Source organism: Lacticaseibacillus parakribbianus, assembly GCF_025490915.1.
Lineage (GTDB): Bacteria > Bacillota > Bacilli > Lactobacillales > Lactobacillaceae > Lacticaseibacillus > Lacticaseibacillus parakribbianus.
On record NZ_JANQBA010000008.1, the window covers coordinates 1 to 55945 of the forward strand.

The following is a 55945-nucleotide window of genomic DNA, read 5'->3' on the forward strand; positions in this document are numbered from 1 at the left end:
CTTTGGTCGGGACGATGAACAGGAAACCTTGTGGTGTCCTGTTTTTGTGCTGGAAACTAAATGGTATAGAAAAAGGAGTTGGCAGGCAAGTAGCCTATCAACTCCAAATATCGTAGCGCCAAAACATTGAACCCGCAGCCTCTGGTTGTGGGTTTTTGTGTGTCTGGGCGGCCCCCCGGCTTGCGCAATCTCGGGTCAAAACCTGAAAACAGCGGCCAAGCGGGACCGCGATGCGGCTGGTATGCTGGTCCAGGTGGTCACAGGTCGCCCGGACCCGGCCGAAAAATGGGGCTCGCGCCGCGGCGGCGCGAGCCGGCGTGAGCGCATCACGGTCGGTGGCGGCGAGCCAGCGTGGCTGCCTCGCGGTCGATGCCATCGGGCCGCCGGCGGCCCGGATTGGCCGCACCCGCCGTGCCTGCGCGGTGCGACCCGGCCGCAACCGGCCGCGCCGGCCAGGCACCGCAAAGCCTGGGCCGGTCGGCCAGTCGTCGGCAGCCGTGGCGGCGCCGGCTGGCTGGTCGCATCGGGCAGACCAACTTTTGGCGGCGGTTTTGGTGAAACCGTTGACATTGCCGCGTGAGTTCGTGAGAATGGCGGTATTGACCCAAAGGAGAAAGACATGTTTTCAATTCTGATGGTAATTATCTACCTGGCCTTCATCAGCCTGGGCCTGCCGGATTCCTTGATCGGGGCGGGGTGGCCGGCGATGCACACGGCGCTTGGGGTGCCGACCAGCTTCGCCGGCATCTTGACCATGCTGATTTCGGGTAACACGATCATCTCGAGTCTGCTGTCCGACCGGCTGACGCGGCGGTTTGGCGCCGGGCTGGTGACGGCGACGTCGGTGTTGACCACCGCCGTTGCGCTGTTCGGCTTCTCGCTTGCCCCCAGCTTCGCCTGGCTGTGCGTCTGGACCGTGCCTTACGGGCTGGGGGCCGGCGCGGTCGATGCGGCGCTGAACAATTACGTGGCGCTGCACTACAAGGGCCGCCAGATGAACTGGCTGCACTGCTTTTGGGGCGTCGGCGCCTCGATCAGCCCCTACGTGATGAGCTTTGCCTTGACCCACCAGCTGGGCTGGACCAGCGGCTATCGCATCATCGGCGTCGTGCAGCTGGCCTTGACCGCGGTGTTGTTCGCCAGCCTGCCGCTGTGGCAGCGGTCGAACGCGGCCGGCGGTCAGCAGGCGACCAAGCTGAGCCTGCGCGAGCTCTTGGCGCTGCGCGGCTTGCGCCAGCAGCTCACGACCTTCTTGGCCTACTGCGCCCTGGAGGCGACGGCCGGCATCTGGGCGGCGACCTTTCTGGCCCAGGCCCGAGGCGTCGGCATCGGGGCCGCGGCCAAGTATGCGTCGCTGTACTACCTCGGCGTGATGGGCGGCCGTTTTTTGGCCGGCATCATCGCCGATCGGCTGGGGGACCGGCGGATGATTCGGCTGGGGGCGACGCTGATCTTGGCCAGCCTGGTGCTGATCATTGTCCCCGGGGTGCCGACCACCGTGGCGCTGGTGGGCCTGCTGCTGTTGGGGCTGGGCTGTGCCCCGGTTTACCCGACCATCATCCACGAGACGCCGACTAACTTCGGCGCGGCGAACTCGCAGGCCGTCATCGGCATTCAGATGGCCTTCGCCTACGTCGGCTCTACCTTCGCGCCGCCGCTGTTCGGGCTTTTGGCGGGGGTGGTCGGGGTCTGGCTGTACCCGTACTACATCCTAGCCTTCGCCTTGGTGATGGTCGCCGCCGTCGCGTGGACGAACCGGTTGTTGCCGGCCGCCTGACGCCCCCGTATAATGAAGGCTTAGGGAGGTGAGCGCATGCTAGAAGCAGCGGCAATTCGCGCAATGTTTGAAAAAGATCAAAAGGTCAACTACGACTGGGTCCTGCAACAAGAGGTCAAAACCTGGCAGCAAAAAGCCCGGCGGCCGCGCATTCTGATGCACTCGTGCTGTGCCCCGTGCTCGACTTACACGCTCGAGTACCTCACGCAGTATGCAGACGTGACGATTTATTACGACAATCCCAACATCCACCCGCGAGCCGAGTACGAACGGCGCCGGCTGGTTCAACAGCAGTTCATTCAGGACTTCAACGGCCGCACCGGCAACCGCGTCCAGTTCCTCGGCGCCGAGTACCGGCCCAGCGACTGGTTGAAGCAAACCGCGGCGCTGAAAAACGAGCCGGAGGGCGGGGCGCGGTGTCGCGTCTGCTACAACTACCGCCTGGACCGGGTGGCGGCCAAGGCCCATGCGCTGGGGTTTGACTACTTCGGCAGCGCCTTGACCATCAGCCCGAGTAAGAATGCCCAAGTGATCAACGCCCTGGGGCTTGAGGTGCAGCACCTTTATTCGGTGGCGTACCTGCCCTCGGACTTCAAGAAGCGCGGCGGCTACGCCCGTAGCGTCGCGATGTCCAAGGAATACGACGTCTACCGCCAGTGCTACTGCGGCTGCGTCTTCGCGGCGACCAAGCAAGGCGTCGACCTGGCGGCCATTAACCGCGAGGCCACGGCCTACGTCGCCGCCCATCGCGACCGCGATTACAGCGGCATCCAGTTTCACATCGCCCCGGCCAAGCAGGCCGGGGCCGCCGCGCTGCCGCCGGCGACTCAAGACACCGCGACGCCAGCGATCGCCGGTGAGACCCGCGCGGCCGCGATTGCGCCAAGCGGCGGTGCCGCAGCGGCGGTGCCACTTGGCGAGGCTGTGCTGGCGCCGGTCGCTTCGACCACCGGCGCTGCAGCGGGAGGTCGCCATGTTTGATGCGGCCTTTGACGCCCAGTACGCCTTTGACGGGTGGCTGGGGACCCGCTACACGCAGGCGGCCACGGCCTTTCGCCTCTGGGCCCCGACCGCGGAATCCGTCACGCTGTGCGTGTATCGCAGCGCCGATCCTCAAGCGGCCATCGGCCACACGCAGGCGCTGACCCGCGGCGACCGCGGCGTCTGGACCACGACGCTGGCCGGCGACCAGCGCAACTTGGTGTTCACCTACCAGCTGACGTTCGCAGGTCGCCCCCAAACCGAAACCATCGACCCTTACGCCACCGCCGCTACGGTCAACGGGCTGCGCGGCGTGGTGCTGGCCCCGGATCAGCTTGAGCCGGCGGGGTGGGGGCCGCGGCTTGCGCCGTTCGGGCCGCTGACCGACGCGGTGATCACGGAGCTGCACCTGCGCGACGTCTCGAGCAGCCCGGATTCCGGCATCCGCCACCGGGGCCAGTACTTGGGGTTGACCGAGCGGGGGACCCACACGCCGGGCGGCCAGGCCACCGGGCTTGATTACCTGCGGCAAAGTGGCACCACCCACGTGCAGATCATGCCGTTTTTTGATTTTGGTACCGTCGACGAGGCGCATCCGGAGCGGCCGCAGTACAACTGGGGGTACGACCCGGTCAACTACAACGTGCCGGAGGGGTCTTACGCGACCGATGCGGCCGCTCCCGCCTGCCGCATTCAAGAGGCCAAGGCGATGATTCAGGCGCTGCACGACGCCGGCATCCGCGTGATCATGGACGTCGTCTACAACCACGTCTTCGACCCCGCCACCCACCCCTTTGCCCTCACGGTGCTGGGTTACTTCTTTCGCAGCTGGCCGGATGGCACCTTGGCCAACGGGACCGGCGTCGGCAACGACGTGGCGTCGGAACGCGCGATGGTTCGCAAGTATATCGTCGATAGCGTCCGGTACTGGGCCGAGGCCTACCACATCGACGGTTTTCGCTTCGACCTGATGGGCATTCTCGACGTCGGCACCATGCAGGCCGTGCGGGAGGCGCTGGACGCCATCGACGACGGCATCGCGATGCTCGGCGAGGGCTGGGACATGGCCACGCCGCTTGATGCCGGCCAAAAAGCGACCCGCCAAAACGCCGCGGCGCTGCCCGGCGTGGCGTTTTTCGATGACGACTTCCGCGACCTGGTGAAGGGCCACGTGTTCAACGCGGCGGCGCCGGGCTTCGTCAGCGGGGCGGCCGGTCACGAGGCGGCGCTGGCGGACGCCTTGCTGGCGCGTCACGCCGAGCCGGCGCAGCTGGTTCAGTACGTCGAGGTTCACGACAACCTGACGCTGTTCGACAAGCTGCAGGCGGTTTCGCCCCAGGCCGACAGCGCGGTGATCGCCCGGCAGGCTCGCCTGGCCAACGCGCTGGTCGCCTTGAGTGCCGGGGTGCCTTTGATTCAGCTGGGCCAGGCCTTCCTGCGCAGCAAGGGCGGCGACGCCAACTCCTACCGCTCGCCGGATGCGGTCAACGCGATCGACTGGGCCCGAGCCGCCTGGGCGCGGGAGGCGGTGGCGGAGCTCAACGCACTTTGGGCGCTGCGCAAGGCCCAGCCGGCGCTGCGTCCCGCCACGGCCAACGTCGCCGCCGACACCGCGGTGCTTCAGGCGGCCGACCTGTTGATCGCCTACCAAAGCGGCGAGCTGGTGGTGGCGTTCAACGCCGCCTTGCAGGACCAAAACCTGGCGGTGGCCGGCCGGTTCCGGGTGCTTTTTTCAAGCACCGCCGCCCAGTGCGGCGAAACGGTGGTCGACCAAGTCGCGGTGCCTGCGGTCGGGGCCGTGGTGCTTCAGGCGGTGTACACCCCTTCACAGGCGTAATGCTCAAAAGACGCGCAACCGCGCGTCTTTTTTGCCGTCACCGCGGTGAGATGGTTGTCGCCGCGAACTACCAGCTTCCGGCCGTGGCGGCAGGGGTACACCGGGGTCAGGGATAAGCGAACGCTTGCGCGTGACTAACCGTAGCCTTATCTGCAATTTAATCGTACGCTATCTGGCCTTCTGCGAGGCAAACGTGATACAATGACCTTGTGAAAGCACTCTCATTCTCAGCGCCTGGCGCAACTCGAAAGGAAGCTTACGATGAAGATCATTGTGGTTGGTGCCACTCATGCCGGCACCTTTGCAACGCAGCAGATTCTGACCGCTCACCCCGATTACGAGGTGACCGTTTACGAACGCAACGACACCCTGTCCTTTCTCTCCTGCGGGATTGCCCTGTGGGTCGGGGGACACGTGTCTGATCCCAACAAGATGTTTTACTCCAGCCCCGAGGCCCTGACGGCGCTGGGGGCGACGATGGCCATGCAGCACGAGGTGACCTCGATTGATGCCGCGACCCGCACGGTGTCTGTGACCGACCTGGTGTCCGGCGAGCAGACGCTCGATCACTACGACAAGCTGGTGTTCACGCCGGGCTCGGCGCCGATCGTGCCGCCGTTGCCGGGCATCAAGTCGCTGAACCTGTACCTGTGCAAGAACTGGGGCGACGCCAAGCGCCTGGAGGCCAAAACCGCCGACATTCGCTCGGTCATCGTGATCGGGGCCGGCTACATCGGCGCCGAGCTTGCCGAGCAGTACGCGCTGGCCGGCAAGGACGTGACGCTGATCGACGCTTTGCCGCGCGTGTTGGCCAAGAACTTCGACCAAAACATCACGGACCGCGTTGAGGACCTGTACCGCGCCCATGGCACTAAGCTGGCCCTGGGCGAAAAGGTGGTGGCGTTTGCGGACGACGAATCGGGCATCACCGTGACCACCGACAAGGGAAGCTACGCCGCCGACATCGCAATCCTGGCCATCGGCTTCCGCCCGGCCACCACGCTGTTGAAGGGGCAAGTCGACATGCTGCCCAACGGCGCGATTTTGACGGATGACTACATGCGAACCAGTCGGCCCGAGATCTTCGTCGCCGGCGACTCCGCGGCGGTGCATTACAACCCGACCGGCAAGGCGGATTACATTCCGCTGGCGACCAACGCCGTGCGGCAGGGCATCTTGGTCGGCGCCAATATCGAGGTGGCGACGGAAAAGTACCTCGGCACCCAGGCCACCAGCGCCGTTGAGCTGTTCGACCACTGCATCGCGGCCAGCGGCCTGACCCAAGAAGGCGCCAAGGCCCGTGGCGTCGCCGCCGCGACGGTGGACATCGAGCAGCCCTACCGCCCAGAGTTCATGACCAGCACCACCAATGTGCTGGCGAGCTTGACCTACGACCCGGCGACGCGGCGGGTGCTGGGCGGCGCCTTTTACAGCCAGCACGACGTTTCCATGTCGGCCAACGTGATCTCCATGGCGATTCAGACGCAGATGACCATCGACCAGCTGGCGATGGTGGACTTCTTCTTCCAGCCGAACTTCGACCAGCCGCTGAGCTGGATCAGCGCCGTGGCGATGGCCGCCAAGGCGCGAGCCGACGAGGCGTAAGGCGACCAAATCGTTGTCAGCAGCCGCGCCTGTTGTGGTAGAATAGGCTAAACAAGCATGTGGCGGATGACCGCCCGTGAAGCCGTTGCGCTCATGTCACTGACATGGGCGCTTTTTAGTTGAGGAGTGATAAGTGTGACAACGGTTCAGTTGCAAAACGGGGTGGTGCTGCCAAGCCTCGGCTTTGGCACCTTTCAGATTTGGGATCAAGGTGCGGCCGCCAGTGCGGTCGCGGCGGCCCTGGGCGTCGGGTACCGGCTGATCGACACGGCGGCCGGCTACTTCAACGAGGAAGGCGTCGGCCGCGGCCTGAAAGCCAGCGGGGTGCCGCGCGACCAGGTGGTCTTGACCTCCAAGCTGTGGCCGACCGAGGCCAGCTACGAAGGCGCCAAGGTAGCGCTGCGGCGCAGCCTGACCAAGCTGGGCGTCGATTACCTGGATGTCTACTTGCTGCACCAGGCGCTGGGGGACTACTACGGCGCCTGGCGAGCGATGCAAGAGGCCCAGGCGGCCGGCCTGGTCCGGGCCATCGGGGTCTCCAACTTCGGAGCCGAGCGGCTGGTGGATCTGGCGACCTTCAGCGGCGCGGTGCCGGCCATCGATCAGATTCAACGCCACCCCTTCAAGCAGCAGCGCCTGACCGTGGCCGCGGCCGCTCACCTAGGGGTGGCCATCGAGGCCTGGCAGCCCCTGGCCCATGCGGCGCCGGCGCTTTTCAACCACCCGGTGGTGACCGCCATCGCAGCCGCCCACCGGGCCACGGTGGGGCAGGTGGTGCTGGCCTGGCAGCTGCAACAAGGCGTGATCGTGATTCCCAAGTCCACCCACCTCGCGCGGATGCAGGAGAATTTCGCGGCCCAGGCGCTGACGCTGACGGCAGCGGAGCTTGAGGCGATGGCGGGACTGGATCGAGCCCCGCAGGATCCGGGACCGCAGAACACCCCGGACCTGATTGCGCGGCTGACGAAGATTGACCCGGCCGGGCCCCATTCGGGCTAGCCGGTTTGCGGCGGCCCCGCAACTCCTGCTATACTGGGGTGTTTGGTGCGGTGACGCACGGAAAAGGGGTGCCTTTTGAAAGGTAAAATCATTCTGGTGGTCGGCCTAGCGCTGGCCTTGGTCGGTTGCGGTCGCCGGCAGGACTCAAGCGCAGTCGGGGCCGTCTACAAGGCGCAAAGCTACACGGTGGGGACTAAGACCACCACGCTCAAGGCGACCAGCAACCTGACGATGACGCTGAGCCTGGCCTCCGATCACAAGCTGGGGATGCTTCAAAGTAGCACGGCCACCGGCGGTCAGTACCTGGAGCACAGCGAGCTGCTGACCGTCGCCAAGCAGGAACTGCGCCGCACCGGCGAGGTCACCACGGTGCAGTACGCCACCGCAAGCGACCTCGCCCATGGCATCAACGCCGCGGCCTACAGCTACAGCCAAGAGGGGCAGCGCGGCAAGCTGGGCCGCATCACCACCACGACGGCCGGGCTTGACCTCAAGCTGGGTCGCACCACCTGGCACCTGCGCCGCATTCACAAGAAGACGCGCTTCACCTTGCCTTACGGAATCGCGGATCAGGCCAAGGAAATCGGCGTTCAGGCGCTTAAGTGACCCCGTCGGCGCCCGGTTTGTGCTATTCTATAGAGAATAGAATGGTGGGATGAACATGCCGCAACCAGGCGTTCAGGACTTGTTTTCATCGGAGTTAGACCGAACTCCGCTATCCAAAAAACAGCAGGCGGTGCTCAAGGCGAGCCTCGCGCTTTTTGCCGACCAGGGCTTCGCCAGCACCAGCACGCTGGACATCGCCAAGGCCGCCGGTGTCTCGGAAGGCACCGTCTTCAAGCGCTTCAAGACCAAGGAGGGGCTGCTGCGCGCGATCCTCGGCCCGTTCTTGCGCGGGGTGCTGCCGATTGCTGCCGGCGACTTCATGAACCGCCTGGCCCGGGCCCATGCGCCGCACTTCAAGGACCTGTTGGCCTTTGCGGTGCGGGACCGCGTCGAGTTCGTGATGCAAAACCGCAGTGAGATGAAGGTCTTCATCCAGGAAATGGTGAAGGACCCCAACCTCCTGGCGGATCTCACCACCCAGCTCAACCAGCTGATCACCAGCGCCTTGGGGCCGTTGTTCAAGCAGTACCAAGACGCCGGCGAGCTGGTCGCATGGGAGCCGATGCGTATCGTTCGCTACATCACCGGCACCATCCTGAGTTACCTGCTGCCCAACGTCGTGATGAGCGCGGCGCCATTGGACATCGACCAAGTCTGCCAAGACAGCTTCGAATTCCTGCTGCTGGGGCTGACCCCGCGGCCGCAGTGAAACACCAAAATGCCCTGCAGATACCACGTCACGCGTGGGTCTGCAGGGCATTTTGGTGTTTCAACGGCCGGTCCAGCCGGCGATGTCTGCCGGTGAGAAGCGGTAGGTGAGCTTTTCACCGTAGGCTTTTTCGTAGGCGGCGACCTTTTGGCGGTAGTCTTGTTGCATCATGTTCAGGCTGTTCTCCCGCACCGACAGCTTGGGGTCCGGGTAGATCAAAGGCTCGATGTACATGCTGTAGCCGACGGCGTGAAAATCCGGTGCCGTCAGCCTGGCGCGTGGGGTCATCGCGACGAAGCAGGAGACAATCGGCACGTTCAGCCGGGCGGCGTAGTAGTAGGCGCCGCGCTTGGGCGGCCGCGGCTTCTTGTACTGGTACCACATCTCCTGCTCCGGGTAGATCAGGACCCGGTGGCCGGCGTCCAGCGCCTGCTCCAGAAGCTCTGGGAAGGCGTGGCCCAGGTAGTCGACGTTCTTGCCGATCGGCAGGGTGTCGGCGTAATTCATCATGTAGCCCAGGGTGCCGGGCATTTTGAGGTTGGTCGCCTGACTGACGATGAACAGCCGGTGCATCCCCAGTCCCTTTCGCACCACCATGTTCTCCCAGGGGGAAAAGTGGTTGCTGGTGACGATCGCGCCGCCGGTCAGGTTGGCCAGGTTGGCCCGGCCGTGGATGGTCAGGTCATGCGCCTTGACCCGCGTGGTCATGTTCATGGCGGTGCGGGCGATCATGTTGTTCAGGCTGTAGCGCCAGGTGCCGCGGTTGGACACGAAGGCGTTCAGCAGGTTATGCTCCTCTTCCGGCGCCAGGGTGGGGTCGTTGACCTCGACTTTGGTGTTGAACTGGCCCTGGGCCACCGCGTCTTTGATGTTGGCAATCACGGGGTTCATAGCTGAACGCCACCTTCCTTGGCCGCCACGTTGGCGAAGGTGACCGGCTGGGTGCTGATGCTTCGCGCCAGCTCGATCAGGTTGGCCTTGTGCTGGTGATCCGCCGCCACCTGCTTTGGGCCAAAGGCGACCTGGGTGGCATGAAGGGCGGCGCCGGCTTCGGTGTCGTCGGCCGTCGCCCAGAACTCGGTTTCGTGAGGAACGCCTTGGTAGTGCCAGGGCTTGTCGAACAGGTTGTAGTGAATCAGCTTGGGCGTGGTAATCTGCGGCTGCTCGCCCTGGACGTTCCAGGCCGGGTCCAGGTGCAGCAGGCGGTTTTTGGTCATCGCGTTGAGGTAGTCTTGATCCGGGGCCAGGCTGCGGAAGTGGTAGCGGTTCAACAGGTTCAAGAAGGCCGTGGCAAAATTGGCCTGGCGCATCGCGGCGAGGTCCATCAACAGCACCCCGGAGTTGACGTAATCCGCCACCGGCAGGCCGATCGCCTGGGCCGCGTAGGTCGCAGTCTCCGGGTTGGCCGCCATGAACGGGTCGCTGACCGCCCCGACCAACGCGCCGTCGAGCGGGGTGTTGAACAGCTCCGCCACGTCGGCCAGCACCACGGTGTCGGCGTCGAGGTAGATTGCGCGGTCAAGCTCAGGGAACAGCTCCGCGATGAACAGCCGAAAGTAGATGGTCAGCGTGAAGTAATCCGCTCGCAGGGTGTTGCCGCGGTCGTCGATCCGCGCCTTGAACTGGGCCCCGATTGAGGCGAAGGCGATGTGAACGTTGGGCGTGGCCTGGGCCAACAGGAGCTTTCGGTGCGGCGCAGTCAGGTGCTCGGTCAGGATGTAGACCTGGTACTCGCGCTTTGGATCGGCATGCTGCGCCAGCGAGTGCAGTGCCACGGTCAGCGGCCCTGCGTAATTGTCATCGACGGAAAAGAAGATCGGGATCATCAAAGTCCCTCCTTTGTGTAGTTGGTCAGGGCCGCAAAGTCTGCGAGCAGCGCATCCTGGCTGTGGTCGTGCAGCGTCTCGTGCATGGCGGCCACGTCCCAGGGCTTGACCGTCACCGGGTGAAACCACGGCCAAAAGTGCAGGCGCGTCGAGTAGTGCATGAACACGGTGTCGGCGTGGGGGCCGTGCTGGTCGTTGGCCCGGCGCGGCGCCAGTCGAACATGTTGCGCCAGGTTGTTCAACGCGCTTTGATCCGGCATGAAGTAGCGCTTGGTGGCCAGGGCCTGCCGGCACCGCGCGAACAGCCCGGTGCGGCGAATTTCCGCGAGGTTCAACAGCAGCACCCCGGAGTTCAGGTAGTGCAGGTGCCAGCCGCGGCGGAAGAACCACTTGCCGTAGTGGTCGAGGGTGCCGACGACCTCAAGTTCGGTGAGGTCCTGTTGGTAGAAGGCGGCGGGATCCTTCATGCACACGACGTCAAAGTCGAGGTACAACAGTCGGTCCGGCAGCGGCAGCAGGTCGGCGTAAAGCCGCAGCATGCAGTAGGGCGTGAAGCGCGTCGCGAGGTTGGCGGTGGGCGGCGCTTCGTTGAACGGCTCGGTGACATCCAGCAGCGTCACGCGGTGCTCCGCATTGAACCGCCGCAGCATCGCCTCAAGCCGCGGGGCGACGGCCGGCGAAAGCGGCGTGAAGCCCTGGATGCTGGCCGTCAGCAGGTAGATGTGAAGCGGTGTGTTAACCTGCCGGGCCAGCGCCAGGCTCGCCAGCGCGATGCCGGTTTCGGCCCGGGCGTCTCCGCAGAATAGAATGTTCACGACTCTTCCCTCCGGTACAAAATGTGCTGGGTGGTGCTTGCATCCGCTCGGTCCAACATCGCCGCTTGCACCTGGGCGGCCAAGGCCGCCTGCCGCGCCGCCTTGTTCAGCGCCGGATCCGGCCAAAACGGGCCGTCGACGTAGACGGTGGTGCCAAGGTCTTGGTAGGTGGTGGTGAAGGCAAAGCTCGGGCGGTTGGTCGCCACCGGGTAGTGGAACGAACCGGGGCGAAAGGGCCGAATACCGGTGTAGTACGGCCAGACATGCGCTTCGGGATAAATCGCGACCGCGCCGCCTTGGCCCAGCGCCGCCTGCAGCGCCGCCAGGAAGCGCCGCGTCTGGGCTTTGGTCTGCGGCAACACCAACGCGCGGCCGTACGGCAACAGCGGCCCCAGCACCGGCACCTTGCGGTTGGCGGCGCTGGCCAGCGTGTATACCGGCTGCGTCAGAAGCTGCATCGGCAGGAACGGATCGCCGATTTCCTGGGTGTGGTTGCCGTAAAGAAACAGGCTTTGACCGCGGTAAGGCGCCAGCGCGGCCAGGTTGACGTAACGCACGCGCAGCTTGCGGTGCCAGTACCAGCGGCCGAACAGCCTGGCCCCGCGGTAGATTGAGGCGGTCACAAGCCGTTCGGGCCAGGTGGTGCGAGCAAAGCGGAAATTGTCGGGCAACGCCGGCTCCGCCTGGCCCGGCGCGATGACGTCATCGGTCAGGTCGTGGTAGCGAATGATTCGCATGAACGCCCCTCCGTTTCTAAGTGAGTGCTCACTTTACTCTCAATATTATACCGCCGTGAAAAGCATCGTCAACGTTTATGAAAATCGAACGGCGCTTTCACCGCGGCCCGGCCGCGGTGAGGGCTGGTGCTTTGGGCCCGGCGTGGTATCCTAGAAGCGGAGGTGTTCTCATGTCGAGACGATGGGTGAAATGGGTTGCGCTAGTGGCGGCACTGGCGGTCGGAGTGGGTCTTTGGGGGTGGCGTCACGCGCTGGAGGCGGCGCCAAAATCGCCCGCCAGCCGCGCGGCGGCTTCAGGCCGCACCAAGCACCGGCCGGCGAAGTCTGAGGCGTCGCCCAGTGGCGACAAAGGTCAAGCAGACGCCGAGCCTGGCAAGGCCAGCGCCGCGGCGAAGGCGGCGACCCCCAAGGCGGCCGGCAAGTCCGCAGCCGCGAAGGCGGCCAAGGCGAGCGGTACGAGTCGGTCCGAGCAGGCCGCGGCGACCAAGGAGGCGGCCACGCCAGCGCTGCCCAAGGGTCAAAATCACGTGGCGGCGGCCGATGCTTACGCAACACCGGCTCAAAAGGTGCATGACGACCTCTTTGCGCCGCTTGATGCCAAACGGCCCAAGGTGGTGTATCTGACCTTCGATGACGGACCGAACCTGACCATGACGCCGCGGGTGCTCAAGGTGCTGGAGAAGGCCAAAGTCCACGCGACCTTTTTCGTGGTCGGCTCGCAGGTCTCAAGCACCACGGCGCCGGTGCTGCGCCAAGCGGTGGCGCAGGGCAACGCGATTGGCCTGCACAGCTTCAGCCACACTTACGGCTTTGAGGAGTGCGGCAGCGCCGCCGAGACCACCAGCGAGGTGACCCGGACGCTGGCCGCGGTTCGTCGGGTGCTGGGGGCTGGCTTTGCTACCGGTGCTTGGCGCTACCCGGGCGGCCACATGTCCTGGCACACGCTCGCCGCCCCGGACGCGGTGTTGAAAAGGGCCGGGCTTGCCTGGATCGATTGGAATGATGCGGTGGGGGATGCGCTTGGCGCAAGCGGTCCCCACTCGGTGGCGGGGTATCTCGCCTACCACCAGCATGCGCTTGACGCGTATGGGCAGCACAACACAACGGTGGTTTTGATGCACGACGCCGCCGGCAAGGAACTGACATTGGCCACGCTGCCCAAGTTGATCGAGTGGTACAAGACGCACGGGTACCATTTCGGCGTCATCAGCTGAAGTGACGCTTGACCTGTAACGCGTTACAGGTGCGATACTGGTGAAAACGGCGGCCCGGCCGCAAGAAAGAGGTTCCAATGATTCGCATGATTTTTTCCGACATGGACGGCACCCTGCTCGACGACCACGGCGACGTCACCGCTGGCAACGCGGCGCTGATCAAAAAGGCGGCGTTGCCGGTGACCCTGGTGTCGGCCCGGGCGCCGATCGAGATGGCGGCCGCCATTGACGCACTCGGCCTGACCGGCCCGCAGATCGGCTTCAACGGGGGGCTGATCTACCAGCCGACCGCCACCGGCTACCAGCCGCTGGTCGCGACGCCGCTGGTACCCGCCACCGCCAAGGCCATCATCACCGCGGTGGAAGCCCGCTTCCCCAAGGTCAGCCTGAGCTACTACACCGCGACGGACTGGTTCGCGCCGCGCATGGACGCGGGGCTTGAGCACGAGGTGGCGGTGTCGCACCTGCACCCGACGATTCGGCCGACGGCGGCGGTGCTTGCGCGGCCCGGCCTCGCGTTCTTCAAGATCATGATGATCGCGCTGGACCCAGCCGAGCTGGTGCGGCTGCAGGCGTTTTTCGCCGCACAGGCCTGGCCGGGCATCGCCGCTCAGCGCTCCGGCACCGCGTGGCTGGAGGTGACCGCCGCCGCGGCGCAAAAATCGACGGGTATCCGCTACATCCTCGACCGCTTCGCGCTGAGCCCGGCGGAGACGGCGGCCTTTGGCGACGGGCACAACGACCTGCCGATGTTTGAGGCGGTCGGCCACGCCATCGCCATGCAAAATGCGCTGCCTGAGATCAAGCAGCGCGCGGACGCGGTCACCGCGGCCAACAGCGAAGACGGCGTCGGCCGCGGCATCTGGCAATTTCTGATGCCGTGAGTTATACTTGCGGTAACGCGATGGCGATGGTGTTCGCCTAGGACGAGTTGATGACACCTACCTGATAATGAGGGTAGGTGTCATCTTTTTTTACGGAGGGCTGACGATGACGAGAACAATTGATTGGCGCAACGCGGCGGCGGTGTTTGGCGGCGGGGCGGTTGGTGGTGTGCTGCGGTATGGGCTGAGCTTGGGGTTGGCCGACACCACCACCTTGATGGGGACCACGGCGGTCAACCTGCTGGGCAGCTTCGGTCTGGCGTTCCTGACCGCCGCGACGCTGCACCGCTGGCCGCTTGCAGACTGGGTGAGCCTGGCGCTTGGCACCGGGCTGATCGGCGGCTTCACCACGTTTTCGACGCTGATGCTGAGCGTCGGTCTTGGCATCGCCGCCGGCCGCTGGGTGGTTGTGGCGGTGCTCGTGGTGAACCTGCTCGGCGGCCTGGCCGCTGCCGCACTGGGTCGGCGCCTCGGCGTCGGGGGCAGGGCGTGATTGCCCTGGTCGCCCTGGGCGCGGGGCTGGGTGCGGTTGCGCGCTACCTCGTGGCCCGGGCGGGCAAAAAACGGTGGCCCAACCGGCCGTACGCGACGCTTCTGGTCAACGTGGTCGGGGCCTTTGCCGCGGGCCTGCTCACTGGCGCAGCGCTGCCCGCGGCGGCTTCCGCACTGCTACTGACCGGCGGGTGCGGTGGGCTGACCACGTTTTCGACGCTTGAGGTTGAGGCGCTTGGCCTGCAAGGTCGGCGGCGGTGGGGCTACCTGCTGGGCTCAACCGGGCTCGGGCTCCTGGCCGTCGCGGTGGGTACGTGGCTCGGTAGTCTGCTCTGAGCGCTGGCCGTCTTGTGAGCTGGACGAAGCCCGACTGACGGCCCGGCCTCTCCTGGATTGCGTGGTGCCGGCAGTCGCGGCAGTCAGTCTTGAGCGGTGGCCGGCGTCAGTTCGTGGTTCAGTGTCAGCTCCGAGACGTGGTCGCGCGCCAGCAGCTGGCGGTCGTAGTGGTGCGCGACCTCGATTATCGTCTGCGGCAGCCGGTACAGCAGCTCGCGAATCGCTAAGGCGGCCTGGTCGTCCAGCCCGGCGGTGATCTCGTCCAACAACAGCACCGGGCGCTTGCGCAGCAGGCCGCGGGCAATTGCGAGGCGCTGCTGCTGCCCACCGGACAGGGTGGCGGGGGAGACGGGCCGGTCCAGCGGCGCGTCGCCCAGCTGGCTGGTCAGGCCGACCTGGGTCAGCACGGTTGTCAGCTGTTGGTCGGAGAAGGACTGGCCCAACGTCAGGTTCTCGCGCACGGTGCCGGCGAAAATCCAGGACTGCTGAGTGACGTAGGTGACCGCCTGGGGTGTGGCCTGGGTGCCGTCAATCGTCACGGTGCCAGTGGTCGGCTTCAGGCGGCCTGCAATCAGGTTCAGCAGGGTGGTTTTGCCCACCCCGGACGGCCCGGCAATCAGCGTCTTCGAGCCGGCGGGCAGGCGCCGGGTGGTCGGCGCCAGCACTTCCTGGTCGCCGAAGGTCTGGCTGACGCCGTCAAGCACCACCGCGCCTGGCCCGGCCGCAACCGGCGCAGGGGCCGGCGTGGCATCAACCGGCGGCAGCTGGCGCAGCGCGCGGGTGCCGGCCAGGCCGCTCCAGCCGGCGACCACGGCCCGCACGCCGGCCGTCACGTGGTCGGCCGACAGCTGAAGGGTCAGCAGCGTGGCGATGGTGATGCCGAAACCGCCGCGCGCCATCAGCAAGAAGCCGATCAGCATCGGGGCGAAAAGGCCGAGCACCACCATCAGCGCCGTCGCGAACTGCGCGGTGTACTGGCGCGCGGTCTGCTGCTGCAGGCGCCGCTCGCTGAGGGCCAGGGCCGCCTTGACCCGGGCGAAGAACGTGCCAGCGGCTAGGTACTGCTGCAGCTCCGGCTGGCCCTGCAGCCAGTCCTGCGCCGCGGCCAGGGTCTTGGCGTTCGCTTCGCTCCACTGCTGTCCCAGCCGCGAAAGCGACTTGGTGAAGGCGAGCATCGGGAGCATCGCCGCGGCGGAGAACGCGATGAAAATCAGCCCCATCAGCCAGTTGACGGTCAGCACGAACCAGGTGGAGACCAGGGTCATCGCCGCGTTTTGCATCAGGCCGACCACGGCCTCGAAGTAGCGGGCCTGAATCTGGGCGGCGTCGTTGGTCAGGCGGTTCATGCCCGTGCTTTCAGCCTCGCCACCGGCCGCGCTGGCCTGAAGCATCTGGGTCTTGAGCGCGACGTTCCAACGGCGGATGGCGGCCTGCTGCAGCAGGTTTAGGATGTAGCCGGCGTAGTACGTGCCGGCGTACAGCGCGATCGCCACGCCGACGTAGCGCAGCCGCCCGGTGAGGTCGATGGTAGTGAGGTTGGGGACCTGCCCCAGGACGTAGCCGTTCAAGACGCCTTCGAAGCCGCCGAGAAACGCGAACAGCACCAGCGCCAGGCTCAGGCGGCGCGGCAGGTGACGGTAAAGCCAAGTGAAATCAATCATGTTTAACATCTCCCTTTCATGCCCGTAGTTTAGCTGGTAGACTGGGGGCAACACGAAAGGGTGACAAAAATGGCACAATCAATCGGCGGCTTCATCCGCCAGCTGCGGGAGGCCCGCGGCATCAGCCAGGCGGTGCTTTATGCGGCGCTGCTGTCGCCGCGGCAGGCGATTCGCTTTGAGGCCGGCGGCTCGGTGCGCGCCGACACGCTGCTGGCGCTTTTGCGCCGGCTGCAGGTTTCGGCCGCCGCGCTGCAGGCCGCCTGTGACCCGCTCGACGAAACCGGCGATGCGAACATGCGCGCCGCCCTGGGCAAGCTGGCCGCGTGGGGGGATTGGCCGCTGACGCCGGCGGAGCAAAAGGCGGTGCTGTCGGCCCTGGCGAGCGACGACACGCTGACGCTGCCCCTGATTCAGCGCATCGGCGCCTTGGTCGCGCGGTTTTCACCGCTGCCCTGGGCGAGCTACCGCCGGCTGTGGCACAAGGCCCAGGCGTTCCGGACGGCGCCGGACTACCCAGACGTGGCGCTCGGGCTTTGCATCGACGTCGGATTTGCGGCGCTGTTCGGACGGGAGGCGGCCATTGCGGCGGACTTTCTGCGCCGCGGGCAGACCGTGCTGGCGGCGGCGCCGGCGACCTGGCAGGCGGCGCTGTTGCCGCGGCTGCAGTTCCGGTTCCTGACGGCGATTGCCACGGCCATTCCCGCGGGCCAGGCGACCGCCGCCGCGGCGGGGGACGAGCTAATCGCCGGGCTCCGAGTGCTGGGCGAGGTGCAGCTTGCCGACGGCTTCGTGGACAACCGCCGCCACATCCTGACCAGCTTCGACCTGCACCCGACTTGGACCGAGGCGGAACTCGGGGGCGCCGCGCGGGCGATGGCCGCCGCCAGCCGCCGGGTGCCGGACCTCGACGTCGCGGCTTACCAGCGTCAGCTGCCAGGGTTGGACGCGGCGCTTGCCGGTCGGCCGCTGAGCGCCTTTGAGACGGAGTTTTGAGTGCGCCGACATGGCAACTGTCTTCTATTTTGATCTCGCCGCGCAAAAATCCCGCCGTTTTGACCAGGTGAGCGGCAATCGTTCATCTGGTAAAAGTGGCGGGATTATCGCAACAATGACGTCTGGCCTGCTAGTTCGCGCGGCGCCTGGCCAGCCGCCGCAGCGCGTTGAAGCTGGCCTCGGCGATGACAAAGCCGACCGCCAGTGCGATGGCAATCGTCAGCGTCTTGGTCAGCCCCTGCTGGGCCGCGGCCTCGCGCCCGAGGGTGAAGTCCTTCATCGACATGTAGATGATGGCGCCGGGCACCAGGGAAACCAGGCTCGGGATGTACATCACGTTCACCGGCGCCTTGACGCGAATCGCGAACAGGTTGGCGAGCACGCCGATGGTGACGCCGGCCAGCAGGTTGGGCAAGATTACGGCATGGGTCGCGGCGGTCAGCGCGACGTACACCAGCCAGGAGGCGGCGCCGGTGATGCCGGCGGGCAAAAGCGTCCGGCGGGGGATGTTGGTGATGATGCCAAAGCCGATGGACGAGGCGAAGCTGATCAACGCGTGAATCAGGTAGGTCATAAGACGCCTCCCAACAGCCCGTGGGCCAAGGCGTTGCCGACCACGACGCCGGCGCCAATCGCCCCGGCGACCATCACCGCATCGACGGCGCGCACCAGGCCCGAAATCGTGTGCTTGGCAATCAGCTCCCGCAGCGAGTTGGTGATTGCGACGCCCGGCACCAGCGGCATCAAGGCCGAAATCACGATGTTATCGGCGGAAGCCCCCGCGCCGGCCAAGGCCAGCGTGGTGGCCAAAAAGCCGATGGTCAAACCCCCGACGCCAACGGCGATGTAAGGCGTGCTGGTGTGGCGGCCGGTCAGCTGGGCGGCCAGGTAACCGGCGATGCCGACCCAAAAGGCCAGCGCCAGATCACCCCAGGTGGCCTGAAACAACAGCATCGGCGCGACCGACACTAGGCCGGCGCCGAGAATTTTTTGCGGCCAGGTGTAATCGACGCGCTGCCGCTCGACGTCGGCCACGCCGCTTTCAAGCGTTGCCCAGTCGATGCGCCCGGCAACGAAACGCCGCGACAGGGTGTTGATGGCGTCAACCTTGCGCAGGTCGAAGTCCTTGGTTCGCACCTTCACCAGGTGGGTCGCGGTGTCAAAATCGGCGTCGACGAACAGCGCGGTCATCGTCGCGTGGCAAGACACCGCCAGCCCCGCGGCCCGACCGATGTACTCGACGGTGCCCTCGACGCGGCCGGTTTCCGCGCCGTTTTCCAAAAGCAGCTTGCCGACGCGGCCGCACAGCGCGATGATGGCCTTTTCGTTGGTGACCATGGCGGCGCCTCCTTTCCGGGTTCTGACTATACAGTATAAGGGCGACTGCGCCACGTCGCAAAAAATTTTGGCCGCGGCCGTGCCACGCCTGGGGATTGGGGGTATCATAAGGACCATTGAATTCAAAGGGGTACCGGCATGACGAATCGGCAAAAAGGTTTGGTGTTCGCAATTTTGGGGCCGCTGTTGTGGGGGCTTTCGGGCAACGTGGCGCAGTGGCTTTTCGCGCAGCCTGGTATCCGCCCCGACTGGCTGGTGGCGGTGCGACTGCTGCTGAGCGGCGTGATTCTCCTGGTGTACAACCTGCTGACGCAGCGGTCCGGGATGCTGGCGGTGGCAAGGGACCGCCGCTCGCTGCTCGGCCTGTTCGTCTTCGGGGTGTTCGGCGTTGTGATCTCGCAGTTCACCTACTTCACCGCCGTGGCCGTCAGCAACGCGCCGACCACCACCGTGATTCAGTACCTGGGGCCGGTGTTCATCATCATCTACCTGGCGCTGCGTCACTGGCGGTGGCCGCGGCGCATCGACCTGATCTCGATTGCCGTGGCCTTCGTCGGCGTGGTGCTGTTGGTCACCCACGGCCGCTTGACGGCGCTGGCCCTGTCGCCGCAGGGCCTGTTTTGGGGGCTGGCCGCGGCGGTCGGGGCGGCGGCCTACACGCTGATGCCGGTCGGGCTGTTGCGCCGCTACAACGCGCGGCTGGTGACCGGCTGGGGGATGCTTTTTGGCGGCCTGATGCTGTCGCCGGTGCTGATTCTTCAGCCCGGACCACGGCTGACCTGGCCGCTTGTGCTGGGCATCGGCTACGTCACGCTTTTCGGCACACTGGTCGCTTACCTGTTGTACCTGGAAAGCCTGCGCTTCGTGGCCCCGACCACCGTGGCGATGCTCAATGTGTTCGAGCCGCTGTCGTCGACGGTGATCGCCATCGCCTTGTTTCACGCCCACTTCGGCTGGGCCGAGGTGCTCGGCGGCCTGCTGGTGTTGAGCACCACCTTCCTGCAGGTGCTGCCCGATCGCAGCCACCAGCTGAGCTGAGTCCGATGACGCCAAAAACCGCGCATCGCCCGGTGCCACCACCAGATTTTAGTCTGGGGCGGCAGGCGATGCGCGGTTTTGGCGTGTGGTCAAGCCAGCGGCTGCAGCGTGATCACCTTGGTCGCTACGGCGTCGATGAAGTGCTGATCGTGCTCGGTGAACAGCAGGGTCGGCTGGACGGCCTGGATCACTTGGATCAGCTGGTCTTGGTTGAAGACGTCCAGGTAATTGAGCGGCTCGTCCCACAGGTAAAAGGCGGCGGCGGTGGCCATGCTGGCCGCCAGCTCGACTTTCTTCTGCTGGCCGCCGGACATCTGCTCGATCGGCGTGGTGAACACGCTGCGTTCGACGCCGAGCTTGTGCAGGTTGTTCAGGAGGTCCTGGTAGTTCAAGTGGCGCTGCTCGGCAAAAGCGGCCAGCAACCCGCGGTTGTCGGCGTATTGCTGCCGCACTAAGGCCCGGGCGGCGTTGACCAGCGTGATCTCACCGGCCACGGTGCCGGTGAAGGCCGCGCTTTGTTGGCCGGTGACGGTGGTGCCACCGGCCGTCTGCAACACCGCGTCGAGCAGCGAGCTCTTGCCGGCGCCGTTGGGGCCGACCAAGGCGACCCGCTCGCCGCGCTTGACGGAAAAGGACACCGGGGCAAAGAGCGGCTGGCCGGCGAAGCTCAGGGTGACGTCGCGCAGCGTCAGGAGCGTGTCGTGGTAGTCGGGGACGTAATCCAGCGCCAGCGGGTCGATGAACTCGACGTTTTGCAGCAGCGCCTCCTTGTCGGCGATTTCACCTTGCACCCGGCGGTCGAGGTTCTTGGCCTTTTGCATCATGCGAGCGGCCCGGGCGGTGGTGAAGCCGTCGTGGCCGGTGCCACCGGACCCCTTGACGTGCGGGTCGCCGTGGATGTCGCCCTCGCGGCTCTTTGACCAGTCCTTTTTGTCCCTGGCGCTTTGCTTGAGGCGGCCGATGTCTTTTTTGAGCTTGGCTTGTTCGGCTTGCTCGGACTGGTCTTGGGTGGCCTTGGCCTGGCTGTAAGCGGCGAAGTTGCCGCGGGTCAGCACCAGCTGCTTTTTCTCGATGGTCAGGGTGTGGTCGGTGACGGCGTCCAAAAAGTCGCGGTCGTGCGAGACCACGATGTAGCCGGTTTTCTTGGCGGCCAGGTAGGCGGCGACCTGTTTGCGGCCGGCGGCGTCGAGGTGGTTGGTCGGCTCGTCGATTAGGGCAAAGGCGCTGGCCTGGGCGAAAAGCGCCGCCAGCAGCAGCTTGGTCTGCTCGCCGCCGGACAGGCTTGCGTAAGGCCGGTACAAGACGTCTTCGGGCACGGCCATGACGGCGAGCTCGCGCTGCACCTCCCACAGCTCGGCGGGGGTGATCGCGCTTGCGACCTGCCAGGCCTCAAGCGTCGCATCCGGCACCGGTTGCGGGAAGTAGGTCAAGGGTACCGGGACGCTCAGGCGGCCGCTGGACGGCGACAACTCTCGCTGCAGCAGGCGCAGCAGGGTGGTTTTGCCTCGGCCGTTGCGGCCGTTGAGCCCCAGGTGCCAGCTCAAATCGAGCGTCAGGCTCTGGTCGGTGAAGATGTCCGCTTGCCCGGGGTAAGCGAAGGTGAGGTGCGAAATGGTAATGGTAGACATGATGGCCTCCTAAGCGGTGGATCCAGCCGGCCGCGGGGCACACAAAAAGCCCCCAGCACTTCGGGGGCTTGCTTGGCCCGCCGAAGAAGTGCTAACGGTCGTCTGGACGGCACACTAATCCCATTAACGAATGGGTAGTGCTGGGTTCAGACAACGGGTTAGAACTTCAATGGCGTGACCTCCGTGAATTGATTAGCTTATTTATAACACGCCGCGGCCGCGGCGTCAATGCGTCCTGCGAGCTCGGTCGTAACGCGGTTAGGCTACAGGCTTGCGCAGAAGCGGTCGAACGCCGCCTGGCCGGTCACATCGCGCTTGAACACGCCGGCGTCTTCCAGGACCCGAGCGAAGACCTTGCCCACGGCCTGGTTCAGCAGGTCGTCGGCGTTGGTCGGGGTCCAGGCGAAGGCCTGCTGCAGCTGCGTCGCCCATGGCCGGTGAGCCTCCGCCATGGTGTTGGGCTGGCCCAGCAGAAACTTCTTGACCTCCTGCAGCTCAAGGCGCAGCCGGGCCGGCAAAACGGCCAGTCCCATCACTTCGATTAGGCCGATGTTCTCTTTTTTGATGTGCTGGACGTCCTGGTGGGGATGGAAAATGCCATCGGGATAGGCCGCGCTGGTTTGGTTGTCGCGCAGCACTAAGTCGAGCTGGTAGTCCTGATCGACGCGCCGCGCAATCGGCGTGACGGTGTGGTGCGGGGTACCGTCGGTGACGGCGCGAACGTCGACACTTTCGTCGCTGTAGGTCGCCCAGGTCGCGCGGATGTGCTCGGCCGCGGCGGCCAGCTGGCCGCGATCGCTTGCGGTCAGGCGAATGACGCTCATCGGCCACTTGACGCGGCCGGCGGTGACGGCCGGAAAGCCCGGCAGGCTCAGCGTTTTCTCCACTGGGGCCACCGCCATGGCGAAGGTGTGGCGGCCGCCTTGGTAGTGCTCGTGCGACAGCATCGAGCCGCCGACGATTGGCAGGTCGGCGTTGCTACCGACGAAGTAGTGCGGCAGCATCGTCACAATGTCCAGCAGGTTGGTGAAGGTCTGCTGGTTGATGTGCATCGGCTCATGCACGGCGTCGAGGAAAATCGCGTGTTCGTTGAAGTAGGCGTAAGGCGAGTACTGAAAGCCCCAGGTCGCCCCGCCCAAGCTGAAGCGGATGATGCGGTGGTTGCCGCGAGCCGGGTAGTTGGCCCGACCGCGGTAGCCCTCGTTTTGAAGGCAGAGCTGGCAGGCCGGGTAGCCGAAGCTTTGGGCCTTGGCCGCCGCCGCGATGTCCTTGGGGTCTTTTTCCGGCTTGGAGAGGTTGATGGTGATCTCCAAGTCGCCGTAGTCCGTGTGAGCCGGGAACTTGATGTTCTTGGCAATCGCGCGGGTCTGGATGTAGTTGTTGGCGCGGCTGAGGTTGAAGAACCAGTCCGTGGCGCTTTGCGGCGACTGCTGGTACTGCGCCCAAAACGTCGCGTTCACGGCGCTTGGCCGTGGGGTGGCCAGGGCCATCAGCTCGGCCTCAAGAATTTGCTTGGCGGCCGCGGTGTTGGCGCAGCTGCCGTTTTGAACGGCAGCCTCGACCAAGGCGTCCAGGTTAGCCAGGGGATCCGGAGCCCCTGGAAAATCTGCCGCCGCGTCGCCGACCAACGCCAACACGCGGTTTTTGAGGAAAACACGGTCCAGCTCGGTGTAATCCGGGTTGTGCTTCAAAATGAAGTCTAGTTGGTGTTCAACAGCGGTCAAATCTTGTCACCGAATCCTTCCGGCTTGCTTTCGTGCCAGTTCCAGGCCGTCTTGATGATGGCCTCAACGTTATCGTAGTTCGGCTTCCAGCCGAGCACCGTCCGGGCCTTGTCGGAGGCGGCGATCAGGGTGCTTGGGTCGCCGGCGCGGCGTGGCCCGATGGTGGCCGGGATGGCCTTGCCGGTCACCTTCCGCGCGGCTTCGAGAATCTGCAGGTTGGAAAAGCCGGTGGCGGAGCCTAGGTTGAAGGCGTCGCTTGGCTTGCCGGCCTTCAGGTAGTCCATCGCCAGAATGTGGGCGTCGGCCAGGTCGACGACGTGGACGTAATCGCGAACGTTGGTGCCGTCCTTGGTCGGGTAGTCATCGCCGAAGATCTGAAGGCCGTCACGGGTCCCCGCGGCCACCTGCAAAATGATTGGAATCAGGTGGGTCTCCGGGTGGTGATCTTCGCCAATCGAGCCGTCCGGCATGGCACCGGCGACGTTGAAGTAGCGCAGTGCGACGAAGTGGATACCGTAGGCGACATCGGCCCAGTGGATGATTTTTTCCATCGCCAGCTTCGATTCGCCGTAAGGGTTGGTGGGAATCTGCGGGTCAGTTTCCTTGATTGGAATCTGCTTGGGCTCGCCGTAAGTGGCGGCGGTGGAGGAGAAGACAATCTTGTTGATGCCGAACTGCTTCATCGCCTCAAGCAGCGTGATCATGCCGGAGGTGTTGTTGTCGAAGTACTTCAGCGGGTCCTTCATCGACTCGGGCACGATGGAGAAGGCCGCGAAGTGGATGACGCCGTCGATTTTTTCCTTGGAAAAAACGCTGCTCAAAAACTTGTAATCGCGAATGTCGCCCTGGTAAAACCGGGCCTTCGGGTCAACGGCCTTGCGGTGGCCGGTGATGAGGTTATCGAGTACCACGACGTCTTCGCCGTGCTTGATCAGTTGCGCAACCGTGTGGGAGCCGATGTAACCGGCCCCGCCTAAAACAGCAATAGTCATGAGAAATCTCCTTTCAAGAGAGGGCGACCCGAGGCGGGTTAAGCCACTCGGCCAGCGCTGGCGCGGGGCTGGAAGCGGGTTGTGCTTCACGACTCGTGGCAAGCAGGCCGCAGTGGCGGTGCCTAGGAGGAGCCCGTTTAAGAGAGAGGGCGACCCGAAGCGGGTTAAGCCTAGCGGCAAGCAGGCCGCAGTGGCGGCCGGGGGAGCCCATTATGAGAGCGCGAGGCGCCGCGACCTTAGCGGGACCGGTCACGCGGCGCCGCCAAAAAGGGGGGGTTAGGCCTCAATGGCGGTGCCAGCTAGCGGCGCTCGCGTTGCGGCAGCAAGCGCGTCGCTAGTCCAGCTGGCGTGGTCCGTCGGCGATTTCGGCGACGTAGAAGTCGGCCTGGTAGCCAACCGCCTTCAGGTAGGCGGCGCCGACCGCTTCGGTGAAGGCCGGCACGGCCGCCTTGTTGACCAAGGCGATGGCGCAGCCGCCAAAGCCGGCACCGGTCATGCGAGCCCCGAGGACGCCGGCTTGCTTCAGCGCGTTTTGAACCAGCGTGTCGAGCTCGAGGCCGGTGACCTCGTAGTCGTAGGCCAAGGAGACGCCGGAGGCCGACATCAGGCGGCCGAAGCTGGCCAGGTCACCGGCCTTGAGGGCCGCGGCGGCCTGCAGGGTTCGTTGATTCTCGAACACCGCGTGGCGAGCCCGGCGAATTAGGGTCTCGTCGTAGATCAGGTAGGTGTTTTGGTCGAATTCGTTGATCGACAGGTCGCCCAGGCTCTTGATGTCCAGGCGCGTCTGCAGGCGGCGCAGGGCCTCTTCGCACTCGCTGCGGCGCTCGTTGTACTTGGAATCGGCCAGCTCGCGGCGCTTGTTGGTGTTCATGATCACGACCACGTTGTCGCCCATGTCGAGCGGCAGCGATTCGTATTCCAGGGTGTTGGTGTCCAGCAGCGTCGCGCGGTTCTTTTGGCCCATGCCGATGGCGAATTGGTCCATGATGCCGGAGTTGACGCCGATGTACTGTTTTTCCACCTTCTGGCCGTTTTTGATCAGGTCCAGCATGCTGACCGGCAGGTTGTAGGTTGCCTTCAAAATAATCCCGGTCAACAGCTCCAGCGAAGCGGATGACGACAGGCCGGACGCGTTGGGCAGGTTGCCCTTAATGTAGACGTCAAGCCCGGTGGTGAAGTTGGCCCCTGCGGCCTGCAGGACCTGGGCCATGCCCTTGAAGTAATCGGTCCAGCTGCCGTCCTTGGCGCTGAACAGGTCGGCCAGGGCGATGGTCTTGGTCCCGGCATCCGGGAAGTTGGCGGAAAACAGGCGGAAGCTGTTGTCCGTGTTAGGCCCCACCGCGGCGTAAGTGCCGAGGCTGATGGCGCAAGGGAAAACATGACCGCCGTTGTAGTCGGTGTGTTCGCCAATCAGGTTGATGCGGCCCGGCGCAAAGTACGTGTGGGTCGGGGCGTGGCCAAAGGCGCCGGTGAAGCCGGTGCGAAGTTCCTGTGTATCCATGATGCTCCTCCTTAGTGTGGTGCGGTTTTTAAAGTTGATAACCGAATTAATCGCTGCTGTCGCGCAGCAAAAGCTGGCTGCCCAAGGTGATGCGCTCCGGGGCGGTGGCCAGGCCGTCCAGCTGATCTTTGAGCAATCGGGCGGCGTTCATGCCCATCAGCTGGGTCGCCACCTGCACCGTGCTCAGGCTCGGGCTGATGTAGCGGCCAACGGCCAAGTCGTTGAAGCCGATGATGCTGACCTGCTCAGGCACCTGAATGTGGTGTTCCTGAAGCGCCTTGATGGCCCCGATTGCCATGGTGTCGCTGGCGACGAAAAAGGCGTGGGGCAAGGCGGCCCCGAGCTCTTCAATCACCGCGGTCATGGTCTGGTAGCCGCCTTCGATGGTGAAGGCACCGGGGTAAATCAGCGACTCGTCCAGCGTGGCCCGGCGGCGCATGGCCTGCTTGAAGGCGGCCAGTCGCGCGTCGCTCAGCGCCACGCCGTCGGTGGTTTGCTCGGTCCCAGCGATCATGCCGATGCGGTGGTGGCCAGCGGCCAGGAAGTGCTGGATGATTTTGTCCACCGGATCGCCGAAGCTGGTGGTGACGCAGCTGATCTCTTGGGCGAGGGTGTCTTGGTCGACGATGACCAGCGGCTTGGACTGAGCCTTGAAGTTGGCCAGCTGGGCCGGTGAGTATTTGCCGATGGCAATCAGCCCGGCCAGCGTGTCGCTGGGCAGCGCGTCCTTGGCGAACACATGGGCAATCTGGAATCCGTCGGCCTCCAGCTGGGTCTCAACGCCCCAGCGAATGGCGCGGTAGTACAGGTCGTTGGTTTCGGCGGCCTCGGAGTACCACTGCACCAGTCCGATGGTGCTGGCCGCGGGAACGGTCCGGCGCTGATGCTTCGTGTAGTTCAGCGCCTCGGCCGCGGCGAAAATGCGCCGGCGAGTATCCGGACTGACTGCCAGTGACGTGTCGGCATTCAGCACCCGCGACACGGTTGCGGCGCTGACATGGGCGGCCTTTGCGATATCTTTCAGGGTGGCGATGGCGACCCCTCCTTTCCAAGCCAGGCGGCGGCAGACCGCCGCTCACCTTCGAGGACAGTTTACTAAATTTCCGGGGAAAAGTGAAGGATAAATTTACTAAACTTTAGACGATTTGAGGTGGTATGGACGACCGGATTGCCGGCCTGATGAGGATGTTAGCCGGATTGAAAGTTTTACTAAATTTTGGCCAACAAAAAACCGCAACCGGTGATTGGCCGGTTGCGGCGATTGTTTAGCGAAACAGCAGCGTGGTGTTTTGCCCGGTCACGTTCAGCACGTAGGCGAACAGCAAGACGGCGTTGACCAGCAGCGACAGAATGATGATGGCGTAGCGGAAGGTGAAGTTATGCGCCCAGGTGCTGAAGTTGAACCACCCGAGCCGCTTACCCTTGTAGCTGAACGTCATCACCAAAAGTACCAGCGTCAAGACGCCTTGAAACACGGTGCCGGCCAGGTGCATGCCGGCGGTGGCCTGCACGTGGTAGCCGGCCGCGGCCAGCCCGTCGATCAGGATTGCAATCAGAGTCATCTCGGACCTCCTCGTAGGGTTTAGGCGTAGTGTACACTAATTGACGGCAAAACCCAACCGCGTCACGTGACGCAGCTCGGCGATCATCACGTGGTGGCCCCCAATCCACACGCCGTCGTCGGCCGTGTAGCCGCGAACCTTGCCGCTGAACGGCGCCTGCACGGCGTGATCGGCATCGACGGCCTCTAGCTGGCAGGTGACGGACTCGCCGGTTGCCATGGCCTGAGCCAGCGCCTCCCGCACGGTGGCCTGATCCTGCAGCGGCAAGGACTGTGGCCGGTTGGCGGCCGCGGCCTGGGCCTTATTCAAGGCCGCCGTGTGATCCGACAGGTAAAAACCCTGCCACTTGAGCATGCCGCGGTCGCGGTAATCATGGGCGAAAAACCGGGCGATTGCCCGGGCGTCCTGCTGATGGCTTTGGGTCATCGTCCTCCCTCCCTTCGCTGCCTCAATTATACAAACATACGTTCGTATTTGCGACGGAGAAATGACTTTGTAACAAATCGGCGTTTAAACGGCCGCAATCTACCGGCCATTCGTTAAGAATGTGACAAGAAGATTACAAAAACGTGTCGCCGTGCTATACTGGCTGTAACAAAGGCAAAGGAGTGATCGTGATGAAAAAGTGGTTAATGATCGGGTTGGTGACGCTGGGCGTTGGCACCTGGGTTTTGGGTCAGGCGCAGACCCAAACCGATACCGCTGCGGCCGGTGTCGCGGTCACCAGCAAGGCGGCTAAGACCGGCAAGCAGGCGCCGGCAGCCAAGAAGTCTCGGGCAACCAAGCAGGCTGCGGCAGCCAAGAAGACCGCCGCGGCTAAGCAGACTAAGGCAGCCAAGAAGACAGTGGCGACCGCGCGAACTAAGGCAGCCAAGAAGACCGCCGCGACTGAGCAGACTAAGGCGACCGAGCAGACCGTGGCGACCAAGTCCCGCCAGGCCACCGGGCTTGCGGCTTACTACGGCAAGTGGCGCAGCACCAGCGTGACCATCACGCTGACGGCCAAGCGGCTGACGGTGGCGCAGCCGGGCGTGGCGCCCATCACCACCGGCTACCGGGCGGTTAAGCAGGCCAACGGCTACGTGTTCATTCCGGCCAAGGCGGCCGATCCTTTGTTTTTGACCCTGAAGGCCGGCCAACTGGCCTGGCAAACCGGGGCGTCCGCACCGCTGACCCTGACGCGCGTCGCGCGATAACTCGATACCCCAAAACGGTGGCGACTCCCAATTACAGGGGGTCGCCACCGTTTGGCGTTGGGTCAGGGATTTGGCGCCAGCAGGTGCCGGGCGAAAAAGGCCAGCGTGGCTGGCAGCGCCTGATCGGTGTAGTGTCGGGCATGGGCGGTGCCGGGGACCACTTGCAAGGCGACGGCGTGGCCGGCCGCCTGGGCCCGGGCGACGAAGCGCTTGGGGCCGGCGAGCGGCACCAGCTCGGCGGCCGAGTTGAACAGCAGCGCGGGGCCCAAGGCCGAGTCGGTGCCGGCTTGCGGCGTGAGGGCGGCCAGCCGCGGCGGGGTGACGGTGCCGAGGTAAGTCGTCACCACGTACTTGTAAAAGGCCGCGTGAATCGCCGACGGGTCGTGCAAGCCAAGCGCTGTGGCTGCATCCGGGCTGGGCTGAACGGCGCGGTGGTGGGCCAACCAGTCGGCAAAGTCGACCAGCGCCGACCAGGCGACGACGGGCTGGCCGCTGACCTGGCTTTGCAAAAGCGCCATGGTGCCACCGGCGCTGGCCCCCAGCAGCCCGACGCGGGAGCGGTCAAAGGCCCAGGGGCTGGCCGCAAGCCACGCCAAGAAGGCGCCGAGGTCTTCCTGGGCGGTGGGGAACAAGGCGGCCGGCGCGAGGCGGTAATTGGGGATGGCGACCAGGTAACCGGCCGCGGCCAGCGTCTGCCCCAGCGCCACCTCGCGGCTTTTGTCGCCGCGAAACCAGCCACCGCCGTGAACAAAAACGATGGCCGCCTGGTTGGGATGAACCGGCAGGTAGAAATCCGCGCGTTGAAGCGGACCTTGGCCGTAAGGAATTTCAGTCTGTTGCATGTGGGTACCTCCAGTCTCACGCTCACCATAGCCCATGGGCTGCCCAGCGTCAAACCGCCTTGATAAGCCGACTACTAAGTAATATAATGTACCAGGAATCACAACGGAAGAAAGCAGGCGATGAGATGAACGGCTCGACCGAGCTGCTCAAGGGGGCCCTTGACGGCATCATTTTGGAACGCATCAGCCGCGGCGAGACATACGGCTACGAGATCACGCAGTACCTGGTCGACCACGGCCTCGACGACATTGTCGAAGGCACGGTGTACACGGTGCTGCTGCGGCTGGAGAAAAAAGGCCTGCTGAGCGTGACGCGGCGCCAGTCTGCCAGGGGGCCGATGCGCAAGTTTTACGCCCTCAACGACGCGGGGCGGCAGTACCTGGCCGATTTTTGGCAGCGGTGGGACCACCTGGCCGCCACCGTCAGCCAGCTGAGGGGGCAGTGAGATGAATTTTTGGGACCGCATCACCGGCAACGACATGACCCGGCAGATGGCAGCCTTTGCCGCCCGGGTCGCCTTGCTGCCGTCGGATTACCAGGCGGCCTGGCAGATTATCAATCAGACGGTGATGGCGCGAGCCGACTTCACCGGCCGCAACCTGATGCCGATTCTGGCCGGCATTGTGGACATGATGGAAGAGGCCGCAGCAGATGGCCTCAGCGTCCAAGAGGCGCTGGGGCCGGACATCGCCGATTTTGCCGATTCGGTCGGGGCCGCAAGCGGCGCGACCAACGTGCAGGACCGCTGGCGCCGCCAACTCAACGCCGCGGTGTACAAGAAGCTGGGGAGGCGACAGCCATGAGTGTCTGGCAGGAGAAAAAAGCGTGGCGCGACCACGTGGCGGCGGTATCCGCGCTGCCGCACGATTACGAAGTCGTCTACCGCGAGCTGCAAAAGTACTTGTTCAAGGTCGGCCCGATCGCCTGGAACGCCCAGGTTTCGCTGCTCGACGACATCCTGGCGCTGTTTGAAGACGGTGCGGCGGCCAAACAGGATGTGCTGGCGGTGACCGGCCCGGATGTCGCGGCCTTTGCCGACCGCCTGATTGAAGCAAGCGAGGCGGCCACCTTCGCCAAGTACTACCGCTGACGACCCAATCACACAAACAGGCTTGCCCCCAGGCGGCCCGATTGACAACAGCAGCATTGGCTGTTGTCAATCGGGCCGGCCTGTCCGGCAAGCCTGTTTTGGCGTTGGGTTACAGCGTGACGACAACTGTGCTGCGAATCGATTGGCGACCCAGGTCGAGGAGCAGGCCGCTTGCGCTTCGGTGCAGTACGTCGTTCGGCCGTGGTCCGACCTGCGGCGCGACGGCGACGGGTCGGCCGTCGACGGTTACCGTTGCGGTGGTGGCCCCGGCGATGAACAAGGTCAAGGCGACTTGCTCCTGCTGGCCGGCGAAGCGGCCGGTGGTGGGGTGAATGACCAGCCGGTGCTCGGTGCCGGCCAGAAGCGTCCGGGCCTGCTCACCGGCCGCGTCGGCGGTGCTTTGGCCGTCGTCTTCCACCAGGGTGAAGCGGCCAACACCCGGGGTCCAGTCGATGATCCGGTCCGCACGCCGCTGAGCCGGTGTGAGGTGCGGCGGCGTCAGCGGCAAAATCGCGCCTTCCCGCACGAACAGCGGCAGCCGGCTCAGCGGCGTGGCCAGATCGTGCAGGGTGCGACCGCCGGTGAGGGTCGCACCGGTCCAAAAGTCGTACCAGGTGCCGGCCGGCAGGTACAGGTGGTCGCGCAGGCTACCGCCAGCGGTGCGGCCATAGGCGTTGACAATCGGGGCGACCAGCAAGTCGTCGCCGACCAGAAACTGGTCCTCAAGCGCGGCGCTTTGCGTGTAGGCGGTCGCCTCGGCCCAAAAGGTCGGGCGCAAAACCGGCGCCCCGGTTTGCTGCGCCGCGGCGGCCAGGCTGTAGAGGTAAGGCACCAGCTGCGTGTGGTACAGCAAAAAGGCGCGGTTGATCGCAAGGTAGGGGTCGCCCAGCTGCATGCCCATCAGCTTAGGCTGATCACCCCAACCGTCCATGGCAAAAAAGTGCGGCGTGAAGGCCTTCCACTGCAGGTCGCGGGTCTGAATCACCGGATTGCTGCCGGCGTAGATGCCGTCGACGTCGCTTGCGACGTTGGCAAGCCCCGACAGGCCGGCTGAGAGGTACGAGCCGATGTGAGCGGCGAGGTTGACCCAGTCCGATCCCGCCTGATCGCCGGTCCAGGTGATGGCGGTGCGTTGCGAGCCGGCCCAGCCGTCGAGCGTGACGATGGCCGGCCGGAGCTTGCGCTTGGTGAACTCGGCCGCGGCCTTGGCGCCGGCGTTGAGGCCGAAAGTGTAGCCCTCACCGACCCAGGCGACGTCGGTTTTGATCGCCCGGACCCCGGCGCCCAGCTCACGGGCGAAATCACGCTCGCCTTTTTGCGGGGCGGCCGGGTCCTTGGGCGTCAAGGTCGCCTGGGTCCACAGGCCGGTGGTCACACCGTGGCCTGCGGCGTAATCGCGAAACGCCGCGAGGTTTTCGAGGTCGCCTGCCAGGCTCTCGGTTTGGCCGTAGCCGGCGCCGTAGCCGTCGTTGGGGATGAACCAGCCCAGCGGCAGGCCGTTGTCGCGGTAGCGGTCCAGCACCGCTCGGGCGGAGAACTGGCGGTTGTGCTCGCCGTTGAGCGATTCGCGAAAGGCGCGGCGCGGCATTCTGTCAGCGTCGGGTTCGGTGAAGGTGACGTGGCCGCTACCCGGTACGTTGGGGACCAGGGTCACGCCGGCGACGGTGATGGTGCCGGCGCGAAAGCCGGTGTTGAAGGTCTCCTTGCGAATCGGCTGGTACTCCTTGTACCACCGCCCGTCGGCGAAGCGAATCGCCCCGGCGGAGTCTTTTGTAACCGGCACCCAGTAGTCGCGGTTGTAGGCGTTGAAGTGGGCCGGGTAGAAGGTGAAGGCCGGCGGCAGCGCTGGGTCGCCGGTCAGTTCGTGGTAGCCGTGAATCAGGCCGGCGGGGGTCTGCGCCAGGATTAGGTAGGCGTCAAAAATTGGGTCCGAATGGGTCAGGTAGGCGCCGGCTCGCGGATCGGCGAAGTCGTACTCGCCCGGCGTGAACGAGTTGACCAACAGCCCGTAGCCCGTGGTCGCCCAGTAAAAGGGCACCGGTGTGGTCACGCCGCCTTTGGTCCAGCGGTTCTCGTTTTTGATCTGAATCAGCTGGCCGTTCAGGTTGACGCGGCCGTTTTGCATGCCGCCGCCGAAGTAGTTGGCCGAAGGCGCCGTGCGAATGCGCGCGGTCCAGGCCGTCTCGCTCAGCTGCGGCAAAAACAGGGTGCAGACGACGTCTTCGCCGCGCTGCACGGTCAGATGGCCGTCGCTTGGCATCAGGCGGTAGTCGCCCAGCGTCACGCCGCCGTCGACCAGCGTCAGCGGCGTGGTGGCCGTGGCCGTCACGATGGGGGCTTGGAAGCGCTGGCCGGAGCCACCGGTAGCGATGGTTTCGTCGGCGTGTTTGGTCACCTCCGGCGCGACGGGGATGCTTGGGTGAACCGGCCAGGTCGATTCGGCGGTGACGGTCAGGCGAACCAGGTGGTCGTTGACCGCGGTCAGGCGAGCATGCCAGCCGTGGTAATCGAAGTACAGGGCCCCGGCCGTTAGCGTGAGGGGTCCCAAGGCGTTGGGATCTTCAATCATAGTGTTGCCTCCTGCGTTTTCCCTACTATAACGCAGCCGCCGGGTTTTTGCTCGCGAGACGGCGCAAAAGGCCGGCAAAGCCGCGGGGTTTTGGGTATAATCGAGTCAGCGGAGGTGAAGCATGAACTATCAATTCGAATTCACGGCACCAAGAGAAACAACCGTCAAGCGCCTGCTGGCGGCCAACGGGGTTAGCTGGCGCCTCTACAAGCGCCTGGCCGACGCCCACACCATCTGGCTGGGGCGGCGCCAGACCAGCGTCAACGAGCGCGTGGCCAAGGCCGCCAAGGTTCGCTTCGAGCTGCCACCGAGTGACGGCGTCGCAGCGACCCCAGGTCCGCTCACCGTGGTGCTCGAGCTTGACAACTGGCTGGTGGTCAACAAGCCGGCCGGCCTTAACAGCGTGCCAGGCCCCAGCCACCCGACCGAAAGCCTGCTGAATTACGTCGCCGCCTACCTGGCGAGTGAGGGCATCGACGGGCCCCAGCCGGCCATCATGACGCGGCTGGATCGCGACACCACGGGGCTGGTGCTGGTGGCCAAGCACGTGTTCGCGCAAAGCCTTTTGGACGAGGCGACGGTGACCAAGCGCTACAAGGCGGTGGTGGTCGGCACCCCAGAACCGGCGACCGGCGTGATCGACCTGCCGCTGGGCAAGGCCGAAGACGGCATTCACCGCGTGGTGACGCCGGCCGGCCAGGCGGCGGTCACCGATTACCGGGTGCTAACGCCGGGGCCGCAGAGCCTGGTCGCCTTGACGCTTCACACCGGCCGCACCCATCAGATTCGCGCTCATTTGGCCGCGATTGACCACCCGGTGGTCGGTGATCCGCTGTACGGCCAGGCTGCTGCCGCCTGGCCGCACCAGCTGCTGCAGGCCAGCGACCTGACCTTCACCGACCCGTTCACGGCCGAACGTCACGACCTGAGCCTGCCGCTGCCGGCGGATTGGCCCGAGGGGCTTTCATGACGGCGCGACAGCTGCCGGCGGTCACGCTGCGGCCGATTGCGCCGACCGATGCCGCGGCCTTTTTGGCTTACGCCGGCGACCCGGCGGTAAGCGTTCCGGCCGGTCTGCTACCGGTTTCGGACCTGGCCGCGGCCCAGGCCCGGCTGGCTCACGCCCCGGAGGTACTGGCGGTGGTGCATGACGGCCAGGTGGTCGGCCAAGTCGGCGTTTACGCCCGGGCGGCGACCGGGCCGGACGCCCCGGACCGCGAGCTGGGTTACGCCTTGGCCCGTGCTTACTGGGGGCAGGGGTTGATGACCGCCGCCTTGACTCAGGTGCTGGCCCAGCTGCGCCGCAGCGGCACCGGGCAGGTCTACGCCTTCGTCGCGGTCAGCAACCAGCGTTCCGCCGGCCTGCTGCGGCGGCTGGGTTTCACCTGTCAGGACCGGCTGCCGGCCCAGCCGGACGCGCTTTTGGGGCGGCCGGAGGCGGAGGATGTGTTCGTCTTGAATTTGAAAAATGAAAACGAAAATGCCGTAATGTGATGTAAAATATTTTTTTCTTTTCATTTTTAAAAGATTACTCGTGGCATGGCCGAGTTAATGCTATAATGAAACCAACATTATATGTGGAGGTTTCACAATGAGCTCGCAGACAGAGTATGATCAGGTGTACGCCAAGCGGCTTGCCGCCATCGAAAAGGATCCCCAGTTCACGATCTTGTCCAGCATGAACCGGCCGCAAGCCGACGGGGAGACGAAGGCCACCCAGTACATCGTCTACACCGATTACAAACTCGAGGACAAAAAGCGCAACAGCTTCACCGTCAGCGTGTACACCCCGTTCGAAAACGTCGACAAGTACGGCCACTCCAAGGCCGACTTCCAGTCCCAGCTGCTGTTCGACCTGAACCGCTGGCAGGCCACGATGCACATCACCGTGCTTGAGACCCTGGGTTCCGAAAGCCGCCTGGCCTTTTACGACTTCCAGAACATGGGTCTGGCGACGCTTGCCCTCAAGGCGTTCATCAACCTGGCCAAAAAGGCGGGCGTCAAGACCATCGACGGCAACCTGAGCTCCTTTGACCGCGACAACTTCGCCAAGCTGACGCACCTGTTCGAGAAGTTCGGCTTCGCGGTGACTGTGATGGACGCCGAACAAGGCATCGGCAAGATCACCCTGAGCGTCTGATCGCGCGAGACAGACGGGTGACAAGGATTTGTGCTTGACTTTCCGGCGAAATCCTGTATGCTAGTAAAGTTAGTAATTCTTGAAAGGGGAGGTGAAAGTAAGATGCGTGATAACATTCTTCTTGCTTGCGCCGAAACCGGCGAACGAATCTATCTGACTTCTAAGAACAAGCGTAACACGCCTGATCGTCTTTCTTTGAAGAAGTACTCTCCAAAGTTGCGTAAGCGTGTGACCTTCACCGAAGTTAAGAAGTAGTTCGTCGCTTACGGCCGTAGCGACTAACCGACAGGGCACCGCAGACATTGTCTGCGGTGCCCTGTTTGCGTCCCAGAGCGGAGCGGGGCGCTGTGGACGGGTTTTCTTGGCCGAATCTGCGGGCGATTTGCTGCGCCGATTCAGCGCTCAAAAGTTCTGAAAACTTTTTTTGCTGGAACGCTTGACCTGAAACGCGTTTCACAGAATACACTGATTTTGCAGGTGAGGGGCGCGCCGACCTGCAGTTGGAAACACTGCTCAGTCCATTATGGAGGGATTATTATGTTCACATTGTTTGCTAAGAAGCACGCGGTTGTTGACCTGCCCTTGGATAATGCCGTCGAGCTTGACGCCCTGAACGCTGTCGCGGCGGTTGTCGCCGACCGGCTGAACCTGGATCGCCAGGCGGTCAAGTCGAGCCTCATCGCCAGCGAGGTGGCCGGCTCGCAGATTGTGGCCGACCGCGTGGTGGTCATGCACGCGACCTCCGATCAGCTGACCCGGCCGCAGTCACTTTTGATCACCTTCCGGGAGGCGGTGCAGTGGAGTGAGGCCAGCACGCCGGTCGACTACGCACTGGTTTTGGTCATCCCCGACGGCAGCGACTACGAGACCGTGGCTGCCCCGGCGGTCGCCAAGCTGGTCGCTCAAAAAGGCACGCTTGGCACGCTGAAATCCAACGCTTCGGCTTTGAACCGCCTGAACGCCACGCTGCTTTAACTCTCCCTGGCCGCAGTTTTTGCTCACTCGCCTTCTGAGCAGAAGCCCGGCCGTTTTGGTACACTGAAGAAGGTAACAGCCGGGAGGAGAAGTCATGGCAACAATTCGTGATGTGGCAAGAAAAAGCGGCTACTCGGTGGCAACGGTGTCGCGGGTGCTCAACCACAAGCCTTACGTCAAGCCGGCGGTGAAGGCGGCGATCGAGGCGGTGATCAAGGAGCTCGATTACGTCCCTAACGACGTCGCGCGGGACCTCAGCCGCGGCAGCACCCGGACCATCGGCGTGGTGTTGCCGCGATTTTCGCATCCGTATTTCACCGACTTGACGGTCGGCATCATGGATGCGGCCTTTGCCAACGGCTACAACGTGGTGCTCCTGCCGTCGCACTACGACGCGCAAGTCGAACAAGACGCGTTGGAGCAGCTGCGGCGCAAGGCCTACGACGGGCTGATCTTCACGTCGCATCAGCTGAGCCTGGCCGCGATGGTGCCGTACCTCGCGTTCGGGCCGGTCGTGGTCTGCCAAGACCCGGGACAGGTGGCCCTGCCGGCCGCCTACACCGACCGCGGCCGCAGCTACGACGATGCGCTGCACTGGATTCGGCGCCGCGGTTTTCACCGCGTCGGGGTGATGCTGCCGCGCGGCACCGCGGTCAGCGCGACGGCCCAAGCGATCGTCGCCGCCTACACCCGCGTGTTCGGCGCGGCCCCGGACCCGGCGCTGTGCTGGGTGGATTCGATGACCTACGCGGATGGGGTGGCCGCCGGGGCCTTTTTCGCGCAGGCCAAGGCCGACTTCGTGTTCGCCAACGGCGACGACATCGCCGCCGGGGTGCGGCAACACTACCTGGATCACAACCTGCCGGTGCCGGGGCTGATGGGCCAGGAGAATCAACTTTCGGGCCAGCTTTTGGGGCTGCCGTCAATCGACCACCACTTCAAGCGCGTCGGCCGCGCGGCGCTTGAGCTGGCGATTGGCAAGCGCGATCAGTCGGTGGTGGTGCCGGCCGACTTCATCGTGCGGTGAGCCTGACAAAAGGGCGAGCTTGAAAGTTGACGGCCGAATTGGCAGGGCTTACACTACTATCAGATGATTATCTTAGGACGGGGCGGCGGCTTTGATCACAGCCGCAGCGCGACCACCGTCTATGGGGAACGGTCCGGGACATAAGCATTCCCAGTACCCCACTCATGCCATGCCAAACCAGGCAACAACGCCGACGTTTTCGTGCAACGGTCCCCTCCGATTGGGACCGACCACCAGGGTGTGGACCACCATCTTCCTGCCGCATAGTCCGGTGCCTACTCGCTTGCGAGGTAGCTGCGGTACCGACTGACAGGGAGCTTGCCGCTAAGTGGCCGAGGAATCGGTCGCTGCGGTGCGAGAACCGCCAACTCAGGCAACCAACCAGTTCAAGGCCAGGGCCAGCGCGTGTTTTGCCTCGCGCTGGCTTCGGCGCGGCCGCCGCAGGTTCAGCCTGCGGCGGCTTTTCGTCTGGACGGCAGAATTTTCGTCTGGACGCCAAAAGACGCCTTGGGTGCCAAACCCAGGGCGTCTTTGGCGATTAGTCTGATTGGGCCGCGGCTTGGCGCTGGCGCCGCCGCACCCAGGCCTTGCGGGCCTCCTCGAGGCCGAACAGCGGGAAGGGAATCACGCACAGAAAGGCCCAGTCGGCAAGACCCAGGGGCGTGGTGTTGAAGAGCCCTTGCAGCCCCGGGGTGACGGTCAACACGAAGAACAAGGCGATTTCAAACGCGATGCCGTACCAGATCCGGCGGTTGGCGAACAGCCCGGAGCGAATGACCGAGGCCTGCTTGGTGCGGCAGTTCAAGGCGTTGGCGATCTGCGAGAAGACGATGGCGCCGAGCACCATGGTCGTGGCTTTGGCGTAGGTCACGCCGCCGGCCGCCAGCGCCGTTTGCGGCCAGCCGTTTTGCAGGTTGACGAAGAAGTAGGCGAAGGTCGAAATGGCGCTGGCCAAAAGCCCGTACCAGGCGAAGGCGGTCCACATCACGCGGCGACTCAGCAGGTGAGCGGAGCGCTTGCGCGGCGGCTGGTGCATGATGCCGGGCTCCGCCTTTTCGGCACCCAGCCCAAGCGCCGGCAGCATGTCGGTGCCCAGATCGACGGTCAGAATCTGCATCACGGTCATCGGTAGCGGAATCAGCCCCCGCGAGAACAGGAACAAGACGCTTGGAATGGCCTCCGGCACGTTGCTGGTCAGGATGTAGGTCAAGAACTTCTGCAGGTTGGCGTAAACGGTGCGGCCCTCCTCAATCGCCGCGACGATCGAGGCGAAGTTGTCGTCGGTCAAGATCATGTCGGCGGCGTCCTTGGCGACGTCGGTGCCGGTCACACCCATCGCCACGCCGATGTCGGCCTTCTTGAGCGCCGGGGCGTCGTTGACGCCGTCGCCGGTCGAGGCGACGATTTCGCCATTTTGCTGCAGGGTCGAGACGATTTTGTACTTCTGCTCCGGCGCGACCCGGGCGAAAATGATCTCCCCCTTCAAGGCGTCTTGCAGCGCGGATTCGCTCATCGCGTCCAGCTCGGTGCCGGTGACCACCCTGGCGTTTTGGCTGGTCAGGCCGATTTTGACGGCGATCGACTTAGCGGTCAAAGTCGAGTCGCCGGTCACCATGATGATCTTGATGTTGGCGGCGTGGCACTTGGCCACGGCGTCGTAGATTTCCGGCCGCGGCGGGTCGGCCATCACGGTCAAGCCGACGAAGACCAAGCCGCTTTCGGCGGTCTGGATGGTCAAGGCGGCCAGTTGCGCCGGCTCGTCGGCCTCGCGCGGCAGGGTGCGGTAGGCGGCGGCCAGGCTACGCAGCCCAAGCGCCGCGTACTTCTCGTTGGCGGCGTTAATCGCGCGGCGGTCATCTGCCGTCAACGCCCGCACGGTGCCGGCCACCTGGATGCGGTCACACTGCGGCAGCAGGTCCGACAGCGAGCCCTTCACGCAGGCCACCAAGTCGCCGCTTTGTGGCGCGTGAACGGTACACATGCGCTTGCGTTCGGAATCGAAGGGAAACTCCTTGACCCGTGGGGCGGCCTTGGCCGCAAGCGCCGGGTCGAAGCCGGCCTTTTGGGCCAAAATCACCAGCGCCGCCTCGGTCGGGGTGCCCAAAATCTTGGGCTTGCCGCCGTCTTGCGCCGGGGTCACCGTGGTGTCGTTGTTCATCGCGACCACCTGGACCACGCGCTTGAGGTCGGGATCGGCGTCAAAGGCGATGGGCTTGCCGGCGGCCAGGACGCGGCCGTTGTTGACGTAGCCCTGACCGGTCACCTTGAAGGTCTGGTTGCGGGTCCAGACGTAATTGACCGTCATCTGGTTTTGCGTCAGGGTGCCGGTTTTGTCCGAGCAGATCACCGTGGTTTCACCCAGCGTCTCCACCGAGTTGAGGTCCTTGACCAGCGCGTGTTTCTTGGCCATGCGCTGGACGCCTTGCGCCAGGCTGAGGGTGACCGTCGGCAGCAGCCCCTCGGGAATGAAGGCGACAATCATGCCCAAGGCGAAGATGAACGCCTTGGCGGCCGGGTACTTGACAAAGAAAATCGCCGCCAGGAAAAAGGCGATGCCGATGCCGATGGCGATCAAAGAAATCTGCTTGGTCAGGCGGTTGAGCTCGCGGGTCAGGGGGCTTTGGACCTTGGTCTGATTTTGCGTCAGCGCCGCAATCTTGCCGAACTCGGTGTGCATGCCGGTGGCGTAAGCGACCGCGGTGCCGGTGCCGGCGCCGACGGTGGTGCCAGCGTACACCAGGTTGGACTCCGCGAACTCGCCGCTGCCGGGTTCGTAGCGAACGAACTTAGACTCCGGCACCGACTCACCGGTCAACGCGCTTTGGTCGACCTGAAGCGAGGACGCTTCAAGCAGCCTGGCGTCGACCGGGACGGCGTTGCCGGCTTGCAGCGCAAAGACGTCGCCTGGCACCAAAAGCGTCGCGTCGAGCTGCTGAAGCTTGCCGTTGCGGTAGACCTGAACATAGGTCGGCAGCATCGCCATCAGCGAGTCGGTCGCCTTTTTGGCCGCGCGTTCCTGCCAGTAGCTGAACAAGCCGTTGATCACATTGACCAGCCAGATGGCGATGCCTAGCTCGACGGTCCCCGACAGCATCGCGATGATGCCGGAGACCCACAGCAGGATGGCCATCAAGCTGGCGAAGTTCTTCAAAAAAACGCGCCACTGCGGCTGGCTTTGGCCCTTTTGAATCGTGTTGTGGCCAAAGCGGGCCAGCCGCGTCTGCGCCGCCTGATCGCTCAGCCCGGTCGCCTGGGTGTCCAGGTTGTGCAGCACCGTGGCGGCATCCGCCTTGGCGAATTGCGTTCGCTTGTCTGTTTCGTCCATTCGTCACACTTTCCTTTCGAGACGCCCCACTGGGTCGCGGCTGTGCGTGTCGCACAGTTGTCTGTTTACCCGTATTCTAACGCATTGGGGTATCGGCAGCACAATCTTTAGGATAATTTCGCGCGGTTGTCGCCGATTTTGGGCGCGGTGACGCGCGCGGTGGCCGGTGAAAAGAAGTCGAATCATGTTATAAATTTAGAGAATAAAAAATCACAAGCTAAATTCTCGTGTTTTATATGTTCTGCCGTTATTCTTGAGGCATGGCCTGTCGGGTCGCCGATGGGCATTGGAGGTGAAAGCATGACGAATTTATGGGTGGCACACCGCGAGATTCCGGTGACGCTGACGTACCAAGGCCTGGCGTGGCCGACCAGCATTGCCCCCGGGGTGGTGTTCACCACGGCCGCTCAAGAAGCGCTGGAGGCGCCGCAGCGCATCCTCACGCCTTGGGCCGGCAGCGCGGAGGTGGCCTGGCAAAAGCTGGCCGCCGGGGCCCGGCTGGTGGACAGCCAGCGCTTTTTGGCCCAGCCGTGCTGGATTTACCCGCACTGGCAGCTGCTGCGGCCGCTCGGGGCCAAGGTCGGCGGGGTGAAGCCGCGGCTGTTGCCAAGCGGTGCGGTGATCGAGATCCAACAGGCCCGGCGCCTGGACCAGGAGCTGTTTTTGTACGTGATCCGCGCAGCGGAGCAGGAGCTGACGGTCAAGCTGTTGGTCAGCGAGTTCAACGCCCGGGCCCGGCCGCTGGGGCCGCCCGAACTGTGAGCGACCAGATGAAGCGAAAGACGCGGCGCCACCTTCCCGTGCGGGAGGCGGCGCCGTTTTGGCGTGGCGTCAGATTAATCCGTCGCGCCTCAATTCCGCTGGGTCGGCGTGGTATAATAATTAGTAACACGAGTTTGGCTGCCGCATCTGCGGCAGGCATTGGAATTGGAGGTAAGGCTATGCAGGATTTTTGGACCAATCTACTTCATTGGTCGACGCTCGCCAACCTGCTTGACGTTCTGGTCGTCTGGTACGTGGTCTACCGGCTGATCGTGCTGATTCGCGGGACCAAGGCTGTTCAGCTGCTCAAGGGGGTCTTTGTGATCGCCGTCATCAAGCTGGTGGCCGTGATCTTGCACCTGCAGACGGTCGGCTACATCATCGACCTGATCATCACGTGGTCGGTGCCGGCGTTGGTGATCATTTTTCAGCCCGAGATTCGGCGTGGCCTGGAACACCTGGGACGCGGCTCGGTGCTGCCGTGGACCCGCAACGACCAGCACGACGTTGAGACGCGCATGGTCAAGGAGCTGGACAAGGCGATTCAGTACATGAGCAAGCGCCGCATCGGGGCGTTGATCTCGATTCAGCAAAACACCGGGCTTGAGGACTATATCGAAACCGGGATTCCGCTGGACGCGGATGTGTCCGGGGAGCTGTTGATCAACATTTTCATTCCCAACACCCCGCTGCACGACGGCGCGGTGATCATCCGCGACAACCGCATCGCGGTGGCGGCGGCCTACCTGCCGTTGTCCGAAAGCAACCTGATTCCCAAGGAGCTTGGGACCCGGCACCGCGCGGCGGTCGGCATCTCCGAGGTGACCGACGCGTTGACCATCGTGGTGTCCGAGGAAACCGGCGGCGTGACGGTGACCAACAACAACCACCTGATTCGCGACCTCACCCGCGAGGACTACCTCAAGCTTTTGACGGCGCAGCTGGTGCCGGCACCTGAGGCCAAGGTCAACCCGCTCAACAGCTTCTGGACCGGCCTGACGCGCAAAAAGGGGGGCAAGCGATGAAACTCAGCAAATTTTGGGAGAGCGCTTGGTTTTACCGGCTTTTGGCGCTGCTTTTGGCCGTCGGGCTGTTCGCCTACGTCCACGCCGAGGACCTCAACGACCTGACGCCGACCACCAGCCGCCACAACGCGATCACGGCCACCACCAAGCGAACCTTGAACGTGACCTTGCAGCTGAACGTCGATTCAGACAAGTACTTCATCACCGGCTACCCCAAGAAGGTGGCGCTGACGCTTGAAGGCAGCACCAGCCTGGTGACGATGACGGCCAACACCATGAACTTCCAGGTGATCGCCAACCTGCGTAAGCTCGGTCCGGGCAAGCACACCGTCACGCTGACCACCAAGGGGCTGAACAAGGACCTGACTTACAGCATCAAGCCCAAGACCATCCAGGTGACCATCTCGGATCGCAAGACCAAGACCATGCCGATTCAGGTCAAGTACAACCAAGACAGCCTGGCGCCGGGCTACAGCGTCGACACGCCGCAGCTGAGTGCCGAAACCGTCTCGGTGACCGGCAGCAAGGGCGAAATCGACCGGGTCAACCAGATTGTGGCCAGCGTGCCGCTGACCCGCAACACCAAGAAAACGGTCGCGCAAACCGTGCTGCTTCAGGCGCTGGACAAGAACGGCAACACGGTCAACGTCGTGTTGACGCCGGAGACGGTGCAAGTCAAGCTGCCGATCAGCCTGCCGAGCAAGAAGGTGCCGCTGGCTTTGTCTCAGGAAGGCAAGGGCACCAGCGGCCTGGCCTACACGCTGAGCACCACCACCAAGTCCGTGACGGTCTACGGCGCCAAGGAGACGCTGGCCAAGCTGGATAAGCTGACCGTGCCGGTGACCGTGGCCGACATCGGCCAAACCACGACCAAGACCATCAACTTGGTGGATGTGGAGCCCAGGCTGGTCGCCACGGCCCCACAAACCGTGAAGGTGAAAATCACGGTGGCGCCGACCGCCACGACCAACGCGGCTGGGGCCGAAAGCGCCAGCAGCGCGGCCAGCACCAGTAGCGCAAGCAGCGCCGATAGCGCTTCAGATAGCAGCACCGACAGCGCCGCAGACGCCGCCAAATAGACCCGATAAGAAATGAGGAAATGAACGATGACGAAGTATTTTGGTACCGATGGGGTTCGCGGGATTGCGAACCAGGAACTGAGCCCCGAGCTCGCGTTTCGGCTGGGCCGCTGCGGCGGCTACGTGCTGACGCAGCACAGCCAAGACCGGGCGAAAAAGCCCAAGGTCCTGGTTGCCCGGGACACGCGGGCATCGGGGGAGATGCTCGCGCAGGCGCTGACGGCCGGGCTTTTGTCCGTCGGCATCGAGGTGCTGTCCTTGGGCGTGATCACGACGCCGGCCGTGGCCTACCTGATCAAGGTGCAAAGCGCGGCCGCCGGCATTCAGATTTCGGCGTCGCACAACCCGGCCGCCGACAACGGCATCAAGTTCTTCGGCCCGGATGGCTACAAGCTGTCTGATGAAACCGAGCTTGAAATCGAGGCGCTGCTGGACGCACCGGAGGACACCCTGCCGCGGCCGGCCGCCGAAGGCCTGGGTAGCGTCGCCGACTACCCGGAAGGCGCCTTGAAGTACACCCAGTTTCTGGAGCAGACGCTGGCCGATGACCTGTCCGGCATTCACGTCTGCCTGGACGCGGCCAACGGCGCGACCTCGAACCTGGTGTCTCGGCTCTTCGCGGATCTCGACACCGATTTTGACCTGATGGCGACCCACCCGGATGGCCTGAACATCAACAAGGGCGTCGGTTCGACGCACCCGCAGGCCTTGGCCAAGCTGGTGGTCGAAAAAGGCGCTCAGGTCGGCCTGGCCTTCGACGGCGATGGCGACCGCTGCATCGCGGTGGATGAAAAGGGGCAGATCGTCGACGGCGACAAGATCATGTTCGTGCTAGGCAATTACATGAAGTCCCGCGGCCGGCTCAAGCAAGACACGGTGGTGACCACGGTGATGAGCAACCTCGGCATGTACAAGGCGCTGACCGCCAACGGCATGAAGTCGGTGCAAACCGCGGTCGGTGACCGCCACGTGGTCGAGGAAATGCGCGAGCACGGCTATAACATCGGCGGCGAACAGTCCGGTCACGTGGTGCTGTTCGATTACCACAACACCGGCGACGGGATGCTGACCGGCATTCAGCTGCTCAACGTGATGAAGCAAACCGGCAAGCCTTTGTCCGAACTCGCCGCCCCGGTGACGACCTACCCGCAAAAGCTGGTCAATATCAAGGTGACCGACAAGAATAACTGGCAGTCCTACCCGGCGATTCAGCAGGCCATCGACACCGTCGAGGCCCAGATGGCCGGCGACGGCCGGGTGCTGGTTCGCCCTAGCGGCACCGAGGCCCTGCTGCGCGTGATGGCCGAGGCCAAAACGCAGGCCTTGGTCGACCAGTACGTCGATTCAATTGCGGCCGTCGTGGAACAGGAAATGGGCTGCTAAACCAGCCGCAAGAAGACCCGGGCAACCGGGTCTTTTTTTTGGCCGGTGGTCAAGCACAGTGCCCGGCCTGGGGGTGGTGCGATCGCGTGACTCGTGACGACAAGACCGATACCAAAATTTAATTAATACCAATTATCCAAAATCAGTTGACACGCGCCTACTAACGGCATTATAGTTGGTCATACCGTTAGAACCAATTCGCTGCAAACGGAATATACCAATAAAGGATGTTGAGCGTTTATGTGTGGAATCGTCGGTGTGATCGGCAGGCAGGATGCGACCCAAGTGCTGTTGAAGGGGCTGGAGAAGCTGGAGTACCGCGGCTACGACTCGGCCGGGCTGTACGTCAATGACCAGCAGGGGCACGACCACTTGGTGCGGCGGGTCGGGCGGATTGCGGCGCTTGAGGCCGCAATCACACCGGCCGTGACCGGTACCATGGGCATCGGTCACACGCGCTGGGCGACCAACGGCAAGCCGACCGAGGCCAACGCCCATCCGCAGCGCTCAAGCGACGACCGCTTTTACCTGGTTCACAACGGCGTGATCACCAACGCCCAGGCGCTGGCCGCGCAGTACCTGCCCGCCGTCACTTTGGCGTCGGACACCGACACCGAGGTTTTGGTGCAGCTGGTCGCCGCCTTTGTCCAATCCGGGACCGCGACGGTGGCGGCCTTCAAGCAGGCGCTGAGCCTTTGCGAAGGCTCCTACGCCTGCTGCCTGGTGGATCGCCTGGACCCGTCGCACCTGTACGTCGGCAAAAACAAGAGTCCGCTTTTGATCGGGCAGGGGGATGGCTTTCACGTGGTCGCATCCGACGCCTTGGCGATGCTTGATTTGACCGATCAGTTCATCGAGCTCAAGGACGGCGAGGTGGTGACGCTGACGGCCACCACCTGCCGGATCGAAACGCTGGCCGGTGAGCAGCGCCTGCGCGAGCCGATCACCGTGACCATCACCGACGGGGCCGCCGACAAGGGGCCGTACCCGTATTACATGCTCAAGGAAATCAACGAGCAACCGGCGGTGATGCGGCGGCTGGTGACGGCCTACGCCCCGGACGCGGCGGCCCCGGTCGTCGACCCGGCGCTGCTCAAGCTGCTTGCGGCGGCCGATCGCCTGTACATCGTGGCGGCCGGCACAAGCTACCACGCCGGGCTGGTCGGCAAACCGCTGTTCGAGCGGCTGGCCAACGTGCCGACCGAAGTGCATCTGGCCTCGGAGTTCGGGTACCACCAGCCACTGCTTTCGGCTCACCCCGTGTTCATTTTCCTGAGCCAAAGCGGCGAAACCGCCGACAGCCGCCAGGTGCTGGTGGCGATTCAAAAGCAGGGCTTCAAGAGCCTGACCATCACCAACGTCGCCACTTCGACGCTGGCGCGGGAGGCGGATTTTGCGCTGGGGCTGCACGCCGGACCGGAAATCGCGGTGGCCTCGACCAAGGCCTACACCGCCCAGATTGCCGTTGAGGCCCTGCTGGCCACGGCGCTGGGCCAGGCCAAGCGGGTGCCGGCCGCCGCAAGCTTCGACGTCGCGCATCAGCTCAGCCTGGCGGCGGCGGGGCAGCAGGCGGTGCTCGACGCAACCGACCGCATTCACGCGCTGGCCACCGCGATGTTTGAAGACACGCGCGACGCCTTTTTCATCGGTCGCGGGGTCGACCACGCGGTGAGCCTGGAGGCGGCCCTCAAGCTCAAGGAAATCTCCTACGTGCAGGCCGAGGGCTTTGCGGCCGGGGAGCTCAAGCACGGCACCATCGCCTTGATCACGCCGGGGACGCCGGTCACGGCCTTCATCAGCGACCCGGTGACGGCCGCCCACACCCGCAGCAACGCCCAGGAGGTCGAGGCCCGAGGCGGCCACGTGCTGCGCGTGGCGACCCAAAGCCTGGCCCAGCCCGGCGATGACCTGGTGGTGGCCGACCTCGACGCGGCCCTGACGCCCCTGGTGACCATCGTGGTCGGGCAGCTTCTGGCCTACTTCACGAGCTTTGACCGCGGCTACGACGTCGACCGGCCGCGCAACCTGGCCAAGTCCGTGACGGTGGAGTAATAAGTTGGCCCGGTCCTTCGCAACGACTGCGAAGGGCCGGGCCTTTTGGGTGGTCTGAGCGACAAAAAAACACCGCCTGGGCGGTGTTTGGGTGGTTAGTCTTCGTCGTCATCGGGCCATTCGGCGCTGGTGTAGACGTTTTGGACGTCATCGTCGTCTTCGAGGGCGTCGATCATGTTCTGCATGGTCTCAAGCTTCTCGGCTGGCACCGGCACCGTGTTTTGCGGCACCATGGTCAGCTCGGCGGTGGTGAACTTGAAGCCTTGGCCTTCCAAGGAATCACGCACGGCGGCGAAGTCCTTAGGGTCGGTGTAGATGGTGAATTCGTCGTCGGTGGATTGGAGGTCCTCGGCGCCGGCCTCGAGCACGGCCTCAAACATCTGGTCTTCATCCACGTCGAGGTCCTCACGGTCGATCACGAACATCCCGCGGCGGTCGAACATGTAGGAAACCGCGCCGGCACCGGCCATCGTGCCACCGTGGCGGGTGATGGCCACGCGAACGTTGGAGGAGGTGCGGTTCTTGTTGTCGGTCAGTGCTTCGACCAGAATGGCAATCCCGGCGGCGCCGTAACCTTCGTAGGTCACTTCGTCGTAGCGGGTGGTGTCGCCGCCTTCAGCTTTATCTAAGGCACGCTTGATGTTGTCTTTTGGCATGTTGGCAGCACGTGCCTTATCCATGACTAACCGAAGCGCCGGGTTGTTGTTGGGGTCAGAACCACCTTGCTTTGCTGCCATGAAAAGCTCACGGGAGATTTTCTGGAAAATTTTGCCGCGCTTAGCATCCTGGGCGTTCTTGCGGCCCTGGATGTTATGCCATTTACTGTGTCCTGACATCGTAAACCCTCTTTTCAAAATTATTGATGCACATAAGCGGTCCTATTATACCAAATTTGGTGAGGTCACACAACGCCTTTAGCGCCGCGAGCGGTGCCTGCGCCACAGCCAAAAGGCCAGCAGGGCGCCGACCGCCGCCCCGCAGGTGTCCAAGATGACGTCTTGAAACAGCGGCGAGCGACCGTGGGTCAAGGACTGGTGGAACTCGTCGCCGGCCGCCAGCACGAAGCTTGCCGCCACGCCGGCCAGGCTGTGCCAGCCCGGGCGGTGGGCCAGCCGGGTGAGGCCGTGGCTCAAGGCGAAGCTGAACACCAGAAAAATCGAGAAGTGGGCGGCCTTTCTGATGAAGAACTCGACGAAGGCGGGAAAGCCCATCGCTTCCGTGCTGATCGGCGCGTTGGCGTAGGTGAAGTGAATGCCGGCCAGCCACGGCCACGGCGCCTGCTCCGGCAGCCAGCGGCTCAAAAGCGGCACCACGGTTTGCTGCTGATAGGACATGCTGGAGCTGATGAACAGGGTCAGCACAATGGCGCCGGCCAGAATCAGCCAGCCGTATTTTTTGATGACGCGCATGAGGGCCTCCACTAGAATCAATTTTGTCCTCAATCATAGCACACTGGGCCATGCTATAATGAACGCAATCATTTGTTGGAGGTAATTTTAATGAAATATTCCATCACCTGGCAGCTGGACTCGATCTTCCCCGGCGGCATCGCATCCCCGCAGCTGACGGCGCGGATTGAGGACGTGGCGGCCAAGCTGCCGCGGCTCGCCGACCGCATCGCGGCCTGGGACGCCGCCGCCGACTTGAACTACGCCGGCTTCACCGCCATCATGGCGCTGTACGAGGATGTCGAAAGCGGCCTGGCCACCACGGCGACCTTCGCCAACATGATCCAATCCGCCGACACCGCCAACCAGCAGGCCGGCGTGGTCGCGGCCAAAATCCAGACGCTCAGCACCGATTTTGGCGCCGCGCTGACGCCCCTGATCAAGAAGCTGACCGCCATGCCCGACGCTGATTTCGCCAAGCTGACCGCGGTGCCGGCGCTGGCCCCGATTCAATTCGGCCTGAGCGAAATGCGCCGCGACGGCAAGGAACTCCTGGACGACGCCACCGAGGCGTTGATCGACCGGCTGGCGCTTGACGGCTTCAACGGCTGGTCCAGCCACTACGACCACTTGAGCGCCGACCTGCACTTCGCCATCGACGAAGGGGGGCAGCCGCTTTCGGCGGGGCAGACGCAAAACCGCTTTGAAGGCGACCCCGACGCCGCCAACCGCGCTCACGCCTTTGCCGTTTGGGAGAAGACCTGGGCCGCTCACGCGCAGCCCTTCGCCGACACCCTGAACCACCTGGCCGGCTTCCGCCTGAGTAACTACCGGGCCCATGGCATCACCGATTACCTGCAAAAGCCGCTTGAGCTCAACCGCTTAAGCCGCGCCAGCCTCGACGCGATGTGGGCGAGCGTGGCGGCCAACAAGGCGCCGTTCGTCGCCTACCTAGACGAAAAGGCGCGGCTGGCCGGGCAACCGAAGATGGCCTGGCAGGACCAATGGGCCCCGGTGGTGGTCGGCGATTACGTCCCAAAGACCTACACCTTCGACGAGGCCGCTGAGTTCATCATCGCCAACTTCGCCAAGTTCTCCAAGAAGATGGCGGCCTTTGCGCAACACGCCTTTGAAAGCGGCTGGATCGAGGCGGAGGATCGCCCGGGCAAAATCGCCGGCGGCTACATGACCTCGGTGCCGGACGTTAAGGAGGCGCGGATCTTCATGACCTTCGACGGCTCGGCCGCCGGGGTTTCGACCATCGCCCACGAGCTCGGCCACGCGTTCCACAGCAGCATCCTCAAGGACTTCCCGGCGATGCGCCGCGATTACGCGATGAACGTGGCGGAGACGGCCTCCACCTTCGCGGAGCTGATCGTCGCCGACGCGACGGTCAAGGCCGCGACCAGCCCGGCCGAAAAGCTCAACCTGCTGGACGCCAAGATGAGCAACCCGCTGGCGATGTTTTTGAACATCCACGCGCGGTACCTGTTCGAACGCAGCTTCTACGACCGGCGCGAGCACGGGCTGGTGACGGCAAGCGAGCTGTCTGAGCTGATGCAGGCGGCGCAGGAGCAGGCCTACGCCGGGGGCCTGAGCAGCTTTGATCCGATGTACTGGGCCAACAAGCTGCACTTTTTCATCGACGACGTGCCGTTTTACAACTTCCCGTACACCTTCGGCTACCTCTTCTCAAGCGGCATCTACGCCAAGGCCCAGGCCCAAGGCGGCGATTTCGAGGACGATTACATCGCGCTCTTGCAAGACACGGCCAACATGTCGACCGAAGAGCTGGCCCAAAAGCACCTGGGCGTCGACCTGACGCAACCGGATTTTTGGCAGCAGGGCATCGACCTGGCGGCCAAGGACGCCCAGGCCTTCAGCGACCTGAGCCACACGCTTCACTAGCCAGCAAAAAGGCGAGCATCTGCGGATGCTCGCCTTTGGTGTCCAGTGAAGCGCGTTGCGCCACGGTGTTGGCGTGGATCGTGCGGCCGCGCGGTTAGTCGCGACGCAGGTGCAGCCGGCGAACGGAGAACAGGGCCGACACGATGATCGGCGTCAGGATGACGGCGCCTAAGACCTCGGGCACCCCGTTGGCGGCGATCACGCCCATCAAGACCTTGAGCAGGCCGCTTGAGGTGACCCCGTAGGCCTTAGCGACCGTGCCAGTGTATAATGTTCCCATCAGGGCGATCACCAAGATCGTGTTGGTCAGGGTGCCAAGCGCCGCGGCCACGATGCTGGCGCCGACGGTGTGGAGCCGCTTGCGTAGCGCGTTGAAGGTGACGCCTGCGACTAGGCCGACCAAGACCCGCGGTACCACCGCCACGATCGGGTTGGTGAAAATGATCGGGTCAAGCGGCGTCGTCGGCGCCGTCAGCGCCCGGATGATGGTGAACAGGCCCCACATCAGGCCGATGAACATGCCGTCCCACGGGCCCAAGACGATGGCCGCGACGATCACGGTGATGTGAATCACGGTCAGCGAGGTGAAGCCCAGCGGGATGAAGCCGATCGTCATGGTTTGGACGATGATCAAGGCGGTGAGCAGCGCCCGAATGGTCAGGCGGTAGACGGATTGTCGGTTGTGCATGGTTGGCCTCCATGGCGTGTCCGATTATGACACGCGTGTCATTTTGTGCCAATTAAACCACAATGTGTGAGCGCTGTCACGCATTTTTGACGAAAAGGGGACAATTCGATGTCAGATCAGCTCAGGGAAAAAAAACGCGCCGCGATTCTCCAGGCGGCGCGTGGGGTCTTCAGCCAAAAGGGCCTGATCGGGGTGACCATGAGCGACCTGGTGGCGGCCAGCGGGATCAGCCGCGGGGGCCTGTACTTGTACTACAAGTCGGTCGACGAGGTGTTCACCGCCGTGGTGCAGGCCAAGGCCAGCCACCGCTTCGCCGGGGTGAAAGCCGCCGCGGCGCGTAACGTGCCGTTTGCCGTCTTGTTCAACGCCTACCTGGCCGGCCACAAGAACCGGCTTTTGCACCAGATGAACGATTCGATGCTTCGCGCGATGTACGAGTACGCCTTCACGCACAAGCGCCCGGCGGATCACGCCTTCCAACGCGCCCAATACGCGACCACCGAGGAGACGATCCTCTCGATTCTGCGGCTGGGGGTTGCCCAAGGGGTGCTTTTGGACGTGGCGCTGGCGCCGGTGGCCGAGCACGTGATGTTCACCATCGAGGGGATGAACGTGTTGGCGCTGACCTCCGGGCTGACGCCGGAGCAGATCGAAAGCCAGTGGCGGCTGCTGAAGGCCGGCCTGCCCTGGGTGGCACCGCGCTGAGCGGTAGTTGAGAACGGTGACTGGGTTTTTAATAAGAATTAGTGTAATTTCATATATTCCTCATTGTCTAAAATTTGGCTCTCATTTTTGAGCCGGGGTGTCTCGGCATCGTGAACGCCTGCCACGCCCTCATGGACAAGGATTGACCGCAAGCGGCCGGGCCGGACTGAATGAGAAGTCCATGGCACCGGCCGTTTCCGATTTGTGGGCGGTTTGAGCCCGGCGTATAATCGAGACTTGTGCTTGGCTGCCGGTCTCGGCCGTTCAAAGCCCGAATGAGGAGATGCAGATAATCTTGAAACAAAATTCGCAAAAAACGTTCCTGGGTCACCCGCGGGGGCTTTTGACGCTGTCCATGACCGAGTTTTGGGAGCGGTTCAGCTACTACGGGATGCGGGCCATCCTGATCTACTACATGTACTACGCCGTGGCCAAGGGCGGCCTGGGCTTCGACAAGCCGACCGCGCTGTCGATCATGTCGATTTACGGCTCGCTGGTTTACCTCAGCAGCACCATCGGCGGCTTCATTTCCGATCGCCTGCTGGGCAGCCGCAAAACCGTGTTTTGGGGTGGCATCCTGATCATGCTCGGCCACATCGTGCTGAGCCTGCCGATGGGGGCCGGCGCCTTGTTCGCCTCGATTGGCCTGATCGTCTTGGGCACCGGGCTGCTCAAGCCCAACGTGTCCGAGATGGTCGGCTCGCTGTACCCGGAAAACGACCTGCGCCGCGACGCCGGCTTCAGCATTTTCGTCATGGGCATCAACTTCGGCTCGCTGATCGCGCCGCTGGTGGTGCCGTGGCTGCAAGACCGCTACAACTTCCACGTCGGCTTCTCCGTGGCCGCGATTGGCATGGCAATCGGGCTGATCTTCTACGTGGTCGATGGCCGCAAGTACATCAACCCGTCGGACAACGTGGCGCCGGACCCGCTGCAGCCCGGTGAGGTGCGGCCGCTGTTAATCAAGGTCGGGTTGGGCATCGCGGCGCTTGCCGTCGTGTTCGCCGTCATGGCCGGCTTTGGCGCCTTCAGCATCGCCAATGTGATCACGGTGATCACGGTGATCGCCTTGGCCGTGCCGATCACCTACTTCATCATGATGCTGAAGAGTCCCAAGGTCTCCAAGGTGGAGCGATCCCGGGTCTGGGCCTACATTCCGCTGTTCATCGCCGCCGTTTTGTTTTGGGCGATTGAGGAGCAAGGGTCCGTGGTGCTGGCGGTGTTTGCCGCCGATCAGACGCAGCTGAACTTCGGCGGCTTCCACATTCTGCCGGGGTGGTTCCAGACGCTGAACCCGCTGTTCATCCTATTGTACGGGCCGATTTTTGCGACCCTGTGGGTGCGGCTGGGCAAAAGGCAGCCGAGCTCGCCCAAGAAGTTCGCCTATGGCCTGGTGTTCACCGGCCTGTCGTACCTGGTGATGGTGATTCCGGTGCTGCTGTTTGGCACTAACACCCGGGTGTCGCCGCTGTGGCTGGTTTTGTCTTGGGCGATTGTCGAAATCGCCGAGATGCTGATCTCGCCGGTGGGGCTGTCGGTCACCACCAAGCTCGCCCCCAAGGCCTTTGCCAGCCAGATGATGAGCATGTGGTTTTTGGCCGACGCCGCGGCCCAGGCGATCAACGCCCAGATTGTGAAGCTCTACACGCCGGCCACCGAGGTCGCCTACTTCACGGTGGTCGGGGTGGTCACCATCGGCTTTGCGGTGCTGCTGTGGTTCCTGATTCCGCGAATTGAAAAACTGATGCAAGGCATCAACTGAGCGGCTTGCCGCATCGACAGGCGGTTGCGCGATTCGGCGCGGCCGCCGCGGCCGGCTGCGGCGACCGGGCCTTCGAGATGGTATACTGAACGGGGAGGTGCGGCATGAAACTAGCCTTTAGCGTGGATAACCACATCGATGTCAACAAGCTGGAGCCGGCGGCCGTGGCGGCCAGGCAGGCGGCCTACCTGAGTCAGCAGCGCGTCGGCGTTTACGTCAACGCCGGGGACACTTTCAACGACTTTCGCCGCAGCCGGGCGTTTTTCCACCACCTCGCCGCGCTTGCCCCGCAGACGCAGGTGCGGTTTTTGGCCGGCAACCACGACTTGGTCAACGGCATCAGCTACCAGGCGGCGCAGGGGCCGGCCGACCCCTTGTACCTGCACGAGCGGGTGCTGGCGATTCCCGGTACCAACACCGTGATCGTCGGCAACAACGGCTGGTACGATTACAGCCTGGCGCCAGGCGACCTGCACCAGACGGCGGCCCAGTTTGCCCGGTGGAAAAAGGCCTACTGGATCGACGGCGCGATCGACCAGCCGGTGTCCGATGCCCAACGCATGAATCGGGTGCTGGCGACCACTGAGGCGGCGCTTGACGCCGTTGGGCGGCGGCGGGTGATCTACGCGACGCATTTTGTGCCGACGCCGCTTTTGATGGTGTACGCCCCAGACCATCCGCGCTGGCAGATGGCCACGGCGGTGATGGGTTCCGCTCGCCTGGGGGCGCTGTTGGAAAGCCGGCGGGTGGCGGATGTGGTGTTCGGCCACCTGCACCGCCGCGACGCCCCGCTGACCGTGGGGGCGACCACCTACTGGCACCGGCCGATGGGCTACGGCATCAAGCGGCTGCACGAGTGGCAGGGCCATGACTGGTTCGCGGAATGGCGCGACACCTTGGTGGTGCTTCAGGCCTGAGCCGGCGGCCGCGAGGCGCAAAAAAAGCGTTGCAAATTCCGCGGCTTTCTTGTATATTATTAAACGTTGATTCGTTCAGCGTTTCGGAGGATTAGCGAAGAGGCTAAACGCGACGGACTGTAAATCCGTTCCTTCGGGTTCCTAGGTTCGAATCCTAGATCCTCCATCACGACGGCTTGCTGCGGCAGGCCGTTTTTTGTGTTCAAAGCGGCGGCCGGCGGGGTGAGCAAAACGGCTGACGCTTGGGGGCCAGGCCGCAGCGGTCGACGAAACCGGAGCTGCGGCAGCGCAGCCCAACTGGCCGAGCCGGTGGGTGATCAACGGCCTTGCTTCGGCTTTCAACTTCGGCCACGGCGGTGTTGACCTAGCGCCGTGCATCGGCTAGGCTATAGGAAACACAAGGGAGCGAGACTATGAAAATTGGGTTCATCGGCGCCGGTAACATGGCGCAGGCCATCATCGACGGCTTGATCAAAACCGGCACCGTCGCCGCCGCAGACATTGTGATTCACGGCGGGACCCCGGCCCATTACGAGGCCTACGCGGCGACCAGCGGCGTGGCGACGGCCCCGGACAACGCGAGCGTCGTCGCCCAAAGCGACGTGGTGGTGCTGGCGGTCAAGCCCAGGTTGGCCAGCGACATCATTGCGGAGATTCACGCGCCGCTGTTTGACCGGCGGCCGGTTTTGGTGTCATTGATGACCGGGGTGTCGATTCTTCAGATCGAGGGGTACTTGGGCACCAAGGATTACCCGCTGGTTCGCACGATGCCCAACCTGAACGTGGCGATTGGCGCGGGGATGACCGCCTACGCCGCCAACCCGGCGGCCCAGCCGGCGCTGGCCGCGGTGGTCGGGTTGTTCAAGGCTTTGGGTGAGACGATTCCCCTGGCCGAGGCGCATTTTTCCACCTTCGTGGCGCTGGCCGGCTCGAGCCCGGCGTTCGTGTACCTGTTCATCGACGCGCTGAGCCGCGCCGGGGTCAAGTACGGACTGACCAAGGCGGAGGCGACCAAAATCGCCGCTCAGGCGGTGCTGGGCTCCGGGGCGATGGTGCTGCAAAGCCCGGACAGTCCCTTCGATCTGATCGACAAGGTCTCAAGCCCGGGTGGCACCACGGTGGCGGGGCTGCTGGCAATGGAGGCGGCCGGCTTCATGGGTGCGGTCGTGACCGGGGTCGATGCCACTATCGCCAAGGATCAAGAAGACTAGCGAAAAATTGGCGTCAGGGGTTGCTTTTTCGGTCTATACCAGTTAAGGTGATAGGGAAACGGTAATTAGGAAGGACGACGACTTTGGAATCTCCAATTTATATTCAAATTCACAACCAGATTCGACAGGAAATCGAGGCGGGTAAGTGGCAGATCGGCGATCGCATTCCCAGCGAGCGCGACCTGGCGCTGACCTTCAACGTCTCCCGCATGACGCTGCGCCAGGCGATTCAGACCCTGGTCGACGAAGGCATCCTCGAGCGGCGCATCGGGGCCGGCACCTTCGTGGCCAACCAGAAGGTGCAAGAGAAAGTCAGCGGCGTGACCAGCTTCACCGACATCATGCTGGCCCAGGGCAAGACGCCGTCCAGCAAGACCATTTCCTACCACATCGCCAAGCCCTCGCTGTCCGAAAGCGAGAAGCTGCAGCTGGCCGAGGGGGCCCAGGTGCTGCGCATGGAGCGGATTCGCTACGCCGATGCCGTGCCGATCAGCTTCGAGGTGGCCACCGTGCCTTACGAGCTGGTGAAGGACTTCTCCAAGGGCGAGGTGACCAAGTCCTTCTACCACACGCTGGAGAAAAAAGGCGGCTACCACCTCGGCGGCGCGACCCAAACCGTCAGCGCCCAGGTCGCCTCTGAACGCA

At 64.0% G+C, this 55945-nt stretch carries 52 protein-coding genes, 1 tRNA gene and 2 pseudogenes (1 of these 55 cut by a window edge); 35 read left to right on the forward strand and 20 right to left on the reverse strand.

Annotated elements, in window-relative coordinates; all coding sequences use genetic code 11:
- Positions 1–619 precede the first annotated feature (619 nt).
- The 7 genes and pseudogenes from NUH19_RS07855 (at position 620) to NUH19_RS07885 (ending at position 8514) form a co-directional block, all read left to right on the forward strand.
- Positions 620–1777, forward strand: coding sequence for an MFS transporter (locus NUH19_RS07855; RefSeq protein WP_262316006.1), 1158 nt, complete (start codon positions 620–622; stop codon positions 1775–1777).
- Between the two features lie 36 nt (positions 1778–1813).
- Positions 1814–2560: pseudogene (locus NUH19_RS07860) on the forward strand (epoxyqueuosine reductase QueH); the annotation flags it as partial.
- Between the two features lie 190 nt (positions 2561–2750).
- Positions 2751–4595, forward strand: coding sequence for a type I pullulanase (gene pulA / locus NUH19_RS07865; RefSeq protein ID WP_262316007.1), 1845 nt, complete (start codon positions 2751–2753; stop codon positions 4593–4595).
- A gap of 261 nt (positions 4596–4856) precedes the next feature.
- Complete coding sequence (locus NUH19_RS07870; protein ID WP_262316008.1) at positions 4857–6200, forward strand: FAD-dependent oxidoreductase; 1344 nt, start codon at positions 4857–4859, stop codon at positions 6198–6200.
- A gap of 135 nt (positions 6201–6335) precedes the next feature.
- Positions 6336–7199 carry an aldo/keto reductase gene (locus NUH19_RS07875; protein ID WP_262316009.1) on the forward strand — a complete coding sequence of 288 codons (864 nt, stop codon included), beginning with the start codon at positions 6336–6338 and terminating at the stop codon, positions 7197–7199.
- A gap of 75 nt (positions 7200–7274) precedes the next feature.
- Positions 7275–7805, forward strand: a complete 531-nt coding sequence (locus tag NUH19_RS07880; RefSeq protein ID WP_262316010.1) for a hypothetical protein — start codon at positions 7275–7277, stop codon at positions 7803–7805.
- Between the two features lie 55 nt (positions 7806–7860).
- On the forward strand, positions 7861–8514 hold the full coding sequence (locus NUH19_RS07885) for a TetR/AcrR family transcriptional regulator (protein ID WP_262316011.1): 654 nt from the start codon (positions 7861–7863) through the stop codon (positions 8512–8514).
- A gap of 290 nt (positions 8515–8804) precedes the next feature.
- Here NUH19_RS07885 and NUH19_RS13190 read toward each other — a convergent pair.
- The 4 genes and pseudogenes from NUH19_RS13190 to NUH19_RS07905 all read right to left on the reverse strand — a co-directional run.
- Positions 8805–9147, reverse strand: a pseudogene (locus tag NUH19_RS13190) (1-acyl-sn-glycerol-3-phosphate acyltransferase); the annotation flags it as partial.
- A gap of 254 nt (positions 9148–9401) precedes the next feature.
- Positions 9402–10340: a glycosyltransferase family 8 protein gene (locus tag NUH19_RS07895; RefSeq protein ID WP_262316013.1), complete on the reverse strand. Its 939-nt coding sequence runs from the start codon at positions 10338–10340 to the stop codon at positions 9402–9404.
- Positions 10340–11155 (reverse strand): glycosyltransferase family 8 protein, encoded by an 816-nt coding sequence (locus NUH19_RS07900; RefSeq protein ID WP_262316014.1) that lies wholly within the window; start codon positions 11153–11155, stop codon positions 10340–10342. The genes NUH19_RS07895 and NUH19_RS07900 overlap by 1 nt, the downstream gene beginning before the upstream one ends.
- Positions 11152–11892, reverse strand: coding sequence for a lysophospholipid acyltransferase family protein (locus NUH19_RS07905; RefSeq protein ID WP_262316015.1), 741 nt, complete (start codon positions 11890–11892; stop codon positions 11152–11154). The genes NUH19_RS07900 and NUH19_RS07905 overlap by 4 nt, the downstream gene beginning before the upstream one ends.
- A gap of 170 nt (positions 11893–12062) precedes the next feature.
- On the opposite strand from NUH19_RS07905, the gene NUH19_RS07910 reads away from it, so the two are divergent.
- The 4 genes from NUH19_RS07910 (at position 12063) to NUH19_RS07925 (ending at position 14818) form a co-directional block, all read left to right on the forward strand.
- Entirely contained in the window at positions 12063–13106 is a 1044-nt protein-coding gene (locus tag NUH19_RS07910; RefSeq protein WP_262316016.1) for a polysaccharide deacetylase family protein, read from the forward strand.
- A 77-nt stretch (positions 13107–13183) separates the two neighbouring features.
- Complete coding sequence (locus NUH19_RS07915; RefSeq protein WP_262316017.1) at positions 13184–13990, forward strand: HAD family hydrolase; 807 nt, start codon at positions 13184–13186, stop codon at positions 13988–13990.
- A gap of 106 nt (positions 13991–14096) precedes the next feature.
- A complete protein-coding gene (locus NUH19_RS07920; protein WP_262316018.1) occupies positions 14097–14483 on the forward strand; it encodes a fluoride efflux transporter FluC in 387 nt (128 codons plus the stop codon).
- Positions 14480–14818, forward strand: coding sequence for a CrcB family protein (locus NUH19_RS07925; RefSeq protein WP_262316019.1), 339 nt, complete (start codon positions 14480–14482; stop codon positions 14816–14818). Before NUH19_RS07920 ends, NUH19_RS07925 begins: the two co-directional genes overlap by 4 nt.
- A gap of 83 nt (positions 14819–14901) precedes the next feature.
- Here NUH19_RS07925 and NUH19_RS07930 read toward each other — a convergent pair whose 3' ends face one another.
- Positions 14902–16479, reverse strand: coding sequence for an ATP-binding cassette domain-containing protein (locus NUH19_RS07930; RefSeq protein WP_262316020.1), 1578 nt, complete (start codon positions 16477–16479; stop codon positions 14902–14904).
- 69 nt (positions 16480–16548) lie between these two features.
- Between NUH19_RS07930 and NUH19_RS07935 the strand changes: the two genes are divergently transcribed.
- The gene (locus tag NUH19_RS07935; protein ID WP_262316021.1) at positions 16549–17472 is read left to right on the forward strand and encodes a helix-turn-helix domain-containing protein; all 924 of its coding nucleotides are present in this window, start codon (positions 16549–16551) and stop codon (positions 17470–17472) included.
- A 130-nt stretch (positions 17473–17602) separates the two neighbouring features.
- On the opposite strand, the gene NUH19_RS07940 is transcribed toward NUH19_RS07935, so the two are convergent.
- Entirely contained in the window at positions 17603–18046 is a 444-nt protein-coding gene (locus NUH19_RS07940) for a threonine/serine exporter family protein (RefSeq protein WP_262316022.1), read from the reverse strand.
- Complete coding sequence (locus NUH19_RS07945; RefSeq protein WP_262316023.1) at positions 18043–18810, reverse strand: threonine/serine exporter family protein; 768 nt, start codon at positions 18808–18810, stop codon at positions 18043–18045. The genes NUH19_RS07940 and NUH19_RS07945 overlap by 4 nt, the downstream gene beginning before the upstream one ends.
- A 138-nt stretch (positions 18811–18948) precedes the next feature.
- Here NUH19_RS07945 and NUH19_RS07950 point away from each other — a divergent pair, with 138 nt between their 5' ends.
- Positions 18949–19848: a DMT family transporter gene (locus NUH19_RS07950; RefSeq protein WP_262316024.1), complete on the forward strand. Its 900-nt coding sequence runs from the start codon at positions 18949–18951 to the stop codon at positions 19846–19848.
- A gap of 89 nt (positions 19849–19937) precedes the next feature.
- Here the strand turns inward: NUH19_RS07950 and abc-f are convergent, their stop codons facing one another.
- The 7 genes from abc-f to NUH19_RS07985 form a co-directional block, all read right to left on the reverse strand.
- The gene (gene abc-f / locus NUH19_RS07955; RefSeq protein WP_262316025.1) at positions 19938–21476 is read right to left on the reverse strand and encodes a ribosomal protection-like ABC-F family protein; all 1539 of its coding nucleotides are present in this window, start codon (positions 21474–21476) and stop codon (positions 19938–19940) included.
- A gap of 263 nt (positions 21477–21739) precedes the next feature.
- A complete protein-coding gene (locus NUH19_RS07960; RefSeq protein ID WP_262316026.1) occupies positions 21740–23200 on the reverse strand; it encodes a UDP-glucose--hexose-1-phosphate uridylyltransferase in 1461 nt (486 codons plus the stop codon).
- Positions 23197–24192, reverse strand: coding sequence for a UDP-glucose 4-epimerase GalE (galE, locus tag NUH19_RS07965; RefSeq protein ID WP_262316027.1), 996 nt, complete (start codon positions 24190–24192; stop codon positions 23197–23199). The genes NUH19_RS07960 and galE overlap by 4 nt, the downstream gene beginning before the upstream one ends.
- 334 nt (positions 24193–24526) lie before the next feature.
- Positions 24527–25693, reverse strand: coding sequence for a galactokinase (locus tag NUH19_RS07970; RefSeq protein ID WP_262316028.1), 1167 nt, complete (start codon positions 25691–25693; stop codon positions 24527–24529).
- 46 nt (positions 25694–25739) lie between these two features.
- On the reverse strand, positions 25740–26750 hold the full coding sequence (locus NUH19_RS07975; protein ID WP_338085552.1) for a LacI family DNA-binding transcriptional regulator: 1011 nt from the start codon (positions 26748–26750) through the stop codon (positions 25740–25742).
- Between the two features lie 208 nt (positions 26751–26958).
- A complete protein-coding gene (locus NUH19_RS07980; RefSeq protein ID WP_262316029.1) occupies positions 26959–27255 on the reverse strand; it encodes a hypothetical protein in 297 nt (98 codons plus the stop codon).
- 36 nt (positions 27256–27291) lie between these two features.
- A complete protein-coding gene (locus tag NUH19_RS07985) occupies positions 27292–27681 on the reverse strand; it encodes a phage infection protein (RefSeq protein ID WP_262316030.1) in 390 nt (129 codons plus the stop codon).
- Positions 27682–27872: 191 nt separating this feature from the next.
- Between NUH19_RS07985 and NUH19_RS07990 the strand changes: the two genes are divergently transcribed.
- Complete coding sequence (locus tag NUH19_RS07990; RefSeq protein WP_262316031.1) at positions 27873–28451, forward strand: hypothetical protein; 579 nt, start codon at positions 27873–27875, stop codon at positions 28449–28451.
- Between the two features lie 62 nt (positions 28452–28513).
- Here the strand turns inward: NUH19_RS07990 and NUH19_RS07995 are convergent, their stop codons facing one another.
- The gene (locus NUH19_RS07995) at positions 28514–29293 is read right to left on the reverse strand and encodes an alpha/beta hydrolase (RefSeq protein WP_262316032.1); all 780 of its coding nucleotides are present in this window, start codon (positions 29291–29293) and stop codon (positions 28514–28516) included.
- 125 nt (positions 29294–29418) lie between these two features.
- Between NUH19_RS07995 and NUH19_RS08000 the strand changes: the two genes are divergently transcribed.
- From NUH19_RS08000 to NUH19_RS08010, 3 genes are read left to right on the forward strand one after another with little or no spacing between them, the layout of a single operon-like run.
- A complete protein-coding gene (locus tag NUH19_RS08000; RefSeq protein ID WP_262316033.1) occupies positions 29419–29739 on the forward strand; it encodes a PadR family transcriptional regulator in 321 nt (106 codons plus the stop codon).
- Position 29740: 1 nt separating this feature from the next.
- On the forward strand, positions 29741–30097 hold the full coding sequence (locus NUH19_RS08005) for a DUF1048 domain-containing protein (protein ID WP_262316034.1): 357 nt from the start codon (positions 29741–29743) through the stop codon (positions 30095–30097).
- The gene (locus tag NUH19_RS08010) at positions 30094–30384 is read left to right on the forward strand and encodes a DUF1048 domain-containing protein (RefSeq protein WP_262316035.1); all 291 of its coding nucleotides are present in this window, start codon (positions 30094–30096) and stop codon (positions 30382–30384) included. The genes NUH19_RS08005 and NUH19_RS08010 overlap by 4 nt, the downstream gene beginning before the upstream one ends.
- A gap of 109 nt (positions 30385–30493) precedes the next feature.
- On the opposite strand, the gene NUH19_RS08015 is transcribed toward NUH19_RS08010, so the two are convergent.
- Positions 30494–32953: a TIM-barrel domain-containing protein gene (locus NUH19_RS08015; RefSeq protein WP_262316036.1), complete on the reverse strand. Its 2460-nt coding sequence runs from the start codon at positions 32951–32953 to the stop codon at positions 30494–30496.
- A 121-nt stretch (positions 32954–33074) separates the two neighbouring features.
- On the opposite strand from NUH19_RS08015, the gene NUH19_RS08020 reads away from it, so the two are divergent.
- From NUH19_RS08020 to NUH19_RS08045, 6 genes are all read left to right on the forward strand, one after another.
- Entirely contained in the window at positions 33075–33923 is an 849-nt protein-coding gene (locus tag NUH19_RS08020) for an RluA family pseudouridine synthase (RefSeq protein ID WP_262316037.1), read from the forward strand.
- Entirely contained in the window at positions 33920–34447 is a 528-nt protein-coding gene (locus tag NUH19_RS08025; protein WP_262316038.1) for a GNAT family N-acetyltransferase, read from the forward strand. Before NUH19_RS08020 ends, NUH19_RS08025 begins: the two co-directional genes overlap by 4 nt.
- 97 nt (positions 34448–34544) lie before the next feature.
- Entirely contained in the window at positions 34545–35093 is a 549-nt protein-coding gene (locus NUH19_RS08030) for a GNAT family protein (RefSeq protein WP_262316039.1), read from the forward strand.
- 102 nt (positions 35094–35195) lie between these two features.
- The gene (gene rpmG / locus NUH19_RS08035) at positions 35196–35348 is read left to right on the forward strand and encodes a 50S ribosomal protein L33 (RefSeq protein WP_054718962.1); all 153 of its coding nucleotides are present in this window, start codon (positions 35196–35198) and stop codon (positions 35346–35348) included.
- Between the two features lie 282 nt (positions 35349–35630).
- Positions 35631–36068, forward strand: a complete 438-nt coding sequence (locus NUH19_RS08040) for a PTS sugar transporter subunit IIA (protein ID WP_262316040.1) — start codon at positions 35631–35633, stop codon at positions 36066–36068.
- Positions 36069–36162: 94 nt separating this feature from the next.
- Positions 36163–37095: a LacI family DNA-binding transcriptional regulator gene (locus tag NUH19_RS08045; RefSeq protein WP_262316041.1), complete on the forward strand. Its 933-nt coding sequence runs from the start codon at positions 36163–36165 to the stop codon at positions 37093–37095.
- A gap of 538 nt (positions 37096–37633) precedes the next feature.
- Here NUH19_RS08045 and NUH19_RS08050 read toward each other — a convergent pair.
- The gene (locus NUH19_RS08050) at positions 37634–40420 is read right to left on the reverse strand and encodes a cation-translocating P-type ATPase (RefSeq protein WP_262316042.1); all 2787 of its coding nucleotides are present in this window, start codon (positions 40418–40420) and stop codon (positions 37634–37636) included.
- Positions 40421–40720: 300 nt separating this feature from the next.
- Between NUH19_RS08050 and NUH19_RS08055 the strand changes: the two genes are divergently transcribed.
- From NUH19_RS08055 to glmS, 5 genes are all read left to right on the forward strand, one after another.
- Positions 40721–41182: a hypothetical protein gene (locus tag NUH19_RS08055; protein WP_262316043.1), complete on the forward strand. Its 462-nt coding sequence runs from the start codon at positions 40721–40723 to the stop codon at positions 41180–41182.
- A 179-nt stretch (positions 41183–41361) separates the two neighbouring features.
- The gene (gene cdaA, locus NUH19_RS08060; protein WP_262316044.1) at positions 41362–42207 is read left to right on the forward strand and encodes a diadenylate cyclase CdaA; all 846 of its coding nucleotides are present in this window, start codon (positions 41362–41364) and stop codon (positions 42205–42207) included.
- Entirely contained in the window at positions 42204–43286 is a 1083-nt protein-coding gene (locus tag NUH19_RS08065; protein ID WP_262316045.1) for a CdaR family protein, read from the forward strand. The genes cdaA and NUH19_RS08065 overlap by 4 nt, the downstream gene beginning before the upstream one ends.
- Positions 43287–43313: 27 nt before the next feature.
- Entirely contained in the window at positions 43314–44669 is a 1356-nt protein-coding gene (glmM, locus tag NUH19_RS08070; protein WP_262316046.1) for a phosphoglucosamine mutase, read from the forward strand.
- A gap of 240 nt (positions 44670–44909) precedes the next feature.
- Positions 44910–46721 carry a glutamine--fructose-6-phosphate transaminase (isomerizing) gene (gene glmS, locus NUH19_RS08075; protein WP_262316047.1) on the forward strand — a complete coding sequence of 604 codons (1812 nt, stop codon included), beginning with the start codon at positions 44910–44912 and terminating at the stop codon, positions 46719–46721.
- Between the two features lie 95 nt (positions 46722–46816).
- On the opposite strand, the gene NUH19_RS08080 is transcribed toward glmS, so the two are convergent.
- Both NUH19_RS08080 and NUH19_RS08085 read right to left on the reverse strand, forming a co-directional pair.
- A complete protein-coding gene (locus NUH19_RS08080; RefSeq protein ID WP_262316048.1) occupies positions 46817–47557 on the reverse strand; it encodes a YebC/PmpR family DNA-binding transcriptional regulator in 741 nt (246 codons plus the stop codon).
- A 78-nt stretch (positions 47558–47635) separates the two neighbouring features.
- Positions 47636–48130: a VanZ family protein gene (locus NUH19_RS08085; RefSeq protein WP_262316049.1), complete on the reverse strand. Its 495-nt coding sequence runs from the start codon at positions 48128–48130 to the stop codon at positions 47636–47638.
- A 90-nt stretch (positions 48131–48220) separates the two neighbouring features.
- On the opposite strand from NUH19_RS08085, the gene NUH19_RS08090 reads away from it, so the two are divergent.
- The gene (locus NUH19_RS08090) at positions 48221–50017 is read left to right on the forward strand and encodes a M3 family oligoendopeptidase (protein ID WP_262316050.1); all 1797 of its coding nucleotides are present in this window, start codon (positions 48221–48223) and stop codon (positions 50015–50017) included.
- A 94-nt stretch (positions 50018–50111) separates the two neighbouring features.
- On the opposite strand, the gene NUH19_RS08095 is transcribed toward NUH19_RS08090, so the two are convergent.
- Entirely contained in the window at positions 50112–50705 is a 594-nt protein-coding gene (locus NUH19_RS08095) for an ECF transporter S component (protein WP_262316051.1), read from the reverse strand.
- A gap of 108 nt (positions 50706–50813) precedes the next feature.
- On the opposite strand from NUH19_RS08095, the gene NUH19_RS08100 reads away from it, so the two are divergent.
- From NUH19_RS08100 to NUH19_RS08125, 6 genes are all read left to right on the forward strand, one after another.
- Positions 50814–51410: a TetR/AcrR family transcriptional regulator gene (locus tag NUH19_RS08100; RefSeq protein WP_262316052.1), complete on the forward strand. Its 597-nt coding sequence runs from the start codon at positions 50814–50816 to the stop codon at positions 51408–51410.
- A 283-nt stretch (positions 51411–51693) separates the two neighbouring features.
- Complete coding sequence (locus NUH19_RS08105) at positions 51694–53172, forward strand: peptide MFS transporter (RefSeq protein WP_262316053.1); 1479 nt, start codon at positions 51694–51696, stop codon at positions 53170–53172.
- Between the two features lie 104 nt (positions 53173–53276).
- Entirely contained in the window at positions 53277–54089 is an 813-nt protein-coding gene (locus NUH19_RS08110; protein ID WP_262316054.1) for a metallophosphoesterase, read from the forward strand.
- An 85-nt stretch (positions 54090–54174) separates the two neighbouring features.
- Positions 54175–54255: transfer RNA gene (locus NUH19_RS08115), tRNA-Tyr, on the forward strand.
- Between the two features lie 247 nt (positions 54256–54502).
- Positions 54503–55300, forward strand: coding sequence for a pyrroline-5-carboxylate reductase (proC, locus tag NUH19_RS08120; protein WP_262316055.1), 798 nt, complete (start codon positions 54503–54505; stop codon positions 55298–55300).
- 83 nt (positions 55301–55383) lie between these two features.
- Positions 55384–55945 carry the 5' portion of a GntR family transcriptional regulator gene (locus NUH19_RS08125; protein WP_262316056.1) on the forward strand. Its footprint extends 140 nt past the window's final position, so only the first 562 of its 702 coding nucleotides appear in the window; its start codon is at positions 55384–55386; the stop codon falls past the right edge of the window.

What these genes read in the sequence shown, in the direction of transcription:
- NUH19_RS07855 (WP_262316006.1), top strand. Translation starts at nt 620, where the DNA reads ATGTTTTCAATTCTGATGGTAATTATCTACCTGGCCTTCATCAGCCTG.
- pulA (WP_262316007.1), top strand. Translation starts at nt 2,751, where the DNA reads ATGTTTGATGCGGCCTTTGACGCCCAGTACGCCTTTGACGGGTGGCTG.
- NUH19_RS07870 (WP_262316008.1), top strand. Translation starts at nt 4,857, where the DNA reads ATGAAGATCATTGTGGTTGGTGCCACTCATGCCGGCACCTTTGCAACG.
- NUH19_RS07885 (WP_262316011.1), top strand. Translation starts at nt 7,861, where the DNA reads ATGCCGCAACCAGGCGTTCAGGACTTGTTTTCATCGGAGTTAGACCGA.
- NUH19_RS07895 (WP_262316013.1), bottom strand. Translation starts at nt 10,340, where the DNA reads ATGATCCCGATCTTCTTTTCCGTCGATGACAATTACGCAGGGCCGCTG.
- NUH19_RS07905 (WP_262316015.1), bottom strand. Translation starts at nt 11,892, where the DNA reads ATGCGAATCATTCGCTACCACGACCTGACCGATGACGTCATCGCGCCG.
- NUH19_RS07910 (WP_262316016.1), top strand. Translation starts at nt 12,063, where the DNA reads ATGTCGAGACGATGGGTGAAATGGGTTGCGCTAGTGGCGGCACTGGCG.
- NUH19_RS07915 (WP_262316017.1), top strand. Translation starts at nt 13,184, where the DNA reads ATGATTCGCATGATTTTTTCCGACATGGACGGCACCCTGCTCGACGAC.
- NUH19_RS07920 (WP_262316018.1), top strand. Translation starts at nt 14,097, where the DNA reads ATGACGAGAACAATTGATTGGCGCAACGCGGCGGCGGTGTTTGGCGGC.
- NUH19_RS07930 (WP_262316020.1), bottom strand. Translation starts at nt 16,479, where the DNA reads ATGATTGATTTCACTTGGCTTTACCGTCACCTGCCGCGCCGCCTGAGC.
- NUH19_RS07935 (WP_262316021.1), top strand. Translation starts at nt 16,549, where the DNA reads ATGGCACAATCAATCGGCGGCTTCATCCGCCAGCTGCGGGAGGCCCGC.
- NUH19_RS07940 (WP_262316022.1), bottom strand. Translation starts at nt 18,046, where the DNA reads ATGACCTACCTGATTCACGCGTTGATCAGCTTCGCCTCGTCCATCGGC.
- NUH19_RS07945 (WP_262316023.1), bottom strand. Translation starts at nt 18,810, where the DNA reads ATGGTCACCAACGAAAAGGCCATCATCGCGCTGTGCGGCCGCGTCGGC.
- NUH19_RS07950 (WP_262316024.1), top strand. Translation starts at nt 18,949, where the DNA reads ATGACGAATCGGCAAAAAGGTTTGGTGTTCGCAATTTTGGGGCCGCTG.
- abc-f (WP_262316025.1), bottom strand. Translation starts at nt 21,476, where the DNA reads ATGTCTACCATTACCATTTCGCACCTCACCTTCGCTTACCCCGGGCAA.
- galE (WP_262316027.1), bottom strand. Translation starts at nt 24,192, where the DNA reads ATGACTATTGCTGTTTTAGGCGGGGCCGGTTACATCGGCTCCCACACG.
- NUH19_RS07970 (WP_262316028.1), bottom strand. Translation starts at nt 25,693, where the DNA reads ATGGATACACAGGAACTTCGCACCGGCTTCACCGGCGCCTTTGGCCAC.
- NUH19_RS07980 (WP_262316029.1), bottom strand. Translation starts at nt 27,255, where the DNA reads ATGACTCTGATTGCAATCCTGATCGACGGGCTGGCCGCGGCCGGCTAC.
- NUH19_RS07985 (WP_262316030.1), bottom strand. Translation starts at nt 27,681, where the DNA reads ATGACCCAAAGCCATCAGCAGGACGCCCGGGCAATCGCCCGGTTTTTC.
- NUH19_RS07990 (WP_262316031.1), top strand. Translation starts at nt 27,873, where the DNA reads ATGAAAAAGTGGTTAATGATCGGGTTGGTGACGCTGGGCGTTGGCACC.
- NUH19_RS07995 (WP_262316032.1), bottom strand. Translation starts at nt 29,293, where the DNA reads ATGCAACAGACTGAAATTCCTTACGGCCAAGGTCCGCTTCAACGCGCG.
- NUH19_RS08000 (WP_262316033.1), top strand. Translation starts at nt 29,419, where the DNA reads ATGAACGGCTCGACCGAGCTGCTCAAGGGGGCCCTTGACGGCATCATT.
- NUH19_RS08005 (WP_262316034.1), top strand. Translation starts at nt 29,741, where the DNA reads ATGAATTTTTGGGACCGCATCACCGGCAACGACATGACCCGGCAGATG.
- NUH19_RS08010 (WP_262316035.1), top strand. Translation starts at nt 30,094, where the DNA reads ATGAGTGTCTGGCAGGAGAAAAAAGCGTGGCGCGACCACGTGGCGGCG.
- NUH19_RS08015 (WP_262316036.1), bottom strand. Translation starts at nt 32,953, where the DNA reads ATGATTGAAGATCCCAACGCCTTGGGACCCCTCACGCTAACGGCCGGG.
- NUH19_RS08020 (WP_262316037.1), top strand. Translation starts at nt 33,075, where the DNA reads ATGAACTATCAATTCGAATTCACGGCACCAAGAGAAACAACCGTCAAG.
- NUH19_RS08025 (WP_262316038.1), top strand. Translation starts at nt 33,920, where the DNA reads ATGACGGCGCGACAGCTGCCGGCGGTCACGCTGCGGCCGATTGCGCCG.
- NUH19_RS08030 (WP_262316039.1), top strand. Translation starts at nt 34,545, where the DNA reads ATGAGCTCGCAGACAGAGTATGATCAGGTGTACGCCAAGCGGCTTGCC.
- rpmG (WP_054718962.1), top strand. Translation starts at nt 35,196, where the DNA reads ATGCGTGATAACATTCTTCTTGCTTGCGCCGAAACCGGCGAACGAATC.
- NUH19_RS08040 (WP_262316040.1), top strand. Translation starts at nt 35,631, where the DNA reads ATGTTCACATTGTTTGCTAAGAAGCACGCGGTTGTTGACCTGCCCTTG.
- NUH19_RS08045 (WP_262316041.1), top strand. Translation starts at nt 36,163, where the DNA reads ATGGCAACAATTCGTGATGTGGCAAGAAAAAGCGGCTACTCGGTGGCA.
- NUH19_RS08050 (WP_262316042.1), bottom strand. Translation starts at nt 40,420, where the DNA reads ATGGACGAAACAGACAAGCGAACGCAATTCGCCAAGGCGGATGCCGCC.
- NUH19_RS08055 (WP_262316043.1), top strand. Translation starts at nt 40,721, where the DNA reads ATGACGAATTTATGGGTGGCACACCGCGAGATTCCGGTGACGCTGACG.
- cdaA (WP_262316044.1), top strand. Translation starts at nt 41,362, where the DNA reads ATGCAGGATTTTTGGACCAATCTACTTCATTGGTCGACGCTCGCCAAC.
- NUH19_RS08065 (WP_262316045.1), top strand. Translation starts at nt 42,204, where the DNA reads ATGAAACTCAGCAAATTTTGGGAGAGCGCTTGGTTTTACCGGCTTTTG.
- glmM (WP_262316046.1), top strand. Translation starts at nt 43,314, where the DNA reads ATGACGAAGTATTTTGGTACCGATGGGGTTCGCGGGATTGCGAACCAG.
- glmS (WP_262316047.1), top strand. Translation starts at nt 44,910, where the DNA reads ATGTGTGGAATCGTCGGTGTGATCGGCAGGCAGGATGCGACCCAAGTG.
- NUH19_RS08080 (WP_262316048.1), bottom strand. Translation starts at nt 47,557, where the DNA reads ATGTCAGGACACAGTAAATGGCATAACATCCAGGGCCGCAAGAACGCC.
- NUH19_RS08085 (WP_262316049.1), bottom strand. Translation starts at nt 48,130, where the DNA reads ATGCGCGTCATCAAAAAATACGGCTGGCTGATTCTGGCCGGCGCCATT.
- NUH19_RS08090 (WP_262316050.1), top strand. Translation starts at nt 48,221, where the DNA reads ATGAAATATTCCATCACCTGGCAGCTGGACTCGATCTTCCCCGGCGGC.
- NUH19_RS08095 (WP_262316051.1), bottom strand. Translation starts at nt 50,705, where the DNA reads ATGCACAACCGACAATCCGTCTACCGCCTGACCATTCGGGCGCTGCTC.
- NUH19_RS08100 (WP_262316052.1), top strand. Translation starts at nt 50,814, where the DNA reads ATGTCAGATCAGCTCAGGGAAAAAAAACGCGCCGCGATTCTCCAGGCG.
- NUH19_RS08105 (WP_262316053.1), top strand. Translation starts at nt 51,694, where the DNA reads ATGCAGATAATCTTGAAACAAAATTCGCAAAAAACGTTCCTGGGTCAC.
- NUH19_RS08110 (WP_262316054.1), top strand. Translation starts at nt 53,277, where the DNA reads ATGAAACTAGCCTTTAGCGTGGATAACCACATCGATGTCAACAAGCTG.
- proC (WP_262316055.1), top strand. Translation starts at nt 54,503, where the DNA reads ATGAAAATTGGGTTCATCGGCGCCGGTAACATGGCGCAGGCCATCATC.